This is a genomic window from Photorhabdus heterorhabditis (assembly GCF_001280945.1).
GTDB classification, from domain to species: domain Bacteria; phylum Pseudomonadota; class Gammaproteobacteria; order Enterobacterales; family Enterobacteriaceae; genus Photorhabdus; species Photorhabdus heterorhabditis.
In genome coordinates, this window is sequence record NZ_LJCS01000016.1 from 1 (window position 1) to 57,671 (window position 57,671).

Below are 57,671 nucleotides of genomic sequence, written 5' to 3' on the forward strand. Positions count from 1 at the left end.
GTTATAGGCTATAATTTTATTTCTTTATTTCTTTATTTCTTTATTTCTTTATTTCTTTATTTCTTTATTTCTTTATTTCTTTATTTCTTTATTTCTTTATTTCTTTATTTCTTTATTTCTTTTTATTAAATATACATGAGGTTTTGCATAGTAAATATAATATAAATGGGTATAAATTCTTCACTGTGGCTTCTGCTATCTCTGATATTTGCTGTTCTATTTTTTATCTTTTCCGATTATCTCATCTCTTTCGCAATCACCAATTTATGTTTTTTATCAAATGGTTATTCTCAATCCCGAGAAAGAAGGTACTATAAATCATTCCCTTTTTGTTTTTATAAACCAGTCTATAAATGTTTTCATGATGGAAATATATCCTTTTATATCTCTTCGGATAATCACTCAACGGTTTAGAAATCAAGTTACACCAAATTAACCTTTCTATTCATTCTTTATTTCTTTGGTCGTTTTTGTCGCTTTATTAATGAAATGGTTGATGTAAAGATGCGTGCTATATTAACAGAGCGCCTTTCTAAAAAATTGCACTTATTAATCGAATTTGACATCTATTTTTACCGAAAATATCATTGAATATTAATATTCTTCATCTCGTAATTGAATTAACCTGCTTTATTTTTTTCTATGTGACAAATGAAATTCAAATTGTTTCCAATTTTAAATGTTAAAAATTTATTAACTATTATCACGTTGAATATCATGATATGGACAAAAATGAAATAATTTCAGCTTACTTGTAAAGCCTCGACATTCTGCTAATACTTAGTTAAATTTAGCTATCTAGAAGTCTAAACGTGTGAATGGATAAAAAATTGAGGTTATAGCATGCCAATTTGTATACCGGATGAACTACCCGCAGTGAATTTTTTACGAGACGAGAATGTGTTCGTGATGACATCTACTCGTGCAAATATTCAAAATATACGTCCGTTAAAGGTATTGCTGCTTAACTTGATGCCAAAGAAAATTGAGACTGAAAATCAATTTTTACGGTTGCTATCTAACTCGCCTTTACAGGTAGATATTCAACTGCTCAGGGTGGATAACCGGAAGTGCAGGAACACACCTGCTGAGCATTTGGACAATTTTTATTGTGATTTCGAACAGATAAAACACCAAAATTTTGATGGTTTAATTGTCACTGGTGCTCCATTGGGATTAGTTGAATTCGAAGATGTGGCATATTGGGGGCAGATCGAAAGAATAATGAGTTGGGCAAAGGAACATGTGACTTCGACTCTGTTTATCTGCTGGGCTGTACAAGCTGCATTGAATATTTTGTATGGTTTGCCCAAATTCACCAGAGAAGTGAAATTATCCGGTGTTTATTCTCATTCCACTCTGGACCCTCTGGCATTATTGACTCGTGGCTTTGATGAGTCTTTTTTTGCCCCTCATTCTCGCTATGCAGATTTTCCTGAGCATATTATCCGTGAACATACTGATTTGGATATTCTTTCCAGCTCTGAAGGTGCAGGGGTGTACTTATTAGCTAGCAAAGATAAACGTATGGTATTTGTCACCGGCCATCCTGAGTATGATTGTGAAACACTGGCTAGTGAGTACTTACGTGATTTAGCAGCAGGTTTAGATCCTAAGATCCCAATAAATTATTTCCCGGATAATAATCCAGAAAGAAAACCATTGGCATCATGGCGTAGCCACGGACATTTATTATTTTCCAACTGGTTGAATTACTATGTGTACCAAATCACGCCATATGATCTTACCTACATGAATCCAACATTGGACTAATACCTTTAGGTGGCTGAATTTCAGCCACTTTACTATCCTGATTTTTTCTTATCTCTGCCAAAATACCGCACTTTTTGTAGTTTATCTTACATAACAAAAACTTAACAAAGTAATTCTATATTTTATGGAATCAATTTCTCTAATTTAAAATAGTTATTTTTGTTTTTAACTAATTGTTTTTTATTGAATAAAAATAAATTTTTTAAAAAATGGAAATCGTTTTTGATTTATTTTAAATATCTATTACTCTTATTCAGGTGTGTTTTAAAGTGAGGATGGATGGATGACGCAGCAAACTTTAGCGACTGAATTATCGTTTATTAAGCGATTTGGTGCAGCAGAACAGGAGATCTTGACGCCGCAGGCGGTAGATTTTCTGGTGGATCTGATTATGCGGTTTACTGATACTCGGAAAAAATTATTAGCCGAGCGGGATATTTGGCAAAAGAAAATTGATGATGGCGAATTACCTGATTTTATTTCGGAAACCAGTTCCATTCGTGATGGTGAATGGAAAATTCAAAATATTCCAATAGATCTCCGTGACCGCAGAGTGGAAATCACTGGACCGGTAGAACGGAAAATGGTTATCAACGCTTTGAATGCTAATGTAAAAGTTTTCATGGCTGATTTCGAGGATTCTTTAGCACCGGCTTGGGATAGGGTTATTGAAGGACAAATCAATTTACGTGATGCTGTTAATGGAACAATTTCTTACGTTAATGATCAGGGTAAGCAATACCAGTTGCGATCAGATCCGGCTGTTTTGATCGCGCGAGTAAGAGGGCTTCATTTACCGGAAAAACATGTTTTCTATCAGGAAGAGCCAATTGCCGGTGGATTGTTTGATTTTGCTCTTTATTTTTATCACAACTATAAGCAATTGCTGGCAAAAGGCAGTGGCCCCTATTTCTACTTGCCAAAAATTCAGTCTTACCACGAAGCACAGTGGTGGAATGATGTATTCAGTTTTGCAGAAGATCGCTTTGATCTGCCAAGGGGGACAATCAAAGCAACGGTACTGATTGAAACTCTGCCAGCTGTATTCCAGATGGATGAAATTCTTTACCACCTCCGTCATCACATTGTTGGCCTTAATTGTGGTCGCTGGGATTACATTTTCAGCTATATAAAGACATTGAAAAACCATGGAGATCGGGTTCTACCTGACCGTCAATCAGTCACTATGGATCAACCTTTCCTTAGTGCTTATTCCCGTTTATTGATCAAAACGTGTCATAAGCGCGGAGCGTTTGCAATGGGAGGCATGGCTGCCTTCATTCCAAGTAAAGATACTGAACATAATAAATGGGTATTGGATAAAGTTAGAGCGGATAAAGAGCTGGAAGCACGTAATGGTCATGATGGTACATGGATTGCACATCCAGGACTTGCGGATACGGTAATGGAGGTTTTCGACAAAGTATTGGGGAAACAACAAAACCAGTTAGATATCTTCCGTGAAGAAGATGCACCTATTACTGCGGCTCAATTATTAGAACCTTGTTCTGGAGATCGTACTGAGGAAGGTATGCGCGCCAATATCCGCGTAGCGGTTCAATACATTGAAGCTTGGATTTCAGGAAATGGATGCGTACCTATCTATGGCTTGATGGAAGATGCTGCGACAGCAGAAATTTCCCGGACATCCATTTGGCAATGGATTCACCATGAAAAATCATTATCCAATGGTAAGAAAATTACAAAAAGTTTATTCAGGCAGATGTTGGTAGAGGAAATGGCGGTCATTAAGCAAGAGGTTGGGGAAACACGTTTCAGCCAAGGGCGATTTGACGATGCGGCTAAGTTGATGGAACGCATTACGACTCAGGACGAGCTGATAGATTTTCTGACCTTACCGGGATATCAATTGCTCGACTAAGCAACAAATAATAACAAAACACCATATCCGATTAATTTAATGAAAGATAGGAAGTAGACGTCATGACAATCTCCAGAACTCAACAAATCGCTCAACTGGAACAGGAATGGAAAAGTGACCGTTGGAAAGGGATTATTCGTCCGTACAGCGCGGAAGATGTGGTTAAATTGCGCGGTTCGGTTAATCCTGAGCATACATTGGCCCAACTTGGAGCCAAAAAACTATGGGAATTGCTGCATGGTACAGCAAAGAAAGATTATGTGAACTCATTGGGTGCATTGACCGGTGGACAGGCATTACAGCAGGCAAAAGCGGGTATTGAGGCGATTTATCTTTCTGGCTGGCAGGTTGCGGCTGATGCCAACACGGCATCCAGTATGTATCCTGATCAGTCTCTTTATCCGGTGGATTCGGTTCCGGCGGTGGTAAAACGTATTAACAACAGCTTCCGTCGCGCAGATCAGATTCAATGGGCAAATGGTATTGGTACTGACAGCCAGGAATATATTGATTACTTCCTGCCAATTGTGGCAGATGCGGAAGCCGGATTTGGTGGTGTTTTAAATGCTTTTGAATTGATGAAAGCCATGATTGAGGCTGGTGCGGCGGCAGTTCATTTTGAAGACCAACTGGCGGCGGTGAAAAAATGTGGTCATATGGGCGGTAAAGTTTTGGTTCCGACACAAGAGGCTATTCAGAAATTAGTTGCTGCGCGTCTGGCTGCGGATGTTTCTGGCGTACCAACACTGTTAGTTGCTCGTACAGATGCTGATGCGGCTGATCTACTAACTTCTGATAGTGATGCTTATGATCGTGAATTTATTACTGGCGAGCGGACTATTGAAGGATTTTTCCGTACCAGAGCCGGTATCGATCAGGCCATTAGTCGTGGTTTAGCTTATGCACCGTATGCTGATTTGGTGTGGTGTGAAACATCAACACCTGATATCGAAATGGCGCGTCATTTTGCTGAGGCGATTCACGCTGAATACCCCGGTAAGTTACTGGCTTACAACTGTTCTCCATCATTCAATTGGAAAAAGAATTTGGATGATAAAACTATTGCGCGTTTTCAGGATGAACTGTCAGCAATGGGTTATAAATTCCAGTTTATTACTTTGGCGGGTATTCATAGCATGTGGTTTAACATGTTTGACCTGGCACATGCTTATGCGCAGGGTGAAGGCATGAGGCATTATGTGGAGAAAGTACAGGAAAGAGAGTTTGAATCCATTGAACGGGGCTATACCTTCTCTTCTCATCAGCAGGAAGTTGGCACCAGTTATTTTGATAAAGTTACCACGATTATTCAGGGTGGCATATCGTCAGTAACCGCATTGACAGGTTCCACGGAGGAACAGCAGTTCTGATTGGATTCTATTCAGCCTGCCTATTGCAGGCTGAATATATTGAGGAGTTGCAATGGGGATAGATTCTGCACATTTGATAGCACAGACTATTTTACAGGGATTTGATGCACAATATGGCCGCTTTCTGGAAGTCACTTCAGGCGCACAGCAACGCTTTGAACAGGCTGATTGGCACGCTGTTCAGCAGGCCATGAAAAAGCGTATTAATCTTTATGATCACCACGTTGGTCTGGTTGTTGAGCAGCTTAAATGTATACATGGTGTTTTCGGATACGATGAAGATTACATTGCTAAGGTAAAGGTTGTTTATACCAATTTATTACCGGATTATCCCCGGTTTGAAATTGCAGAGAGCTTTTTTAACTCTGTTTATTGTCGTCTATTTGAACATCGTAACTTGACGCCAGATAAGTTATTTATTTTTACTTCCCAGCCTGTTCGCAGATTTCGGGATATTCCCCGTCCGTTATCGCGAGACTTTTTCCCTAATGGCAATCTCAATTCAATGTTACGGACAATGCTTAATGATTTGCCGCTGCGTCTGCCCTGGGAAGATCTGGAGAGAGATATTCGTTATATCACGGATTATCTGCAACGCATATTTCCAGATGGAGAAATATTACAGGCGACTTTTCAGATAGCTAATGAACTGTTCTATCGCAACAAAGCGGCTTGGTTGGTGGGTAAGATTCGAATTGGAAATAAAGTTTATCCTTTCTTGTTGCCGATCCATCATAACGAATCCGGCGGGATTTTTATTGATACCTGTCTAACCGATCATGCCGATGTCAGTATTGTATTTGGTTTCGCTCGTTCCTATTTTATGGTTTATGCTCCCTTGCCTGCGGCGTTAGTTGAATGGTTAAGAGAAATATTGCCTGCCAAATCAACGGCTGAGCTTTATATGGCTATTGGCTGTCAGAAGCATGGTAAGACAGAATATTACCGGGAATATCTGGCATTTATTACCTTTTCTAAAGAGCAATTTATGATTGCTCCTGGTGTTAAGGGGATGGTGATGCTGGTGTTTACTTCACCGTCACTCGATAGAGTCTTCAAGGTGATTAAAGACAGGTTTGCGCCCCAGAAAGAAGTCACTCAGGAGCGGGTACAGGAGTGTTACCGTCTGGTCAAAGAGCATGACCGTGTAGGGCGAATGGCGGATACGCAGGAATTCGAAAATTTCGTTATTGATAAAGCTCGCATCAGCCCTGAACTGATGGAAGAGTTACAGAAAGAAATACCAGAAAAACTGGAAGATCTCGGGAGTAAGATCCTTATCAAACATCTGTATATGGAGCGTCGGATGACGCCGCTGAATATCTATATGGAACAGGTGGATGAACAGAAACTGAAAGATACTATTGAAGAGTATGGAAATGCCATCAAACAACTTGCCGCTGCAAACATTTTCCCAGGAGATATGCTGTTCAAAAACTTTGGTGTGACACGGCATGGGCGAGTGGTGTTCTACGACTATGATGAAATCTGTTATATGACGGAAGTTAACTTCCGGGATATCCCCCCACCGCGTTACCCTGAAGATGAACTTGCCGGTGAGCCGTGGTATAGCGTGGCACCAAATGATGTTTTTCCTGAGGAATTCCGGCATTTTCTTTGTACTGACAGTCGTATCCGCTGCTATTTTGAAGAGATGCATAGTGATTTGTTTAAAGCAGACTATTGGCGAGCGCTACAGGAACGGATCAAAAGTGGTCATGTGGAAGATGTGTTTGCCTATCGTCGTAAACAGCGGTTCAGTCAGCGTACTGAGATAGAAACTTACTCTATTACCAAAGTTTCAGCCTGATTTTATTGGGAATTGGTGGTTGCTGTTAGCGACCGCCATTTTCACCAATAATTATTATCCTCATTAAATTATTTTTCTAAATTAAATATGAATTCATTCCGCTTTGTTTTTCTTGTGCGGGATGTGAATATTTCTGATAAAAATAAACCTGGGATTCAATATGAAATATATTCATTATTAGAAAATAATAATTAGAATGTGAGTTAAAAACATATATTTAATAATTGCTTTAAGAAATAAAAATAGATCCACTTATTTGTGGGGGAGCTATAATTTTATAGAGTTTGGAAATCAAGGAGTTTTAGCCACAGTTAATGGCTGGAAAAAGAATTGATATTTTTGACTCTTAATTAAGTACATGAAAAATTTCATATAACACATATATACTCAATAGATTTCAAGATGGATCGCGACGGCAAGGGAGCATAGATAACTCTGTGACCGGGGTGAGTGAGTGCAGCCAACAAAGAGGCAACTTGAAAGATGACGAGTATATAACTTCGTGGAAGTATTTAAGGATATAATAATGGCTAGTGTAATTTTATACGGTGATAAAATTCATATTAAAAATAACTACCTTGGAAATGGTGGCTATCTGGACACTAATGGTTATGCAACCGTACAAGGAGCAAAATATAATGTATATACGGCTACTTCGCCGAATCGCGCTCCGGGTACAGGTACGGGTACATGGCAAATTTTGTCTGCGAGTGGAAAAGGCATTGGGCAAGAGGTTTACAGTGGTGAAATCGTATTTCTCGCCAATCTTTACCAGAATAATGGGGGATATCTTGGTACTAATGGTTATGCGCCGTCACCTGAACTCTATAATGTTTATACAGCTGAGAAAGCAGCACGTCCGGTTGAAACCCTAACATGGTACATTTTTTCAGATACAACCAATGGACATGATGGTAAAGTTCGTGAAGGCGATATTATCCGTTTTCTGAATGGTTATAATAGCGTGCGTGGAGGATTTCTCGATACTTGTTTCAATGCTACTGTTTCTGGTGCTGTATATAATGTATATACTTCACGTCTTTCTAATCGAGGTAACGGAACAGGCACTTGGAATTTATCAAAAGCGATTTAATCAGAATGATATTCATCGATTAGTATTCCATTAACTAATCCTTATCTATCCCCTTCATCTTTCAAGCTGCTGCTTTGTTGGCTGTGTTCACTTGCCGCCGCATTGCAACTTGAAATCTATTGGGTATATAAGGGTCTGGAAATATAATTATTTTCGGACCCTTTATCTTATTTACTGATGTTATTTATAGTCTGGTTAAATAATTTTGTTGTTATTCTACTATATTATGGATAATATTTTCAGAGGAATAATAAATTAAATTGAATTTATTGGTCTGAAAATACAGGACACGATAAAATCAATGTCCTGTAAAAAATAGGATTATAAGGAAAAAGAATTAACGAACCCCGCCATATTCTTTACTGATTTCTTTTGCTGCACGGATAACTAATGCACCAAGTTCAGTGATGCGATCATCGGTGATCCGTGATACTGGGCCGGAAATAGAAATAGCGGCAAAAGCTTGGTGGTGTTCATCATAAATACAGGCGGCAATGCAGCGTAGACCCAAAGCATGTTCTTCATCGTCGAATGAATACCCTTGTTTACGTGTTTGCTCCAGATTTTCTTTTAAAGCGGAGGGAGTGGTCCTGGTATATTGTGTGTAAGAATGAAGCCCTTTCTTATGCAGTAATTGAACCAATTTATTGTCTGGTAGTGTTGAAAGGAGTGCTTTGCCAGCACCGGAAGCATGCATAGGTAACTTACCGCCGATTGGCGCAGACATTCTCATCAGCGCATTACACTGTACTTGATCGACAATAACCGCTTCATATTCACTGTGATCAAGAATAGCTAAATTCACGGTTTCACCGGAATCTTCCATTAGGCGGCGGAGGATCGGGTGAATAAGTGCCAATAAATTTCGGCTCTGTAAGAAACTGCTGCCGACAATAAAAGTGTGTGAACCGATAACCCACAGCCCTAAATCGCCAATTTGGCGGACAAAACCGTGTTGTTGTAAGGTGGTGAGAAGGCGGTGAGTGGTGGAGTTTGGTAACCCGGCTTGTTGTGCCAAATCAGTCAGTGCGATACCGCCTGGTGACTCGGAAATATATTCCAAAAGAGTCAGTCCGCGACTTAATGACTGTACCTGCCCGTTAGCAGCAGCATTATTCGCTGTAATCCTAATTCTTTTTGTTTTTTTAATGGTAACGGCAGTGCTCATCGAAATACCCTCTGAATGATAAGATGGAATTCATTTTCATTTCTCATTATGGACGATAAACCTGAAAAACACTCATCCGATGTGTGGAGAATGCTGCTTGTCATTGCGATCTGAAAAAATCGCAGGGACTAGACCGGTACTTAAGTGGAATCGTTATCATGTTTTCCGTCCTCTATAATAATCTAATTTTGAAATCTATTTATTTTGTTGTTTTTCTGATGAGTCAGATTGTTATTTCGTTAAAAGGTTTGTAAACAATAAGACAAGTATGAAAGTGTAGTTTAATTAGAATATCTATTTTGTGATTTTATTGTTAATTACAAGAACTTAAATAACAAAATTAAAATATATAGCGTTATGCTGTGAACTTAGGATATTGTTTTGAAAAAATGCCCATGATAGCTTGTTTTCTAATCTATGTGGCGTGAGTTTTTAATATAATCTCTTACCTTTTAACTCAGTACTTCCCTGACAAAGAATATCAAAAAATAGACCTAACGAGATTGGATGTTATATTCTTATTAATTCATCACGCAATGTATTAATATATATATGAAATGGTTTTTTTCTGAAATTAGGTTATAAGCAGCATGTAAAATAATTCTTCCAGCGAAAAATTTATAAAATAGGATACGTTTCTTGCTTTATCTATAGCCTGTTACTAAGAAAGTATAAGGGGATTTTATATTGGTTAATAATAAATTCTAAAACTACCAATTCCCCAGAGAGAGACGAGCATTTAACATTTGTGGCATTCAAAGCACGAATGTTTTTCTGGAGAGCTTATCTCCAGTACCCGTCACTGGGGGATGAAGTCAATGGAAGCGCAACTATATGAAAAATAGTATTGAAGGTGATAGTTTTGAAGTAGCTGGTAAGTTTCTCTGTAACTATAAGATTTATCGGAGAGATAGTAATGGTAGGGTTATTGTATTGTTACCGGCTATTGGTGTGGAAATCAGGAAATATGAAATTCTGATACAGCAACTGGTAAAAGAGGATTTTCAGGTTGTGACTTCTGATATGCCAGGCTATGGGGACAATCAACCTAAACCTAGCAGAAAAGATGATTATAACTATTCCGATCTGTTGCGGGATTACCTTCCGGCAATGTTAGACAAAGCTGTTGAATTAAATGCTAAAGAAATTCCTATTGTCTTTGGCCACAGCCTTGGTGGGCATATTGCGACGCTTTTTGCCTGCTCAACTAACAGACCTTTTTCTCTGTTTTGTGTGGCGACAGGGAACGTGTGGTACAAGAATTGGCAGGGCATGGGGCAGATACAGATAATAACAGCCGCCGTTATTTTTCGCATTCTGACGGCGTTATATGGTTATCTTCCTGGGAAAAAGATTGGTTTTGGCATAAGAGAAGCTAAGGGGTTGATGAGAGACTGGTCCAAAACTGCCTGTACGGGAAATTACTATCATGTCAGTGCCTATAAAGGTAAAAAGAATAATCACTTATCCAAAGCCGTTTATATATGTTTAAAGGGAGATAATTGGGCTCCGTTAAAATCTACCAAGGAATTAGCAAGGCTTATACCTCACTCAGAGGTTAGCGAAGTGGCTCTGGATGTTAAGGGGAATCCTCATAGTGCCTGGATTAAGCAGCCAGGAGAGATTATTAAAATCATGAAGAAAAAAATGTTGGAGAATAAAAATGATTAACACACTGAAAATGCTACGTTGGGAATTCCTAGGGTTATTTTTTATTAGTTTATTCCTGACTTGGCAACTTATGGACTATATAAGCTGGTGGCAATTTGTTTTGTTATTTTTTCTGATTGATATTGTTGGCTATTACCCAGGGCGAATCTGGAGTTTGCTGAATAAAAAAGAGGTTCCTCCTCCGGGGTTTTATACTGTTTATAATATTTGCCACAACATATTTACGCTTAGCATAATTAGTTTGGTCTGGTTATGGTTATTTAAGGATAATTACAGCATTATTGCATTGTTTGTTCATATCTGTTTAGACAGAGGCGTACTGGGAAATTTCCCTAAGTTATCAATTAATGTGTTTAAACAGCCAACTGTTCATTGAAGTGAATTATCACAGAGAGATACGTTATTTAAAGAGGAATTGACATCATGGGCTTAATTAAACAGGCATCGGAAATAGAAATGCAGGCTAAGGAATGGGGATTAGATGAATGGTTTGCTGAACAGATACAGGTTGAACAAAGGAAAAAAAACCGCTACGCCAATGATCCTAAATTAACCTATTTGCCAGGCGATTTACGGGAATCTTTGATTAGGGAACTTTCTTTCAAATCGATTTCAGAATATGAAGCGACTAAAGCCCTGCTGCTGCTTGCAGATAAAGCTCCAGACAACATTAACTTTGATTATATGCTGACTCAAATATTTGACGAAGGCAGGCATGCCAAATTATTCAGAGAACATCTGGTCAAAATAGGCTTCGCAGATATCAATAATGTGACCAACAACATGGAAAGCCTCTTACAGGGGAAAATGACCAATATGTTGGAGACATTAAGATCCTATTTTGACAAGTGGGTGGTGTTGAAAAATGACTACATCGCAGGAGTGCTGATCATTACCGTCGTTCTGGAAGGTGTGCTGGCACCAACATCAGAACTCAGTGAGATCAAGTGGCGTCCCTTTGATATTGCGGCTGCCGAGACACAAGCCAGAGCTAACGCTGATGAATTAAGGCATCTGACCGTATGTGCAAATATAGTCAAGATGGCTATTGAGAATGACAGTTCTCTAAAGCAAGCAGCCCTTGAATGTATAGAAGAAGGATTGGCGTTGTGGAATCAGGTGTCTGTTGATGATCTGTTTGTGGAGCGTGAAACGTTTTATCAACGGGGTATGCAAAGCAATTTGCGCTTTATTGAAGGTTATGAGCTGGCACCAGGGGTATTGTTGTCTGAATCTACTGTGGAGTCTCGACTTGAATTGTCTCATTTCTTAGTTGAACAGATGCAGCAGTCACGCCTTGAATATATGGGTTTAGTGTAGCTTATTAAGCTTGTAGTAAGTGGTTTAGATGTAAAAGGAGAGTTGAAAATGACAGATATTGTTGAAGAGCTCAGGAAAAATGGCGGTCAATACCAGAATCTGACACCTGATAAGTTGAAAAAATTATTATTGGATTTTGGGGCCGCTTCACAATGCCTACGTTTGGCAGCTCAATCCAATATAGAGGGGCTTTATCAGGTAGGTAATACTATCCGTGAGGTATCCTCATGGCTTCCGGCTGCCGGTATTGCCCTAACCATGCATAATCATATTGTGCTGGCTTGTGCGAAGTTTCCCGACATATTTGAAGATAATAATAAATTATTAAATGAAGTTATGGTTTCAGAAGTGTTGGTCGCTTCTGCTTTTGCTGAAGGTCTGCCAGGGACAAATATTTTTTCACCAGCACTTAAAATGCATTCTAAGGAAGGAAAACTGTTTGTTAATGGTTCGAAGAAACCTTGTTCTCTGTCTTCGATTGCTGATTATTATGTGCTATCGGTCAGCGATACCGATAATGACAATGAGATGAGGGTAGTATTGGTTTCAAAATCGGCACAGAATATTAATGTTATTCCTTTCTGGCGGTTAAAGATTTTGTCTGAAAGTGATAATCAAGAAGTTAAATTTTCGGATACCGAAGTTTCGCCGCAATTACTTTCCCCCTATAAGGGGATTGAGCAGCAAGTTGTGCTTTCTTACGGTTTATCACTATTTAATTACTTTGCTGCTAATACATATTCAGGAATTCTGAATGGGCTTGCCCGTTTTATTCCGAAGAAAGTAGCAGAACAGCAACCAATTAAATATACCCTAGCTCAAGCTGATTATAAGATTAATGCTATTCTTGGTCAGATGCTAACTATAGCTCATGATGCTCATCGGGATGAAAATGCTATTCGTAACATCCTTGCATTGCGCTATACCCTGGAAAAGATCCTTGAAGAAACCGCCAGTTTTATACTCCGATGTTGCGGTGGGATTCAGGTCATGACAACGCCAGAAATTATGAATTTCTATTCTGCTGTACAGTTATTCAAATTTCATCCTATAGGAGAATTCCAGATGGTTAGCCAAATAATGCAGCAAATTTAATGACTTTTTAGATCACCTATTTTAACTCAAGTATTTTCCCATGCTGTTTACAGCATGACATTGTGCACCTATAAAAAAGAGAGAGAACTATGTTTGTTAATCAATATCGTGAGAGTTTATTAAACTCTGTGGGCCTTGAGTTGGATATTCAGTCTGCTGAAAATAACCAGCTTACATTATCGAATGGCCGGGTTGTTAAGGACTTCTTGGCTCAATATGGTGCATTACCATTTGGGCATAATCCTGATTTTGCTACCTATGAAGTTGACAGATTCATTAAAAATAAAGAACCCATCTTTGTTCAGCCTAATATTCACAACAAAGTACGGTTATTGGCGGAAATGCTTTCTGAGCAAATAGATAAGGAGAAATATACCCACTGCGTTTTTACTAATAGTGGTGCTGAAACGGTAGAAGCTGGGATTAAGTTTGCGCGCTTGGTTACTGGCAGAAAAAGTATTTTGAGTTTACATCGTAGTTTCCACGGTAAAACTTATTCGGCGTTATCTGCTACAGGTTCAAATCGGTTTAAAGCTGATTTCATTTACGATGATAAACTGTATGAACATGTTGACAGTGAAGATTTTGCTGAAATTAAAAGAAAGCTGGAGAGCCGAGAATTCGCTGCATTTATTATTGAACCAGTGCAGGGAGAAGGTGGAATGAAAGTCATTCCATCGGATACATTGTACAGTATTCTGAAATTGTGTAAGGAAAATGGCACATTATCAATATTTGATGAAGTTCAGACGGGTATAGGCAGGTTGGGGGCATTCTGTGCAGCCACACTTTACTCTCTGAAACCGGATGTCATTTTGTTTTCTAAGGCGCTGGGTGCAGGTATTTCACCTATTGGTGCAATGTTGTATGCAGATGAACTTTATTTATCTGAGTTCGATAAGAAACACAGCTCCACTTTTGCCAATAATGTACTGGCTGCGACGATGGGAATTGCCGTTATCCAGCATCTGACTAAAGATAATGGCAAGGCATTAACGCACGTTCAGGAAGTTAGCCGTTATGTTGATAAATGCCTTGAACAGTTATCGGCGAAATATCCAGAACATTTTTGTTGGCAAGGTGCTGGGTTGATGCGTGGCCTTGAAATACAGGACAGCAAAGCGGTTGCCAACGTATTTATCAACTTTAGCCAAAGAAGTGGTGGTCTGGCTTATATCATTTGTAGTTTCTTATTGAAACACTACGGTATTTTCACCATGCCGTTAATGTCTCGCCCTTGCTCTGTACGTTTCGAGCCACCGCTTAACGTTTCTAAAGAAGATATTCAGACATTTTTTACAGCTTTTGATGAAGTCTGTAACTTGGTTCGGAATGGGCGATATGATGTTTTATTTGCGCACTTGATAGACATGCCTATAACGGATCTACCGCCATCTGCGGTTAGTTATCCTATTTCAATAAACAACAGTATTGCCCAGATTAAAGCGCCTATTTCTCAATTGGTTGAGGGGAGGAAATTCGCTTTCTTGATTCATTCCACTTCGGTTAATGAATTTGCGCATTCTTATTGCCTGTCAATAAAGGAAAATTATACGCCGGAACAGCAAAGACAACTTGGTAGTTGGATCATGCAAATTTCTGCTATTGATTTTAATCCTGATATCGCTGTTGAATTTGGTGTTGAAAGCTCAACGGCATACGTTAATGGCATGCTTTTGTTCTCACCTATCAGCCCTGAAGATATGATGGCATTACCAACCAAAGAGCGGGCTGCTTTGATGAAGGAATACCTTGATTTGGCGGAGAAAAATGGCGCGGAAATTGTCGGTTTGGGTGCTTACACCTCTGTGATTACTGACGGAGGCAATAGTCTGGTAAATAATCGGCAGGGCCGGATATTGACTAATGGTAACTCTCTGACAGCAATGGCGGTAGTTGAAGGTATCCGCTCAATGCTGACTGAAAATGCACATCTGCAAACTTTGGCGGTGGTTGGTGCCAGAGGTTCCGTTGGCAGGCTGTCAGTCACTGGCTTGGCCCATAACTTTGGCCGGATTATCCTGGTTAGCCGACCTAACAAAGGGCGAGTACTGCTCTCTGAACTGACTAAGGCACTGCTTTCCACGGTGTTAAAAACTCGTGATGTTATCCAGCCAGATTCAGTTATGGATAAAATTAGAAAGTGGCTGTTTAAACAAAACCCGGGTGTGACAGATGCTCGTGTATTGCATGAACAAATTCTTGAAGTCATAGGAACTCTGGGTTTGGAAGCAATAGAGAGTTATGAGCAATCCTTAAGCCAGGCTGATTTTATCGTCTCAGCAACCAGCGAAGGTAAACCTTTCTTAAATACCCATTATCTGAAAGGCTCTGCCATCGTTTTTGATGCAGCCAGACCTTTCGATTTCATTCGTGATGGCAACCGTCAAATTTACGAAGGCGGTTTGGTCCATCAGCCTGAGAAAGTGACCTATAGCGATTGCAACTTGATCGACGTGCCTGCGGGGGTAAATCTCGCCTGTTTGTCGGAAACTATCGCTGTCGCACTTGAAGGAGTCAGTGTGCATCAAAGCATCGGTAAATCTATTGATTACAATGACGCACTCGCCATCCGGGATATTGCAAGAAAGCATGGATTCGTCCCTGTCCAATATACCCGCAATGATCAAGGTGAACATTATGAGCATGTTGCCTGATGTTCCTCAGGTTATTACCACTGGGAACGCTCAGGGTGTTCTTGGCAACAATCATCTCAGAAAAGTGCTTTGCTATTCCAGGCACCCGTTGAGTAGCTTGTTGTTCAATACTGAAACACATTGGTTTACCAATCAAAAGGGGGCTATAGGTTTTTTCCAGGACAAAAATCTGCATATGTGTGTGGGTGGCATTTTGGCTCCTGGCGAAGAACGAGCTGAACTTTTGCAGTCATTTCTCCGTTTCACCAAAGAAAAACGGGCTTTTCCGGTGTTTCTGCATGGTGATGAGAGTGATTTTGCGCTGTTGAGGAATAACGGCTTTTTTGTTAACCAACTTGGGGCGAGTTATTCAGTACTCCTTGATGGATATAGCATGAAAGGCAAACGCTTTCAGCAGCTTAGAAATAAAATTAGCAAATCCAGAAGAGCAGGAATTTCTATTCGAGAGATCAGCTCACAAGAGGAATATTATCGGCTTAAACCACAACTAGAACATATTAATCAGCTTTGGTTGAAAGAAAAACATGCAAAGGCTCTGAGAAAACTGGTGATTGATTTCAACACTGTAGAAGTGAGTTCAGGTGAGCACAGAGTATATATTGCAACTCGGGGAGAACAGATCCAGGCATATGTCGTTTATAGTTACACTTGGGGGGAGACATCGGGATGGTTTCATAATTTATCTCGAAAAAAACCGGATATACCCGATGGAACCATGCAGTTTATTAATGAAACAGCGATTAATGACTTCTTGGCTGAGGGGGCAGTGGCTTATCTTCATTTGGGCTTCACGCCTTTAGTGGAGTTCGGCGAGGATAGCTGCTTCAACGACTCGGCAATATTTCATAAAATTGCTAAATGGATGTCATCAAAAGGCGGCATTGTTTATCCTGCTGCTTCGCAACGCCAATATAAAATGAGCTGGCGGCCGTCGTTAATTGAGCCGGAATACATTGCTTTCCCTAAAGGAAAGGCAATGAAAGCATTGTGGTCAACATTGCGAACGACCAACAGCATTTGAGGCTAGAAAAAGTATTTTTCTAACGTGGAACAACAGGTGATCAGGATGGTGCTGTAAGTACCAGAATGATCACCTGTCATGGTGAATATTGTTTGTTGATATTCCCACCTGTCGATTCTTTCAAATTCTTATTTCATAAATATTATTTTATAGAATCCTTTTGGAAATTTTTTAATTAACCTCAACTCTGCTTAATGGCTGAGGTTAGCTGTTACTGATCAGGAGCCAGACTCAGAACCAAGTCGTTGGCATATAAGGTTTACTATGTATACCTGTTATCTTTCAAGTTGCCTCTTTGTTGGCTGCGTTCACTTACCCCAGTCACATCGTTATCTATGCTCCTGGGGATGCGTTCTCTTGCCGCCGCACTGCAACTTGAAATCTATTGGGTATATGCTACCGGGGATTTGCTCCCTTGCCGTGGCGAAGCATCTTGAAATCCATTGGGTATATATTGTTAACCTGATCTCTGATGTAAGTTGTTTTGTATGCTACTGATTTCGTCAGTAAGATTTGAACCTTGGTAAACCATCGATGTATCAAAACGGTCATATCTTACATCACGTGATGCGCTAAACCAGTTAAAGGAGCCTACACAAAGCATCGAGTCATCAATAATGACAATTTTACTGTGAACCCGTTTGACCAACTGAGTTGTGATACCTTGTGATTCAAGACGATGAAGCGCATTTTTTAATGTCTGGCGCCTCTCTGCCCTTTCCTGGTAATCACCATTGCCAGTGTTATATATTCTATCGGTAACTACGATGACAGAAACTCCTCTCTGACAAGCTTGGCTCATTGCTTGCAATATGCCTGATTGTTCAATTTTTTCATATGTTAGCCACGGGGTAATAATAGTCATTTCCTTTTTTACGTATTCTAAGGCATTCAATAGAAAATTATCATGTTCCTTAAAACCATTCAGGATATGAACTTGTGTCTTAGGTCAGGGCGGGATCTCACATTTTCTATATGGTTATTGTGGATAAAAACAACCCTCTACTAGCTCAATAAATGTTCATGCCAGATATCAAAACCTATCAATAAAATCGTATTGAATGTGAGAAATTATCAATATCTGCGAAATGTATAATTTTTACGCAAAGTAGAATCCCGCCCTGTGTCTTAGGTGAATATAAGTCTTTCCGAGAAATGAATTCAAATTGCAGCGCATTGTTATCTTCACTAAAAAGATACTTTGCTAGCAAACCACGAGGGGATGATGGGGGTTGGAGTTCAAACAGGTCCATATCGCCAAACACAAGAAAGCTGTCCTTTGCTCGAGAAACAGCAACATTCAGTATACTATTATCGCGGTCAATAAAACCGCCATCCTCGTGTTTTGAATAGACTGGAGAAAATATAATGATTTGTCTTTCTGAGCCTTGTAATGAATATACTGTACCAATAGTTATTTTGTTTTCGCTGTTCTTATTTAACTCGTATTTGCGGAATACTTGTTTCAGAATAGAAACTTGGGCGCTAAAAGGTGTGACTATGCCAATAACTTCATGGATGCTTTTATTATAATGAGACTCTATTTTCGCCTTATTAGCTGCAACCCAAGCAGCGATAGTTTCTGCCTCTAGTAAATTATGACGACTACTCCCATTTACTGATACACCTTTACCATTAATATGTAGGTAACCCATAGGAGGAAACAAACTATCGGTATTGGCAATACCTCTTTTGGGAAGCAACTTGCCGTGATAACAAAGTGTGTTGCAATAATGAATAATATTATCTACACAACGCCGGTGTTCATAAAGGTACATGCCGCGAATTAATTCAGGATCGTACTGATAACGAGTTGCTAGTTGTGCAATTCGCATGACATTCCCGGTTGCTGCTGTTTTCCCGTATTGGGTCAATTGTTCATATTGTGCCATTGACTGTTCCGGATTATTATCATTGATAATTTTCGCCGCCAACATATTACCGATGTCGATATGACCTGACACATTCCAAATCGGTGCAATCTGTTCGCTATCACCAATCACTAATGCTTTTTTGGCTAGTGCAAAAGACGCCGCTGCAACTTCAGGTAGTATTTGCCCCGCTTCATCAACTATCAGTAAATCTGCGAAATCATAGAGATAATCATCGTCATGCGGGTTTTGGTTGCGGAATTGTTTGGCGATCATTTTCGTTGGTAGCATATAGCAGGTCATAACAACACAAGGAGTTACTTTCATTCTGCGTTGCCACTGTGATATACAGGCAACTCGTTTGGTTTTACCCTTTTCTTTTCGTATATTACCAATATTCCTCATATCCAGTAACCATCTCCCTTCCCAATAATGCGTGGTGAGTAAAAAGATGGTAAAGCGGATTTGTGTATCTGCTAGTTCATCTGCATATGAGAAGTCCGGCTCTGTGTCTCCTATATAGTCTAATACTTGAGTTGCTTTTCTCCAGTCTTGGGCTGCTTGCTTTTCTAATTCGATAATGTGTTGTGCTGTATCTAGCTGACACTGATGTTCATTACATTCTTTCTGTTTTTGCGTAATAATGTCGTCAATTAATTTTGTTATTTCATTGATATCAGTCCATTTTGGTTGTGAAATTTCTTCAGGCCATAGTTTTTTAAGAAGTAGTTGTATACGGAAATTCCGTTTGCTTTTGACGACTGAAAACCAGGAGAAGAGTGAATAAAGTAAAGGTTCATTTGCACGATATTCTAACCATCGGTCTGATATGGCTTTTAATGCATTAATATGCTTGCGCAGTAATGAAATAATAACCGTTTTCTTTTCAATATAACTCTCGGGATCTATGCCAATAACTTGGGATACTTTTTCCCTGATTTGACAAAGTTTTTGCCAAGACTGTTGTAGGGTAGAGAGCTTGTTAACTTCTTTTTGTAATTGCTGATGTAGTAATTCAACAACAGTTTCTGTTGAAAAATGTGTTTCCCCAGGAAACGCTTGTATTGCAGACATCAGATAATGTTCTTCTGCATGCTCAATGAATTTTACTGACTCTATTTGGTTAAAAAAAGTTTCTGTTTGATATTTTTCATCAGCTTTATCTTTTTTGGTTGAGGAAGGGTAATAAGCTCCAAAACTTTTAACTTTAGGTAACCATCGACCTGCCAAAGGTCCCGTTCCATATGAAAAATCCTTTCCAAATGCTTCTATAATATTGGTGACAGCCTGATTATTTGTAGATGTAGCAAGAATAACCGGAGGGGCTGTTTTTGCTAATGCGGCTTTGGCCCATAAGGTTGCAATAACGGATAAAACTAATGTCGTTTTACCCGTTCCTGGCGGACCATTCACGGCCAGAATTTCACCGTGCTGACAATCAAGAAAATGACTGAGTGCATCACGTTGTGCCACCGCTAGTGGGAATTTATCACTTGAATGACCTAATCTGTCGGTAAATTTTGCTCCACATGGTAATAATGGCTCGGTAGCGTCAATATTAGTAGAGGCAAAGCGGGCAAATAATGGAGGAACTTGTTTTGTTTGGAGCATGTGATCATAAAACGCAATAATATGTTTGTTGGTACCACCTGGGTGCATTTTTTTAATGATAAAGCCGTTTTGCGACCGTTCATATTGATGATCATTTCCCTGCCAATCACCGGCAACAGCTTTTAACAGCTCATTACAATCATTCTGATATTCTTGCCATTGCTTTTGAAAACGTTCGATTTTTTCTTGTTTAGTTTGCTGTGAATTGCTATTGCTGATTTGTACATCTTCATAAAAATGGATAGCAGAAACATGATTAACTGTCTTCCAGTTATCGAACTGGGCGATATCTCCAATAGAAAATGTTCCTTTTGCTAGAGGTTCAAGAAGATCACGAGGAATGACAGTCTCTGATGTAGGATAGAGATAACCATCACGTGATAATACAGCCGGAGTAATTAAAGGTGTGATTACTGAAGGCGCACCTGAGGTGCGCTCTTCGCCATGTTCTATGAGGCGTAGATAGACTTGTGGGCGAAGAATGACACTAACGCTTTGTACATCATTAGGTTCTGAAATAAAAAATTGCTTAACTGTATCATCATTGAGGCGACCATTGCGAATGTCAGATGGGGACCAGCGAGAAAATATTTGAGTATCTTTTTTGGTAAAAGCGCCTTGTCCAAATGCCGCATCAGCAAGCGAGTTGCGCCAATAAGCCGCAAATGCCAGAGAAGTGCTATCCATTGTTAGATCCTGTTAACTTTTCCGTGTATCTTAATAAAGAAATATTTTTTATCATAAAAAATTAATAAACTCTTTAAAAAGATTAATATAATCAATGTATTGGTCAACCAATAATCATAGGTTATTTAGGTTAGAAAACACTCATTCTCTCCTCAATCCTCTCATTAACACCTCAAAAATAAGCAGATTTATTTGTTGTGAGACTTTCGGATCAGACAGATACGCATGTGAATTTTTTTCAAAAGCGCCCATACTTTCTATAACCGCACTCTCTACTGCGTTAGGAAAGTCACCATGCATGATCTGATCAACGCTGTTATTCAATAGTTGTGCCATAACAGATTCATTTTCAGAGACTTTAGTTGCAGTGCCGTACAGCCATGTGAGCTTATCGCCTTCTGTAGTGTCTGCTCCAAACAGGTCATTCATTTGTTCAAGGATGTGCGAAAGCAAATCCTTGGGGCGTTGTGAGATAGAGCTACCTACGCTGGTGATGCCTTTTAACCCTTCACCACCGGCCTGAAGTTTCAGATCCTGAGTACGTTTTTCCCACAAACGGTAATGAGTCAGTTGTATTTGACTGATATCTAAATCGTCATCCAGACGCTCTTCGCGCAGCAGAGGCAGCAAATGGCGGACGAAAACATTTAATCGTTCAAGATCCTCGTCATGTAGATCGACAATCTGTGAAGCAAATTCGTAAAAGCGGGTAAAACTGTTCATATCCTTTTTAAAGGTATCCAGTACATCTTTCGCTTCTCGCGCCTGGTTTAGGCTGCGTTCACAGTTCACTTGCCAGGTCTTATCGCCACTTTGTTTTGCCTGCTCTAAGGTTGAGAGCGCATCGCGTAATACATCTATGGCTGAACGATAACGCTTGGTGAAACGATCCACGGCGGGTTTGCAGTAAGTCGTTAACGCTTCTGGTCCACGTTTTGGGTCAAAGTAGGCATCAGAGAAGTTCGTTACTTCGTTCCATTGCCAGATGTGCTGCTCGTTGAGTTTGTGGTAAATGGCATAGACTAAATTGGGATCTGATACCGTTATCAATTCAGCATTCTGGTAATATTCTTTAAACTCGGCCAGTACATCCTGCGGATCGTTTACGAAGTCCAGCACGTAAGTGGTATCTTTGCCGGGATAGGTGCGATTAAGACGCGATAAGGTCTGGATACAGTCCACACCTTTAAGCTTTTTATCGACGTACATTGCTACCAGCTTCGGTTGGTCAAAGCCGGTTTGGAATTTATTCGCCACCAGCATCACCTGATAATCATCAGTATCGAACGCTTTACGCATATCGCGTCCCTTCAGGCCAGGGTTCATTGAATTTTCTGTGTAGCTTTCTCCTTCATCAACCACTTCACCTGAAAACGCGACCATAGCGGTGAGGCGCTTATAACCTTTTTCAGTGACATAGTGGTTAAATGCTTGCTTGTACTTTACTGCTTCCAATCGGCTGCTGGTTACTACCATTGCCTTGGCTTCGTGGTTAAGTAGCTTTGCCACGTTTTCACGGAAATGTTCAATGACTACCTGTGCTTTCTGGGCAATATTATGTGGATGCAGGCGAACCCATTTGTTGAGCTTAGTTTTGGTTTTTTTGCTGTCGACTTCTTTATCTTCTGTTTCTAGTGCCAATTTGTACGCTTGACCGTAGCTGGTGTAATTCTTCAACACGTCAAGAATAAAACCTTCTTCAATCGCTTGGCGCATAGAATAGAGGTGAAAGGGCTTTGGTTTGTTGTCATTTGCCAATGGCATATCTGGATGAGGCGGGCGGCCAAACAGTTCAAGCGTTTTCGCTTTAGGTGTAGCTGTAAAAGCAAAATAACTGATATCCGATGAGCCCCGACGCGCTTCCAGTGTGGCGTTTATCATGTCCTGACTGTCTATCTCTTCTTTATCAATCTTCTCGGCCATCAGCACTTCGCGTAACTGGCGTGCTGTACTGCCGGTTTGGCTGGAGTGCGCTTCATCCGCGATAATGGCAAAGGCTTGACCTTTTAAGCCAGTGGTTTCCTGAATGGCTTTCAGCACATGTGGGAAGGTTTGAATGGTGACAATGATAATTGGTGTCCCTTGTGAAAGCGCCTCTGCCAGTTGTGACGATTTACTGCCGGATTCTTCGTGGTTAATACGACTAATAACACCGGAGGTATGTTCAAACTGGTAAATAGTATCCTGTAACTGGTTGTCGAGTACCGTGCGGTCGGTAATCACAATCACTGAGTTAAAGATTTTATGACCATCGGGTCGATAGAGTGTGGCTAACTGATGTGACAGCCAGGCAATAGAGTTGGATTTACCTGAACCCGCGCTATGTTGAATTAAGTATTTTTTACCGATGCCTTCTGCCTGCACTGTTGCGAGTACTGACTGGACAGCGCTCCACTGGTGATAACGTGGGAATATCAGGGTTTCTTTGATTTGTTGGTGACCTAGCGGATCGTCCACCCGCTTACTTTCCAGATGCAGATAACGATGGAGAATACGTAACCAATTATCCGGTTGTAAGATTTCCTGCCACAGATAGCTGGTGGCATAACCGTCAACAGGCTGGTCATTACCCGCGCTTCCGTCAGTGGTACCACGGTTAAATGGCAGGAAGAAGGTTTTTTTACCATCCAGTTTGGTAGTCATTGCTACTTCATATTGGCTGACGGCAAAATGTACCAGTGCACCTCGTTTAAAGGTGAGTAATGGTTCTGGTTTATTACTGGTCTTTGGCTGACGGTCGTTGATATATTGTAATTTTGCTGCATCCAGCGTCTGCTTAAAAGCCGATTTCAGTTCCAGAGTTGCTACTGGCAGGCCATTAACAAACAAGGTCAGATCGATACGACCATCGTAACCATTAGGGGAGTAAACCAGCTCTGGCACGATGCGCAAGCGGTTGGCTTTATAGCGGGTCATCAAGTCCGGGTTAAGTTCATGGTCTGGCTTAAAAGTGCAAAGCTCAAACCGTGTACCGCGGTCTTTTACTGTATGGCGCAGTGTCCAGAGCGTACCGTAGTTGTTTAGGTGTTTTTCAATCGCATTAAAGAAGTGTGTTTTAGTATCTTTTGGATAAATACTACAGAACTTTTCCCAGGCATCAGGCTGGGTTTCTTGTACATAGGTCAATGCATCTTCTGGGTATAAGGCACGTTTGCGGTCATAATTGGCCGAAATACCCAACAGCCAGCCCTGAGATTGCAAGCTGGCGATAATGTCATTTTGGAACAGAAGTTCTGCGGATTTAGATACCAAAATTAATTCTCCTGATAAGCGTGTTTAGTAATGATTTTTACCTTGTTTAACTTATGGTTATTGTGGAATCACTGAATATGACTCATGCGACATCCTTAGCGGCTTGCCAATCGCGCACGTCGATTTTGCCCGTGACCGCAGCGGAGATTAGGGCGGAACGGCGTTCTTTGAGTAACGTAATCATATTTTCTGCATGACTTGTTAACTTTTCAAAGCGATCCAGTTCGTAATCTAAAAATTTATAGATCTGTTGCTGTTCACGATAAGGTGGGTAGGCAAGTTGTAACTCTCGGATGTCTTCAAGGCTAAGCTGTACTTTTGTTCCACCGTAGCCAGCACCTATAAATTGTTCTTTGGATGCATTGCTTAATATTACGTAACCTAGCCATCTAGCATTTTTTCTAATTTCTTTTTTGGGTCTGCATAGAGAAACATGCTGGCTTACATAAGCATTTTCAATTTGTGAATTAGCTACACAAACACTTCCCAAATCGGCGGTTATTGATATTAGTATGTCATTTTTGATTATTTTTGATCGTTCGCCTTCACTTCCATTTGGGGGGGATACGCATTGTATTGACTCAAATTTGGGTTCAATTGTATCTCTTGTTAAGTTTGCAATACGAAAAAAGATATTTCCATCGTCTGAATAAAATTCAGCCCAACCACGAGACCCACTTGTAATAAACGAAAATAGTGTTTTGGCTCTTTTTACAACCCAATGTTCCGGCATTTCCCCAAGCCATTCAATACCAGAATTCTTCATTTTTACATTAGGATTTAGTCCTTTAGTCACTGCATGAGAAATTACTGCCTGCCGTTTTTCTTTCAGAAGTTCGATGAGTTGTTTTTGTTTGGTAATAAGTTGGTCGATTTTTTTTGTTTCGTGATCGAGGAAAGTTGAAATGGCGATTTTTTCTTGGGTACTAGGCAATGCAAACACTAAATTATCTAGTGCATATTGGCTTAAGCCTACTCGAGTGAGGCCATTTGCTTGTATAGCAACAGATGATTTTGTATAGATTGAATCGAATAGCCATTTTATAAAAGAACCACTATGAGAGATTTTGGGGCGAACTATTGCTAAATGATAACCACAAAGCACGTTCTCAAGAGTTTCTGGGACATAAGCTGCAATAGCAATGTCATCCGCAGTTTCTGAGTCTTTAGTAATTAGAGTGTCGCCGGCCCTCAACGTAAAACGTTTAATTTGTTCATCACTGGCAGTTGCTGCCATAAACTGGACTTTATTTGAGATAAAATCGTTATAATAAACATCAGTGTAATTACATAATTGAATATTTTTTTGGTTAGGTAGGGATTTCTTATCAACATTACTGGGCGTTATATTGGCGAAATGTTTTAAATTGCAGATGTGCCAAGTTTGGGGAACTTTCCCCAACCACTCAACTCCAGAATCCTTATATTCCGGATATGCTTTATATCGACTCATCAAGAATGCACCTCTGCCAACAGCGCCATAATTTCCCGGCTGACTTTATCCAAATCGGCATCAATTTCTTCCAGTGAGCGTGGAGGTTGGTACTGATAGAAATGGCGGTTAAATGGAATCTCATAACCCACAATACCTACTTGACCGTCATACTCGTCAGTTTTGCTGGTATCTATCCAGGCATCCGGCACATGTGGTTTTACTTCACGTTCAAAGTAATCATTAATAGATTCATTTAACGGCACATTTTCATAGTCGCGTAGGCTGGTATTTGCTTCTGGCTGGCCTTTGCTGGTACAAATTTCGGCTTCTTCGTCAGATTCACTCAGATGTTTAACCAGCAATTTCCAAACCGTAGCAGAAACCTTTATCGGTAACGCCTGTTTGAATTTATCGCGTGACAGGTATTTCTCATCGAGTGTATCCAATGCCGCTAGTAGAGTTTGTGGCTCCTCGACTTTTTTCCAGTCTTTCTCCGCCTGCATTGCTTCACGGCGCTCTACGTCATGCGGATAGAATGCCAGCCTGAGTGGGCGCTCAATAGTAATACGGCGATAGCCAAAATCAGACGTTTTAAACAGCTTTGCATTGTCAGTAGGTTGGTAACGAGAATAAAGATTCACAATCTCACTAATTTGCTCTTCCGTCAGATAACGGCGTTTGCTGCCCAGAGACTTACGCATCGACTCAAACTGATCGGTGGCGTTAATCAGCAATACTTTTCCTCTGCGCTCCTGTGGCTTGTGGTTACTCAGTACCCAGATATAAGTCGCGATACCGGTGTTGTAGAACATATCCGTTGGCAGCGCGACGATAGTATCCAGTAAATCTTGTTCCAACACATAACGGCGAATTTCACTTTCACCACTACCCGCACCCCCAGTAAATAGCGGCGAACCGTTGAGGATAATACCGATACGGCTGTTATCGTTCATTTTGCTAATCAGGTGCAGCAGAAACAGTAACGAACCGTCAGAGACACGTGGCAAACCGGGACCAAAACGGCCATCGTAACCCCGTTTTTGTTCATCACGGATGGTTTTCTCCACCTTCTTCCAGTCAACGCCAAACGGTGGATTAGACAAACAGTAGTCAAAGCGTTCGTTATATAACTGGTCATCCGATAGTGTGTTACCCAGTTTGATGTTGCTAATGTCCTGACCCTTAATCAGCATATCTGCTTTACAGATCGCGTAGGACTCTGGGTTCAGTTCCTGCCCGTAGGTTTTCAGGCTGGCGGAAGGGTTAATCTCATGCAGATATTCCATGCCGCTGGAGAGAAAGCCACCGGTACCCGCGGTTGGATCGTAGATACGGCGGATAAGCCCTGGAAGGGTTAATGCTTCGTCATCATCAGCAAGTACCAACGAGGTAGTAAGGCGCACGATATCACGTGGGGTAAAGTGTTCCCCTGCGGTTTCGTTCGAGCTTTCTGCGAAGCGACGGATCAGATCTTCAAAGATTAAACCCATATCGTGATTACTGACAGATGTTGGGCTTAGATCGGTATCGGCAAACTGCTTCACTACTTTATACAGTAGGTTGGCATCGTCCAGTTGTTGCAGGTATTCAGTGAACTTGAAGTGTTCAAAGATTTCCCGCGCATTGCTGCTGAAAGAACGGATATAACGTTCAAGGTTAAGGCGGGTTTGTGTTTCACCTAACTTGCTAAGATCCAACGGTGAGGTGTTATAGAAGTGTTGGTTAGCCGCGTGGCGCAGGATTTTCTCTGCCGCGTTATTATCCATTTTTTCTACTGACACTGTTTTGTCTAATACGGTTTGCTTGGTTGGCTCCAGCACACACTCAAGACGGCGTAACACCGTAAATGGCAGAATAACGCGTCCGTATTGGGATTGTTTGAAATCACCGCGTAAAAGATCGGCTACTGACCACAAAAACGCGGCCATTGAAGAAAAATTAGTCATTGGTATTCTACCTAAAGTTTTTTCTCTATTGTCCATGATGTGAGGCGGCTCGCAAGAACAATGAATACATTTCTTGTCTTGTTACATGAATGACTAAAAAATTTGATAGTAGAAGAGAGAAATAAGTATTGTATTGCTTATGTGTTTATACCCGGCAACTTTCAAGTTGCCTCTTTGTTGGTTGCACTCACTCACCCCGGTCACATCGTTATCTATACCCTTCATCTTTCAAGCTGCTGCTTTGTTGGCTGCGTTCACTTACCCCAGTCACAGAGTTATCTATGCTCCTGGGGATGCGTTCTCTTGCCGCCGCACTGCAACTTGAAATCTATTGGGTATATGCTCCCGGGGATTTGTTCCCTTGCCGTCGCGAAGCATCTTGAAATCCATTGGGTACATATTCATGAGGGTACTCCGGTACTCCCGGAAAAAGGAGTGTAAAATCACAACTTCGATTACGGGTCAAATTAACTAAATTTAGTTAAATAACGTTCATGATCTCACCCTAGGTGTCCATATAAATTATTTAGAGAAAAATAAAACAAGCAACATCCGCCAATAATATTTATTAATTTACTTAAAATAAGTAAATTTATTTTACTAGCGGCTAAGGTAATTAAATAAGCCATAGTAGCTAGCCATAGCATCATAATTACAACATGAATTGATGCTAATATCATAAAATGGTTGATATAGAGTACAGAACCATCAGAAAAGCTGGGTATAACTGTTAGGTAAAAAATGATAGCTTTTATATTAAATAGATTGGCGGCATAAGCTTCTTTTATGGAGACATTCCTGGTTCTTTCATAAATATAATTAGTGGTGAGTGATATCCCATTTTTTATTAGTAAAATAGCCACATACATAAGATAAGCTGTTCCAATTATATTTATAACACCCATTATGTGAGGATATTTAACAAAGATACTACTAATTCCTAAACCAGCAAGGAAAGCGTGCGTATAAATACCCAAAGCGGTTCCTATAACAACGACGAATAGACCTTTTATTCCTTGATTAACCACATTGGTCATAGCTAGGGTAAAACTGACGCCCGGAGATAGCACAATAGGTAGAATAGTGATAATGAATCCCAAAATGTTCAATTTGATATCCCCATGCAGCATTGGTATAACTGAAATGTTTTTATATCAATGCAGTAAAGTTACATAGTATGTTGATATAAAAAACAACCTAATCACATGAAAAACACCGAGTTAATATAAAACTCATGGCTGCAATAACCTCCTCTGCCAATTGCTATCTATATATAAATATAGCTCACGTAGATGCAAGCGGTTTTCTTTGAAGGAAAGAAATTCTATAGATATCGGTTTTACGATATATCCTCCCCAATTATCAGGTCGTGAAATTTTTTTATTGCCAATATCATGACATTTTAGTTCAAATTGTTTATGCAATTCTTGTATCGAAGCTATAGGTTGACTTTGTTGGCAGCTGAGGGCTATTATTTTGGCATCACGCGAGCGCATGTTCCAATATTTATCAGCAACAAGTGATGGGATCTTTTTAGCATTACCCAAAACTCGAACTTGGTAGCCTAAATTTTCCCACCAGAAGGTTAATCCTACTTTTTCGTTACGTGCTATATCGATACTTTTTGGTGAACCTAAGTGAGTACAAAAAGTAAAACCTTCTTTACTCACCTCTTTCAAATCAACAAAGCGTCCGGATGGAAATCCATTATTATCAATAGTTGAAACACAAACTGCACCTGTATGTTTAGTATTAGTGTTTTTTTCTATATCTTTCCACCAAATTTTAAATTTTTCTATCGGGTCTTCAATCATATATACCTCATTTAATAAATTTATTATCAGAGATAATAGTTTAAATCTATAGTAGCTATATTTCAAGTTACAGTTTTGTCGATTGAATTAGTTTCGATACTGTATTGTTTACATTTTACTCCATTCCATGATTAGGATAAATATTTAAAAGCTCTCTTGATCATATCCGGTAGAAAAAAATTGAAGTGCAGCTCCTCCTCCGGAAGAAACATTGGAAAATGTCATGACTTCAGTCAGTGTATCTCCCCCCATGAATAAACCGTCAATGCTATTCTGATTGAGAATCTGGTAGCAAACATGGGCATTTTTACTATTAGAAATAGATAAAGGACCTGCCGCTAAAAAAGAATACTTTTTTGGTAAAATAAAAATTTCATTAAAATAGTTTTTATTAAAAATAAAATCTATAATTTTCTCATCAGAGTTGATATTATGTAGTCTACGGATGACATGTAATTTGTTGGGTTTTTCAGTAATAACAATGTCTGGAATGTAAAGCTTACTTAATAATGCATCTGACACCTGAATTTCAAAGTATTTTGATATGCCAATTTCAATACCTATAGCTTTAAGGATACTATTAAGCACCAATCCGCCAATCACAATTTTACTTACTTTGGATAATTTAGGATGTGAAAGGAGAAAATTAACTTTTTCTATTTTATTTCCTCCTAATATTAAAATAATATCATTTTTAATAAAAATATTATTATATAAATCATTTAATTTATTAATTTCTTTTTGTACGCCATATGAATATCGCCAAGGTAAGAAGTGCTTAATGGACGAATTAGAAGAATTTTTTCTATGTAATTTACAAAAACCGCCAATAATTAATTCATCACCTAATTTCGCAAGTTCCTTAGCAAAATTATAATCATTTTCTTGTTCTTCTTTATGTAATCTGGTATTGCCAAATAATGCTATTTCTCCTTGCTGCATATTATTCGAATAACATACCGCACTTTTACCGACACAATCATCTATATAAGCAACATGGCATTTTAGTCTTTGTGATAATAATTCAGCAAGATAAGGAGTTGCTCTTGACGTTCCTTTATTAAAATCACCTTGATGATTAATTATAGATATAGATGCATTATTATTGTTATGAATTAAGTTCGACAACGAGTGTATTTCCTCATCAATTCTAGGGTGCAAAAGCACCCCTTTTTCAATGTTGATCCCAGCACTATATAAAATGGATTTTTTTTTCATATATAATCCTTGAAAGTCATTTTTACTCTGGTGACTAACTCTTTTAACTCTGACTCAGTAATAGTCAGCGGTGGTGTAAATAATAGTGTTAAGGTATCTCTATTTTTTCCAGAAGAAATACAACTGTAAAGGTTAATACCATATTTATGACCTGATTTAATGAAATTTGCAGAATAGTCCTGACTGAATGTTGTTTCAACTGCCCACATTAGTCCTTGACCTCTAATATCTGCAACAAAAGAGAATTTTTTTAGCATATCAAATAAAAGAGCACCAAGATAGTTACCTTTTGTTTTAATATTATTAATACCTACTTCATTTTCAAGAACATCTAGAACGGAAAGAGCTATGCCTGTAGAAAGTGGGTTGCCAGAATAAGTATGACCTACAAAATGTGGTATAGGTTGTTCGGCGAGAACTGCACTTATTTCTTCAGAAATTAACACGCCAGATATAGGGGTAAAACCAGCCCCAAGACCTTTACCTATAATTGTAATGTCTGAATCTACTCCCCAGCTTTTCATATTGAACCATGTCCCGGTTCGCCCAAGACCGGTAACTATCTCATCAGCAATAAGTAAGATATCACGCTGAGTTAACCCTTCTTTTAATTTCTTCATATAATCTTTATGGGGAACTAAAGCGCCACCAGAAGATCCTGTGATAGGTTCAATAAAGACACATGCTATTCTTTCTGCTCCAAACTTATCTATAATATTGAGTGATTCTGATACACAATCTAATTTACAGGTTTCTGGCGACTTTCCCAAAGGACATTGAAAACAATAGCATGGAGTAAGTTTTATACTGCTACTATTAGAATCTAAGACATTGTCTAAGCTTTTTCTTCGAACATGTAAATCACCATAACTGAGGGAGATAATAGTATTTCCATGATTAGTGATTTTTCTCCCTAACGCTGTTATTTTTTTGTCTTTCCCTTGATAGCGGAAAAAATCTAATGCAATACGGTAAGCTGCTTCAGAAGCTTCAGATCCGCTGTTAAGAAAAAAAGCATGGCTTTTATTATCATTAGATAACTGCACCAGTTTCTTTGATAAGGCTTCAGGTTCGTTACTACGAAAATGGGAGCGATATATGAAATGCAGGCGTTCTAATTGGTTCTTAATTTTTTCTATGATCAATGGATGGCAATGGCCTAAGTTTACAGTCATCGGTCCTGATGAAGAATCAATATAACTTTTCCCTGATTCATCAAATAACAAAATTCCTTTTGCTGAAATAATTTTTGGTAAATCAAGAGAATATTTTTTAAAAGGATACATATAACTCATATAAAACCTCAGTTTAATTTTAAAGAGAAGCATTATTATTTTTCATAATGTTTACTTTATAATTCATTTGTTTTTAATCTTGATGATTTCTTTTTTAATTGCATCAATGCAATTGAGCACATCATTTGCAACATGATGATTGACATTAGGACGAATAGAACCATTTTGAAAAAACATAGCTCCTTCTGAGGGTTGACCTATACAAAAAATGGCTTCTTTTCCACCTTTATTGTTAATGAATTGAAAATCACGTGAAATATTAAAACTTGAAATAGGATTTGATATCCCATAAAAATCTTTATGGTTCCAATAAGAAGCAAGTCCCTCATCAATGAGACAGGAAAAGAGAGAATTTTTTGATTTTTTTATATCAAAATTATGAAGCTTAGCATCTATCATAACTTCAAGTGTAGTAATGTTACCCGGATCACTTAGGCTATGAAGGTAAGCAATATTATCATCTATTTGGATATTAGATTTAGCGTATGTCACATCAATTATTCCAGCTTCGATTAATGCTTCCATTTTTTCCATTAGCTCTATGCAATTACCATTTGCGGCACGGTTATGAACCGAATAAAAATCTTTCAGCATACGTTGATAAGAAGTAGGTGTAATACCTCCAAAATCTACAGCATATACAACAGTTTGTCTTAAATCTCTGAATACATCGTCACATGCACCTTTATATGGATTATCAAGATTACCTTGTTCTGACTGGAGACGATCTAATTCCATAAATTTAAGTAGTCTATTACAATAAGGCACATCAGGGTTAAAATCCATATTCTTTATAGGGTCAACAATAAAATCCCAGTTGAACAAATGCGTTTCAGGATTGGGGTTATGCCCCCATGGGCTGGTTAGGAAATTGATTTTCTTTATAACATTTTCTATTGTATTAGATTCAATAATTTCTTTTCCATATATAACATATAGAAAACGTTCCATTATTTTTTTGATAGGTATATCTTGTATAAAAGAGTTTTTTCCTTCATTAAAGTAACAACATATTTTAAATATTATCTCTCTAGCTAATGATGAAATATATTTAGTCAGATATTCAATAGCAGTATCTTTTTGTATGTTATATTGGCTTACTCTTGAGCTAAATTCATCTACTAGACCTTTGGTTTTATTAAACATAAGATCTAATATTTCCTTACCAAATAAAATTCGATAATAACATAGTTGCAATTCAAGAATCAGCACGGGAAAAATATGGCAATCAAAATCTAATTGTTTTGGATAATTAATTGATGAATTATCCCGATGAGCTGGGCGTCCTAAATTATCACGGATCTTATCAACAAATGCTCGAGTAAAAAAATATCCATTATGTTCATATTTCTGTATGTCCATTTCTTTAAGATTATGTGGTCGGCTATAAGTGAAATACCCTGAACGACTTAATGCAAATAATTTTACAGGTTCATTTCCTGATGGATAATAAACAAGTTTTTTATCGTTTCTTTGAAAATAGCCACCTTTGTTTTCAGTATAATAAAGCATGGTATCAATAGCTGTTAACCCCATACCAATAATACCAATACGCTTACTTTTCCAATTAGGAACGTCAAAAAGTGGATAAGCAAAATTATAATATTCTATACATTCACTTAGTTCTTTAGCTAAAAAGAAATTATTCTTTGATTCTTGATGGCCGGTAGCAAGAATAATGATATCAAATATATTTTTTTCTAGTGGTATTTGTGTTTCTATCAAATAATCGCCATTGAGACATTTTTTTATTTTAGTAATCTCCTCTGTTATAGTATTGATTTTCACTCCAAAATTTGAGAGTTCGTTAACGAGTTTATTGAATATTTCAAATAAAGATTCTCCATATAATTCACGAGTAGGAAATTCATCGTTTTTTTTATTATATCTTTCATTACGAGTTAATTCATATTTATCTTGACACCACTTACTAAATGTAATATTTGTAGACTTTGAAAAATAATTACATTGTGGATTGGAATAATCAGGAGAATAAGACAATTGTCCTACTATACGATTGAGCATGCTAGTTTTTGGCTGGTATGGAGAATGTGCCCATCCTGAACCAAAATTACCATATTTATCAAAGATAGTGACAGTAATTTTTTCATCAGGAAAATTATTCACTATATCTAATAATCCATTAAGTGTATACATTCCATTAGGACCTCCACCAATTATTGCAATATTTATCATAGTATTTTCCTTTATTATTTCTCTGTATTCTATTTTATAGAATGATTTTAATGTATAAAAATAATCTAAAACTAATTAACCTTTTGAGTTATAAAGTTTTTCTAGTTTTTCTATGTTTCTTTCATTGGTTAAATCAAAAAGCTCGTCTAATGTTGATATTTTATTTTCTATATTAACAAGTGACTTTTCATCATGAATTATCTTGGCAGTTTCTTTCATGCTTCTAATGGAACTACGTATAAGATGATTAGCCCAAATTAAATTATTTATGCCATTTTCAATGAATTCAGAATAGGATGTTTTATAATATTTTGTCGGAACTGCAAATAATGGGAGTTTATTATTCCAATTTTTGGAGAATTCAAAAACTTCATGAGCATAATGTTTTTTAGAATGAATAAGAATTGCATCAGCACCAGCTTCTTTATAAGCTTCAGCACGCTCAAGAGCTTCTTCCATTGATTTTCCTGATATTAAAGCTTCAACACGTGCGACTAGAGTAAAATTATTCCCTCCTGTATCTTTGGCTGCTTTAATTTTGTTACAAAATTCATCAATTGGTGCAAGATCTTGATTTTCACCTATAAAAGAATTGATTTTTGGAAATAGCTTATCTTCAATACATAAAGCATGAATAGAAATTTTCTTCAATTTTTTCACGAATCTAATGACATTAATGTAATTACCAAACCCAGAATCTCCATCAACTAGAATTGGTATGTCAACATTATCAGACATTTGTTCAATGACATTAATAATCTGAGACCATGATGCTTCATTACGATCTGATAGACCCATTGATGCGCTAATCGAAAGCCCAGAAGCCCAAATAGCTTGAAAGCCAACTTGTTCAACAATCTTTGCACTTAACCCATTATGAGCTTCCATAAACTGGGTTTGTATATTTTTTTTCAATTTTTCTTTGATATTCATTTCTTAATACCTGCACTTTATCTATTTTTCTATTCAACTAAACAGAGTTTCGTTTCTTTCTTTTTCTAGGAAGCTGATGATTAAATCAGCTATTTTCTCCTGAGATTCGTTTGTCATTGCACCAATATGTGGTGTGCCAATAAAATTATTTAATGAAAATAATGGAGATAAATTTCTTTCTTGTCTAAATACATCGCTGGCAGCCCCATAAATTTTTTTGTTTAAAAGCATTTGATATAAATCCTCTTCGACAACAATCCCTCCTCTGGCAATATTTATTAAAATAGAATCAGGATGCATGTTTTTCATATTTTCCAAATTCATTAAGTCTTTGGTTGATTCATTATAAGGACAACAGATGACTAAAATATCACTTAAAGTGATAAGGTCGTCTAATTTTTCCAAAAGCGTCACATTTTTTTTAAGTAGGGATGATGCCCTTTCCTGTGAATAATTGGATACAATACAAGACACATTCATATTATATCCTTTTGCTATGCAAGCAATTTCTTTGCCAATACTCCCAAAACCGATTAAGCCTAAATTTTTTTCAGATAATTCCAATCCTTGAAAAGATTTTTTATTCCACATATTAGATTCTATTTCTACACTAGCTCTTTTTATATGCCTGTATAAGCAATGCATGAACCCAAAACTCATTTCAGCAACTGAGCGAGAGTTAGTATTAGGAGTATTATAAAAAATAACCTCCTTTTCTCTAATTGTGGTAATGTCTATATTATCTGTTCCTGTTCCAGCACGTATAATAATTTTTAAATTTATTGCTCTATCTAATAGTGAACTATCAACTTTAGCACCGCTACGCAAGACCAAAATATCATAGTCGACAATACACTCCATTAATTTTTTCTGAGTAATTGGTTGTTTTATAGTGACAATAAAATTTTTAACTAAATAGTTTTTTAGTTTTATATGAATAGGATCTACAATAAGAATTTTAAATGCCATATCTTGTTAATCCTGTCGCTTCGTTAACATTTATGATGATATTCATGTTCTGGATAGCCGTACCTGCTGCCCCTTTTACTAAATTGTCTATTACACTAACAACTCTTAGTTCACGAGTTTCTGGGACTATATCAAGAGATATATGGCAAGAATTAGAACCAATGACTTTAGATAGTTGTGGATAGATCCCATAATTTTTCTCTACCCCTTCAGAAACTTTGTTTATCCCAATTATTGAAATGAATTCATTGTTCTTATAATAATCCTTCAGATATTCAAGAATGTCATTTCTTTCACAATTCACATGAGAACTCAATTTCATACACTGAATCATGAATATACCTCTAACGAAATTACCATGAGAGGTAACAAGAGAAATATTTGCTTTTTTCATGGTTGTTTTGAATATAATATTCTCTATTTCATCAGTATGCCTGTGGCCATTTAGAGAATAAGCTAACATATTAGCGAATTGATTATGATGAATTAATTCTTTTTGATTATTTACTCCGGCACCAGATGTTCCATTTATAGCACTAATAAAAATAGAATCAGTATTTATAATGTTAGCCTTAATTAAAGGAACTAAAGGACATAGTGCAGCATTGACATAACATCCTGGATTAGCAATATATTGAGAGCATTTTATTTCTTTTTTAAACTCCTCAACATACCCATAAGTGAATTTATATTGTATTTCTTTAGCCTTATGTTTTTTTTTGTATACTTTTTCAAATAATTTAGGGTCATCAAAACGAAAGTCTGCACCTAAATCTATGATAATAGCTTTCGTATTAATAAAATTTTTTGCAATATCAAAAGACTCTCCTGATGGTAAGCATATAAAAACCACATCTGGTTCAATATGTTTAAGTTCTTCTAATGTGTATGTGTATTTTTTAATACCTGTTAGATTGGGATGAAGTTCCTCCAAACTAATGCCAGATTCACGAGAAATTGGATATATTTTTCTAATTAAAGGATGAGCAGAAAGCAAGCGAATAACTTCACATCCTGTTAATCCGGTAGCACCTATAACAAAAGCGTTCATTTTCATTTATAATACCCCGGGAGAATCAATAAGTATTTTTCCATTTGAAAGACGATTAGACATATATTTTTCAAGCTCAGAAAATTGAACTTTTTCTGTTATTAATTTATTAAATGGCGAGCATGTATTTCTTGCTTTATGTAATATTTCTACAGATTTCAATAGATCTAATTTATTACTTAAGAATGATCCTTTAATAGTGATTTCTTTTTTAACCACTGTATTCATATCAATCTGGTTATTTGTATCGAAATAAGAAATCAAAACTAATATACTATTATTTGTGATTTTTTCCATAGCTTGATTAATATCAAATCCGCTTCCTCCTGCAACAACCAATATATCGAAGTGATTATTTGGAATCATATTCATATCTGAAATGACATTAAGCCCCATATCTTGGGCAAATTTTCTCCGTGACTCGTTTTTTTCAATAAGAGTTAACACACTTCCACTTGTAAATTCATTGTAATAGATAGAACTTAATAAACCCATTGCTCCTGCTCCAATGATAAGTAATCGACTAGATTTATTTATTTCAATTTTATTAAAAGCATGTATTACAATACTAAGAGGCTCAGAAATAACAAATAGCTGAGTATCTTGCGATACTGGTAAGGTGAGTAGTGAGTTTTTATGTACCAACATGTGCTTTGTAAAAGCACCACTACTACCAGCAGTATTATAAGTTATTTTTTTTATGCAGTGATTATAATGTTCTTTTTTACATTTATCACACTTTCCACAATAGCTATAAGAAAGTGAAGTCACCATATCATTAATTTTAAATTCAGTATTATTTGCATCGATAACTTTTCCAACAAATTCATGCCCAAGAATAGCCGGATATTTTTTATATGGGTGATTCCCATGTAAAACCATATAATCCGAACCACAAATAGTCGCTTTTAGTACTTCAATAAGAACAAAACATTCTTTTAATTCTTGTATTTCTTCCGGTTTATATTCCTGTTTACCTATACCGGTACAAACTAATGAATAATGCATTTTTTATTTCCTTAAATACTCTTGTGATAAAATTTCAATTATATGGCTTCCTTCTTTTTTGATAAGAGGATCGTTTTCAATTTTTCCTGTTATTCTCTTTGCAATCATCTTTGGTGATATGTTTAATGATTTCAGAGAGTTTGATGTATTAGTTAGTTTTAATTTTTTAATAATATCTGTTGTGTATTTATAGAGACTTTTTCCTTTGATGATATTCTCTGGTAACGCTTTATATACATTATGATGCTCCAATTGTCTTACCCATTCAGGATAAAGTGCTGATAGGCCAGCTCCATGTGATAGCGAATATATAGGGGATAGTGCTTGTTCAAATCTATGTGGTAAGCAGGTACTATTATGGCAAACACAAATACCACCTAAAAATGCAATGTAAGCGATATTATCGTAAAAACTATCATCCAATTTCTTTTCATAATATTTATCTAAAGTTAAATTTAAAATAGATAAAGACTTATGGCCAATTAAATCAATGAATCGATTGTTATTTACTGATTGTATAGACTCGAAAGCATGAGAAAAGCTATCGAATATTGTTTCTCTTAATATATTATCAGGTAATGTTTTACCAAATTTTGGGTCTATGATTGCTAAGTCAGGAAACATTACTGTCCCCCTAACACCATCTTTTATTCCATTATACTCATCATAAATAATAGCACCTTTAGTTATTTCTGAACCTGTTCCAAAAGTTGTAGGTATTGATATGTGGAATAGTTTTTTTTCAACCTTTTCTATTGTTTTACCAACAAGGAAATTTGGTTCAATATTTTTGTCTATACATATAGCTACCACTTTTCCAAAGTCTAAAATATTCCCGCCGCCAATGGAAATGATTGAGTCGAAATTATCATTATGAATGAAATTTTTTACTTTTTTAAGCTCACTAATGGAAGCTTTAAAATTACTACTTAGGATATAAGGTATTATTTTTGTTATATGGTTTTTTTTGCTTAATAAAATTTGTAATTTGGTTGTCCTTTTTAACATCCCTTTAGTTATAAGTAGTAATGTTTTTTTTAATTCATATTGCTCAAGATAGCTAGTTATATGTTCAATTGCTCCATTTTTTATTATTATTTTAGTGGGAATATTTAAATTTATATCAATGTTTTTTTCTTCCAATTTATCCTCCTGGATAAACTATGTTTCTTTATGAGGTTTTAAACTAGCTTGCCAGCTTAATTTCAATTTAAATCCCAGATACATGATTTTGATTTTTTGGATGATTTTTAGTTAAAGTTTGAATGCTTTTTTACTAATTTAATATTTATAGGTTGCAATCACTAATTTTTTCAAATAAAAAGCAACCTTGAAATATAAAATAGATATAATGTATATTTAAACTTTTATTTAATGTATGGTAAAAATAATTTTTTAGTGTGGTTATCACTAAGGTGGCATTAATTTTTTACTCCCTTGATTAATTGATTTTATATGGCTAACCGTATGAGGGATAATAATGCCACTATATTGGTGTAATTTCCATAATATATTTTATACAATCCCAAGAAAAATATTAATGCATCTTAAATGTCTAAAAAGAAAATATCAATAAATATTAAATACCACCTGATGTTGGTATGGTGTAAAAATATCAAGGTAAAAATTATTATCTGACATTAGGTTATCACAGTGAATGGGGTGAAAATATATACAAAAGAGTCTGTGTGGCGTATGAGCAGGATTTTTCCTTTCTAAAAAATGAGTTATAAATTAAATATTTTTATTTATAATGTTAGGAAATTAATTCTTACCTTAATTTATTATTAGAGTCCTTAGATATATTGTTTTCAATATAATAACACAACATATCACTTACAGCTTCAGCCCATTTGTCTACTTCTTCAAACGAATTTGTATGACTGGCAAGTCGTTCTCCTATTGATAACATCGTTTCTAAAAGTAACTTAGAGATAAAATATCGATGCTCATCGGCTATATTAGGAATAGTTTCATTAATGAATCTTAGAACAAGTAACATAGTCTCTTTTTCTTGCTGTGTTGTTTCATCTGAATCACGAAAAAAAGGTGCTGCGTCAGATAGTGCTGTGCGTAATACCGCTTCTTCACATTCGGTATGAAAAAATTTTTTTATTGCCAAACGTAGACGTTGCAGTGGTGGAATAGTGAAATCAAATAGAATATTGGCTAAGTCTTGCTGAGTTTGTTTCCATTCGTTTTCTTGCAGTGAAAAAAGAATAGCCTGTTTATTAGGAAAATATTGATATAACGATCCAATACTGACTCCTGCTTTTTCTGCTATTCGACTTGTCGTAAAACAATGGACTCCTTCTTGGAGTAAAACGCGAGTAGCGGCTTCCAGAATATTCGCAACTAAATGCATAGAGCGTATCTGTTTGGGAGCCTTTCTAATTGAAATAACAGGGAAATTTTTCTTTTGCATAATTCTTTTCCTGATATGCGAATATTAAATGTGAATAATTACTCGTATTCTATCACTCAATAGTTAGCGGAACTATTTATACATAGAGGAAATATGATGAATACATTAACCACTCATCCATTGAGTACAATATTAGAAAAACTTTTCTCCGAATCTGACAATTCTCAAGCCCGGCTTTTTCAAACATTGGGTTATCTACCCGAAACCGAGCAGCAAGCGTTGATGAAAGAAGCGGGTGGTGAGAACTATAAAGTATTTTATACTCGAGCTAAAGAACATTATATGTCAATATCAAGGGATACAGGCAATTTACTGTATATACTTTGTCGAGCTAATAATTCCAGATCGGTAATTGAATTTGGTACTTCATTTGGAATATCTACTCTACATTTGGCCGCAGCCGTGAAAGATAATGGTGGTGGAAAGGTAATTAGTACCGAGTTTGAACATAAAAAGGTGGTACAAGCGCGTATAAATATGGAAAAGGCAGGTGTCGAACATTTAGTTGAAATTCGGGAGGGAGATGCTATCGAGACATTAGGGCAAAATTTACCAGAAAAAATTGATTTTATTCTATTAGACGGCGCAAAAGCTCTTTATCACCCTATTTTAATGATGTTAGAAGATCGTATGCACACGGGAACATTGATCGTGGCCGATAATGCAGATTGGGCGCCAGAATATTGCCATTATGTTCGTATTAGTGATAATTATGTTTCTGTCCCCTTTGCTAAAGATATTGAATTATCTATCAGATTATAGTCTGAAGTATAAAGCACATCTGCTAAGGTGTGCTTTACCAATGCACCAGAATAATATCATTATTTTGATAATCTACTTCCAGATAATGAGCAAATTCGTAGCAGAATTCAGTCTCATTTTCATATACCGATAAAATAACCTTTTGATTTACTTTCATGCATAGGTGCCGATTGTGTTGGTGCGATCCAGCTCTATCAAGGCTGTGATGTGGTTTCTGTGACAGAAATTCATGCTGAGCCATTGGGTGAATATGAAATTGGAGAGAATAGTGAATAGAGATAGGCTTTATCTGGCAATTTAGCCAGTAACTTATTTAAGATTACTGGCTGTCAAGTCGAAAATAGCATAACAAAATGATTTTTCTGTTTTTTTATAAGCATTCAACTTTTGTCATTGAAATGCTGTACCCCTTTACCGTTTTTTTCAGTCGTTTTTTAACATATACCTCCCGTGTTATTACTGAATACTGTGTGCATCAGAAGTAAATCTAATTTGGTGTCTGAGAGGAATCTTTCATCTTTTATCTTGCAGCGAGTCGATGAATTATCCAGCTCGTGGCAGATGAAGTTATGGATATGCTTGAAACGTGGACCGTAATCCGTTTCGCTGGCGTTGCGTTTGATAGTAAGTAGAGTTTGTATTTCTCGCATCAGATCTGCATTTTCGACAGTTGCGGCTAGTAAGGCATCGAAGCGCATTGGTGGTGCACCTTTACCTGCTTCTATCCAACGAACAGCCAGCAAGGGGCGCAGTACATAGAGGTATTTTTTCAGCCGTATTTCTTTACCTTGCAGATGACCCCGAAAATTTTTTTTCGCCATGGATAGATAGTGATATCGCGCTCTGTTGTTGGAAAAGTAGTCTGGTAGTAGGGCGCGTAGCGCCGTCATAAATTCCACGTCTTCACAGTAAACCACGGGTGAATCTGTCCATTCCATCAATGTTGGGTTGGCCCGTTTCAGTAGCCCCAGAGTTTTGCGCAGTTCCCAGCCAGAGATATCCAGTTCGTCGTTGATCGGTAATTCGATCACATCGCGTGGTGGGTCTACGCGTAAATACCACGACGGATCATGTACATAAATAAAACGTACGTCGTAGTCACTGTTTGTTGAAGCAAATCCCCAACCACGGCTACCCGATTCACAGGCATAAAGTATCCGTATTTGCTGTTCTGTTTCAAGTTGCGCCAACTTTTGGCGTATGTGTTGTTTCATAGTGTCACTGACGCCGCATTTTTCTTTCATATTTGTTATCCTTTTACGCAAACTACTTGACGCAGGGTGTGAACGATTTCTACCAGTGAAGACTGAGCCGCCATTACTGCCTCAATGTCTTTGTAGGCCATTGGGATTTCGTCGATTACGTCGCTATCCTTACGGCATTCCACGTGGGCCGTGGCGCGTTTCTGATCCTCTATTGTGAAACGCTTTTTTGCTGCCGTGCGGCTTAATACCCGTCCGGCGCCGTGACTGCATGAACAGAAACTCTCTTTATTCCCCAGACCACGGACGATAAAGCTTTTCGCGCCCATTGAACCAGGAATGATACCCATCACTCCTTTGTGTGCGGCCACTGCACCTTTGCGTGTTACCAGCACGTTTTGACCAAAGTGCTGCTCTTGCTGCACATAATTGTGGTGGCAGTTAACAGCTTCTGTCATGGCAGTGAAGGGCTTTGTAATCACTGTAGCCAGTGCTGTTAGCGTATGTTGCATCATGACTTCACGATTATGACGGGCGAAGTTTTGTGCCCAACTGACCGCCTCCATGTAGTCCCTAAAGTGGCGGCTACCTTCTTCAAAATAAGCCAAATTACGATCAGGCAGATTAGTGATGTGCTGTTTCATATCCTGCTGAGCGAGGGTAATAAATAGATGACCAATGGCATTACCGATGCCACGCGAACCGCTGTGTAGCATTACCCATACTTGATCAGATTCATCCAGACACAGTTCGATAAAGTGATTACCGGTACCTAGCGTACCTAGGTGCTGATAATTGTTGGTTTTCAGGAGCTGCGGGTATTTATCGGTCAGGCGTTTAAACCCAGGCTGTAACATATTCCAATGATGGTTGACAGTTGCTGGCGGTTTCTGCCAGGAACCTTTATCGTGACCAGTGCGGTTTACCGTACGACCATGTGGTACGGCGATTTCAATCGCTCGGCGGATGGCATACAGATTGTCTGGTAAGTCACGGGTATTTAATGAGGTACGTACAGCCATCATACCACAGCCGATATCTACCCCCACGGCTGCGGGAATAATTGCTCTATGTGTTGGGATTACGCTGCCGATAGTTGAGCCTTTGCCGAGATGGACGTCAGGCATTACTGCCAAATGGCTAAATATGAAAGGCATTTTTGCCGTGTTTAATAACTGCTCACGAGCTTCTGCTTCGACGGGTACGCCATGAGTCCACATTTTTATTGGTACACTGTTTGGTGCAGTGATCAACTCGTAATCATTTGTTTTCACGCTTCTCTCCTTGTTATTTACTCGTTACTATTACCATGGTTAAGCCCGTCCGGTTAGGCTTTTTAATTTGCCATTCTTTATCGTGGAGAGCGATATGAGTTACCTTCACGTACTACGTGTACGTTTCGCTGTGTGCTCCTGTGCTCACTGTTCATTCATAAGAATGGCTTGTAATAATAACGTTTGTTAAATAGGTAGTTAGAATGATTAGTCTTTTTCCCTTATTTAATCAACTCTTCTGTATTTATTTCCTCATAGAAAGTTAAAAAAGAGTATAAAGAGCAGATTTTTTTATTTGCAATACTATTGTATCTGATGAATATTGCAAATTTTTAATATTGTTGTCTTGCTGAGTAATATTGAAATTGTGATGTCAATCTATATACAAAGGTATTTTTAAGAATTAATATTAATTTGTAAGTGATTTTTTGATTTAATGAGTGATTGTAAAGTTAATAAAAGATTTTTATACAATGATATTGTTTAAATATTATGTGTTAATGTTATTAAATTAGATGGAAATATATGCTGAATTATTGTGTGAGTACAGAATGATTTAATATTTTTTAAATGAATAATATTATCTATTTTGGGACAAGGTAATCCTGTGGTTAATAAGCACCTTTGCGCTAATTCTTTATTTTCAGACGTAACGATACCCAATGTGATGAATGAATGCAGTTAAGTAATTCCTTTGCTCTTGGAATCGCTGTAATATTATCTGTGTTATCAATTTCTTTTCTTTCTATGAATTTGGATATTCTATAACGGGAAGGAGAGTCACCTAAAAAATGAGTAACGGTTTCAGATGTTCTTCTACCATATGCAAACTCTATGACATCGTTGAAATTTAAGTGATATTTTTGAGAAAAATCTAACCCTGTTTCCTGAACAGCTTCCGTAGAATCAATAAAAGTTCCATCTATATCGAATAGAAAGCCAGTTAATGTGCGATACATATTAAGATTCCTTTTTGGCGTGAAAATATTATTTGAGCCAATTAATATCAGACATGATGAATGATGTGTCTAAAAATCTATAGTCATTTTCTGAAAAATAAATGAATTTAGTTGATAAAAATCCTAGGGTCACTATTAACTGATTTAAGTCTAAAAGGAAATTACTATGCAATTTGTTTAATGCTGTATTTATACCTGTTATCTTTCAAGTTGCCTCTTTGTTGGCTGTACTCACTCACCCCGGTCACATCGTTCTCTATGACATAGTTATCTATGCTCCCGAGGATTCGCTCCCTTGCCGTCGCGATCCATCTTGAAATTTATTGGGTATATAGGGGGCTTAATATGAATCTGATTAAATATTAAATCTGTTAACTCATAGAAGTAATAACTTGATGTTATGAATACATTAAAAAGATTAGCAGGGTCTGAAAATAATTTAAAATTACTCCTGTTAACTAAAAAATTCTCTGCTGTGCCAGACGGATAATATATTCTCTGATGCAACAATAAAATCAGGGTGTACTTGACCACAGAACCATTGTAAAAAATCTGCACTATGTTTTATGTCAACTTTTGAAATTATTATGCTCTTGAGGAAAGACGGTATAAATATAGTATTGTATCCTAATTCTTTTGCTGAAAAATAGTGCATTGGTAAAAATAGATTTACATGAATTTATATCGTAAGGATTAATTAAGTTGATACCAATGTCATTAAGAAGATTTAAAGCTAGCGCCGTGATCTTAACTTTCTTTGATTCCGCTGACTTTCTAATTAACCTTATATCTTAATTATCACAGTTGTAACAAACGGCAATTTTGGTTGAATCACTAAAAGCGATCCCTTGGGTTTCAGCCTTGCGTAACGAAAAAAAGCGCATAGAGGAATGAGCGCTCTTTGCTTCAAGGTTAACATACGGGTATCGCTGACTCAGGCACTTAGTTCCCTTCTTAAGCAAATCTCAGGTTAAATTAAGGTCAATACTTTTGTTTTGTTAATCTCAATTTTATTTCATATTCTCAAATTTAATCCTCATTAATACTTGCCAACGTACTTCCTGCCTGTTGATAAGATCCTTCTTTTACATGGATATGAATTTCCCCAGAACGATGTGCGGTCAGTTGTGTTTCCATCTTCATTGCTTCCATCACCGCAATGACGTCACCTTGTTTAATTTCATCACCTTCCTGTACATACCAAGATTGTAAAATGCCGGATATTGGAGCGGGTACCTGATTAGGTGTGGTGATTGTTTCTTCAGTGGCACTATTGGCGTTTTTAGTCATCGAATTCTGTTCAGGATTGGACAATGAAAGTCCTCTCAATAATTCGGTAGATAGCCCCAATTGATGACGACGGCCATCAATTTCGATAAAAGTACGGGTTACTTTTTCTTGATGATGATTTTCCTGACGCGGAGATATTTTTACTTGGTTGATAAAGTCAGTTTCGATCCAACGTGTATGGACCTTGAATGTATCATCAGAAATAAAATCGGGATGCTGCATGACGGCTTGATGAAAAGGTAGTACTGAGGCGACGCCTTCAATGTTGAATTCCTGTAATGCGCGTCGCGCCCGGGCAATGGCTTGTTGGCGAGTTTTTCCGGTGACGATCAACTTAGCCATCAGGGAATCAAAGGTGCTTGGGATCACGGAACTCGTTACAACACCAGAATCCAATCTTATTCCAGGACCAGAAGGTGGAGAAAATAGAGTCACTGTTCCTGGTGTGGGCAAAAATCCTTTACCTGCATCCTCTGCGTTAATACGAAATTCAAAAGAGTGTCCTGAAGGAATTGGTGTTGTTGTTAATGATAAAGGCTTACCTTCGGCAATCCGAAATTGCTCGATTACAATGTCGATACCCGTTGTTTCTTCGGTGATAGGGTGCTCAACTTGCAAGCGAGTATTGACTTCTAGAAAGGAAATGGTCCCATCAGCACTGAGCAGAAACTCTACCGTACCCGCTCCGGTGTAATGGGCTTCAGCACAAATATCCCGGGCTGCCTGGTGGATACGTTGGCGCTGATTATCGGTCAGAAATGGGGCCGGTGCTTCTTCCACCAGCTTTTGATTGCGTCGTTGTAGTGAACAATCACGTGTGCCAAGTATGACGACATTGCCGTGCTTATCAGCCAGAACTTGAGCTTCAATATGACGAGGCTTATCCAGAAACTGTTCAATGAAACATTCCCCACGTCCAAAGGCAACGGTTGCTTCACGAACAGCTGAATTGTAGAGTTCGGTCACTTCATCCAGACGCCATGCCACTTTCATGCCCCGTCCACCACCGCCATATGCCGCTTTGATTGCGATTGGCAGACCATATTTTTCAGCAAACGTCAGGGCTTCCTCTGCATTTTCTACCGGTTCTTCTGTACCTGAAACCAGTGGTGCACCTACACGTTGGGCGATTTTACGCGCTTTTACCTTGTCACCAAGAATATCGATTGTCTCTGGTTCAGGACCAATCCAGATTAACCCGGCGTCAATGACGGCGCGGGCAAATTCTGCCCGTTCGGACAAAAATCCATACCCCGGATGTACCATGCTGACACCTGAACGTTTAGCGATATCCAGTAGTTGGGAAATATTAAGATAAGTCTCTGCGGGGCTGTTTCCCCCCAGACCATAAGCTTCATCAGCCAACTGTACGTGTTGTGCATTGATATCTGAATCCGCATAAACGGCAATGGATTGTAAGCCATAATCTCGGCAGGCACGGATGATACGGACTGCAATTTCACCACGGTTGGCGATCAGAATTTTCTTCATTGGGTTATCCTTATTATTCATGAGTAGTCAGCGCTTCCTGTATTTCGTGAAATTCATTAATTGGATGGAAGCGGATATAGGCATTGATAGGAATTTGTCCGGCAAGATCAAGATGATAGCTAGCGACTGAGCCAATAACAGGATAACCGCCGGTCAAGGGATGATCCGCCAGAAACAGAACCGGTTGCCCATTGGCAGGAACTTGGATAGCTCCGACAGCAGTTCCTTCACTGGGTAACTCTGCATGGTTGCAACGTGATAACGGTGTGTCTCCATTTAGGCGAATCCCAACCCGATTAGATTGTGGTGTGACTCGCCAGAGCTGATTTTGTAACAGAGATAGCGCTTCTTCTGTGAACCAGTCAGTCCGAGGACCCAGAATAATATCCAGTGTGACGATGTCGTCAGGGGCAGGCATATTAAAAGCCGGGCTTTCATTCATGGATACTGCGGAACTGCGCGTGACGGAAAGAATATTCAGCAGATCGCCTGTAACAACTGGCTTGGGGCCAATATGTGCCAGCGTATCGTAAGATCGGCTGGAAAGAATAGGTTGCTGCGCAAAACCTCCACGTACTGCCAGATAAGAACGCACCCCCGCTTTGGGCGCTCCTAATGTCACTTTATCCCCTTCACTGAGATCAACAGGTTGGTAGCTATCTGCTTGAAACTTCTGGCCAGATGCCGTTTGGATAACGATAGGACAATCAGCCCCAGTGACCGAGATAATAACGTTGCCATGGGAGATGAAGCTTAATCCACCTTCCGCAATTTCCAGACATGCGCTATCGGAAGGATTACCGACGATACGATTTGCACTTCGCAGCGCTGTTTTATCCAGTGCACCCGCCGCGGAAATTCCTAAACCAGCCTGCCCGGAACGGCCTAAATCCTGAAAAAGCGTTTGTATTCCGGTTGATAAGATTGCCAGAGATAGGTGTTTATCAACCGGTGAAGAGATGACATCTGCGGGAGCAATTAGGCTTTCAGGCTTGGTAATGGTGACTGTTGTGCCTTTGCCTTTATCTCTGAAACGTACCCGAAAGCCCGGTTGTAATAGGGAAGGGGGATTGCGTGAGAGATCCCACATGCGTTCTGGCGTGATGCCGATGATTTGCCATCCCCCGGGGCTGGCTTGTGGATATATACCACTAAATTCTCCTGCTAGCCCTACCGATCCGGCAGAGATACGAGCACGTGGGGTCATCCGGCGGGGAACCCGCAAAACATCAGAATTTGCCACTAAATAAGCAAATCCGGGAGCGAAACCCGTAAAAGCAACGGTATATTCATTTTCTGTATGCCGTTTAATGACTTCTTTAATGGTTATCCCGAGGAGATCCGCCACTTCAGTCAGATCTTCGCCAGTGTAATGCACAGAAATTTCAACGAGTTTGCCTGTTGTTCTATCGCGTGTATCCAGGTTACGACTGTTGATTTCTCTGGCAAGTTGACTGGCGGTAATAATATTAGGACGAAACTGGATCAGCAGTGTTCTGGCGGCTGGAATAATTTCTTCTACTCCTGAAATTGGGCTGGCGTTAAGTGAATCAAATAAAGCCAGTGTTTTATCCAAATCGTAAAGTTCAACAATAATGGTATTCAAATTAACCGGTAGAAAACGCACGGAATACTCCTGGATATCAAACTGCATTGAAATAAGCATGTATACCCTTCATCTTTTAAGCTGCTGCTTTGTTGGCTGTGTTCACTTGCCGCCACACTGCAACTTGAAATCTATTGGGTATAAAACGGTGCGTGATGCTATGACGACTGCTTACTAGTTTGAATAAAAGGCTGTACGGTGATACCGGCTTGTTGTAGCGTCATTTTCACCTGACGGGCCATTTCTACAGCACCGGGGCTGTCACCATGAACACAGATGGAATCCGCCTGAATGCGTGTAAAGCTGCCATCAATCGCTTCAACACCACCTTCTGTCACCAGTTGCAACATTCGTTGAGCGACCACATTGGCATCATGCAATACCGCCCCTTTTTCCCGCCGAGAAACTAGCGTGCCTTGTGGGGTATAAGCTCTATCGGCAAAAGCTTCGGCAATGGTAGACAAGCCTTTTTCCCTTGCCAGATCCAATATTTTTGAGCCTGCTAACCCAACCAGTGTCAGGCTGGCATCTACTTCACGAATCGCGGTAATAACTGCAAGTGCTTGGTATTCATCATCGGCAATGGTGTTATATAAGGCACCGTGAGGTTTAACGTAACTTACGCGGGTTCCGGCGGCGGCGGCCAGCCCTTTTAGAGCGCCGATTTGATAGATAACATCGGCGGTTAGCTCATTGTTGGCAATATCCATATTACGGCGGCCAAATCCGACAAGATCGGGATAAGACACATGAGCACCAATAACGACCTGATTTTTATGGGCCGCTTTTAGGGTTTGAAGAATTCCGGCGGGATCTCCTGCATGAAATCCACACGCTACATTGGCACTGGTGACAATGCTCAGCATTGCATTATCGTCACCCATCTTCCATTGACCAAAGCCTTCACCAAGATCGCTATTTAAATCGATAGTTTTCATCGTTATTGTCTTCCTCAAGCTGTTTTCAGAAATGAAAAGATAGGTTCTATAGAGATAAACCCCATGTACCAGGTCAGTGCGCAGGTCATTGCTCCCAGCCATAACAACCAGCGCGGGTAGTGATAGCCCTGCATCAGGTCTGCTCGACACCAGCCGACATAAATAAAAATAGTTAGTCCGATAGGGAGGATCAGCCCATTAAAGCCACCGGCAAAAACCAATAGAGCAGCGGGAGGTGTTCCTAAAACAATATAGATCAGGAGGGAGATGGCGATAAATATAATGGTTGCAATATTGCGCTTACGTTCAGTGAATTTTTGACTAAATACGGTAATAAAGGAAATAGAAGTGTAAGCGGCACCGATCACACTGGTGATAGCGGCTGCCCAAAGGATTAAGCCAAAAATACGTAAACCAAATTGCCCGGCTGCGGCCTGAAATGCTTGTGATGCCGGGTTTGCATCTTTGCTGGAAATATCGATTACCACGCCGCTGGCAACTACGCCAAGAATGGCGAGGAACAGGATGTAACGCATCAGGCCAACCACCAGAATACCGTTGGTTGCTGCACGGGAAACTGCCTGAATATTTTCAATTCCGGCAACACCTTTATCCAATAAACGGTGCGCCCCGGCATAACAGATATAACCGCCAACCGTGCCGCCAACAATCGTGGTGATAGTGGCAAAATTAATATTGTCAGGTAAAACGGTTTGCCGTAATGCTTCGCCGAGCGGAGGGTTGGAGACATAAGCAACAAACAATGTCAGGGTGATCATAGCAACGCCCAGAACGATGATAATACGATCGAGGGCAATACCTGCACGTTGGGATGAGAAGATAAAAATAGCCATGATCGCGCTCAATAACCCTCCCCACTTAGGTTCTAGCCCGATTAAGGCATTTAGTCCCAAGCCGGAACCGGCAATATTGCCGATGTTAAAAACCAAGCCCCCAAATATCACTAATATCGCCAACAGATAGCCGCTGCCGGGTATTGCCGTGTTGGCAATATCCGCAGCCCGCATCCGGGTTAAAATCACAATACGCCAGATGTTCTGTTGTACAAAAAAATCAATCACGATAGACGCCAGAATGCCAAACGCGAAGGATGCGCCCATAGTTGCAGTAAATGTTGCGGTTTGAGTAATAAATCCAGGGCCAATTGCAGATGTTGCCATCAGGAAAATGGCTGCGATTAATGATGAGCGTCGAGTCTTCACAAAATTAATGGCTTTCGGTGTCGCCATAGATTGTACTCCTGTGTATGTGTAGTAGAGAAAGGATTAAATGGAGAAATAGGGTAATGATTTATTGATTCTATTTATGGCGCCCCTTCAATTGTAGAAAGAAATATCTTCTACCTGACGGCTATCTCTCAATTTGCAATAACATTGTTTATCCTAGACTCACTCTGCTCAAAATAATCCACGGAATTAGATAATAAAATATGATATAAATCACAAAATAAAACAAAAAATAAAATCATACCTAAATCATTAACGTTGTTTATTAAGTCACTAAAAGTAATACGTTTGTTTTTATTATTTTTAATAAAATGATAAAAGTGTAATTCATTGTTTTTATCCATTTCTTAATCAAAACTCCCATTGAGTTACCGGGTTGATAATCACTCACTTCTGACATAAAAAATGGCTTTTTGAAGCCGACGGATTTTTCAGATTCAGCCGGCGCGAAACTTTAACTTTCCCATTTTTATTAAACTGATATTCAGGTTTTCTTGTTTTTCATTTTCCTGTGTTTGGTTTTTTAGCTTTAAAACCAAAAAGGGTGGTAGATTCGTTAATGGTATTAAGAACAAACCCCACTTCTTTAATCATCTTTCATGTTGTTAAATGTTTTATACCTGTTATCTTTCAAGTTGCCTCTTTGTTGGCTGCACTCACTTACCCCGGTCACATCGTTCTCTATGACATCGTTATCTCTGCTCCCGGGGATTCGCTCCCTTGCCGTCGCGATCCATCTTGAAATCTATTGGGTATAATATCATCTCATATTTTTGTTATTGGGTTAACGCTGTCATTTTGTCATCTGATTAATCGATTTAAAGTCCGTTTTTACTGATGTTTTCTCTTTCAATATCAGTATCGCATCGGATTTTTTTACTTGCTTTAAAAAATGCTTAATTACTTTTTTTACTTTTGATGATTAAAGTTTTTACCTGTTTTTTCGTGGTATGCTTGGCCTCTTTTCCAGCTTTTAAAACCATACTGACAGACAAAAAGCGGCTTTTCTTAACACCTGTATTTATCATTGGTGAAAACTTAGCAGTGATAGTCAAAGCGTTAAAAGTCAGCAATATGAAGGATGGTTTATGGATTAAAACCATCCTTTAAGCTGGAAAGAATAACGCCTGCGCAGGAGAAATAGACGTTACGGCATTTAGTTTCTGGCCGTTCCTGCTTTTTTACGGCATCTATCCACATCTTTCAACAATTGGTTGACATGATCATCATCGAACATGATTTCCAATGTGGTATTCAATTTACGTCGCCAGTTAGGGTATTCCATTATCGTGCCTGGAACATTGACAGGTTTATCCATATCCAGCCAATCTTCGGGTTGCAACCCCAGCAGAGAGCAAGTGCTATGAGAAATATAACGATGTAATCCCTGATTTATCGCGGGTGACATTGCTACTTCTTTTGCAATGTGGCCGATGTGTTCGGGGATATAGCTGTAGCGATGTAAGCCTTCTAATAACCCTTGTTTGCTGGCGTGACGTTCGGTATATAACTCTTGAAGCAGGTCTTTATCTGGGTATAACTTGAGAGATTCCCCAAGTGTCAAATCGTCGCTTTGCCAGAATCCACGCAAAGTAGGTAAATCATGAGTGGTTATGGTCGCCATTGCTTGTGTCGGGTAATTCTCAGGTGCGCGGTATTCCCCATTGTCATGACGCTCAAAGTAGAACACTTTATAAGAATAAACGCCGCTGTCGCGCAATTTGCCCACAATTTCTTCCGGCACGATACCCAAGTCTTCGCCAATGATCATACAGCGATGGCGTTGACTTTCCAGAGCCAGAATTGCCATCAGATCATCAACTGGGTAGTGTACATATGCCCCTTTGTCAGCAGTTTCACCATAGGGAATCCACCAAAGCCTGAGCATCGACATAACATGGTCAATGCGTAGCGCGCCGCAGTAGGTCATATTTGTGCGTAGCAAATTAATGAAAGGTTGGTAAGACTGGGTTTGCAAAACATGAGGATTCATCGGGGGTAGGCCCCAGTTTTGACCCAGTGGTCCCAGAGCATCTGGTGGCGCTCCCACGGATGCTTTGGTGCAGTAGACAGCCCGATTGCACCAGGTTTCTGCTCCTCCTTCGGCTACGCCAACGGCCAAATCGCGGTAAAGTCCAATCGGCATTTCACTTGCTTGGCTCTGTGCAAAGCAGTCTGCCAGTTGAGTATCGGCCAGCCACTGTAGCCAGAGAAAGAATCCCACTTCCTGCGCATGAGACTGGCAAAACGCTTGTACGGCTTCGTTGTGTGGGTTGTTGTACTTTTCCGGCCACGCTGGCCAGCCCCAACAGGCACTATCTTTAGCGTATAGCTGGTAGTGCAGGGCATCATAGACTCCCTGATAATAAAGACATTTTCCGCCTTGAATAATAAATTGGCGAAAGGACCCCTGCTGAGAATCAAGTTCTGGACGGGTATTGAACTGTTGATATGCCAGACGCAGCGCTGCTATCTTCAACGCCATAACGGTGGTGTAATCCACCCATTCCGTGTTGCGGGCATGTCGTAACATGTTCTGTGTTGTTTGTGTTTGCCACCATCTCTGTGCTTCTTCACTACATTTAAAATCCTCAACCTGATTAACATCAATATAAATGATATTGAGCCAATTGCGTGAAGAAGGACTGTAGGGACTGGCGCTTTCTGGCATGGCTGGATACAGGGCATGCAACGGATTCAGCCCGATGAAGGAACCACCTCGTGTCGCGACTTCTTTTAGCATATATTTCAGGTCGCCAAAATCCCCGATTCCCCAATTGGTTTCTGAACGCAGAGTATAGAGTTGTACGCAGGCACCCCAGAGTTTTTCTCCCTTTAATAGGGAATCTGGCTCATAACAGCGTTTTGGGGCCACGATAATCTGCATAGACCAACATTGGCTTCCTTGCGTCAGAGTGAGGTGATGGTATCCCAGAGCAAGGGTATTAGGGAGTGTCAGTTTATGGCTGCAATGCCCCTGAAACTCTTCCCCTTGTTCTGTTTGTATCTGCCATTGGTAGTGTTCTTTGTCTTTCAGGGTGACAGTGAAGTCTTGACCTTGAGTAAAAACTTTTACTGTCGGAATGGGAGAAACCGGCGCACTGGTCGGTTTGTTTACACTTATAGCCTCCAGCAAGCGATGACGGGTTTCCGTTGGAATCGCTTGTGGCTTTCCATAAGCATTAATATAGCTGGCGACAATGCCAGCCTCGGTCGCTAAATGATCGAGGCTTTTCTCCTCCATGATTTTTCCTTATCTCTTTGCTTGCCAGATACGTTGCTGATAATCACGGATTGTTCGGTCAGAGCTGAACATGCCCATCCGAGCAGTATTCAGAATAGCGCTACGTGTCCAGCTTTTAGTGTCGCGGTACAAGGTATCGATCCGTTTATGCGCCTCGCAGTATGAGGCAAAATCGGCCAGTACCAGATAAGGGTCGCCTCCATCAATTAGGCTGTGTAATAGCATGTCAAATGCGTGTTTATCGCTGTAGCTGTATTCCCCATTAGCCAGCGATTTGAGTATGTTGTCTAAGTGCTGATTTTCCTTAAGTAACTTCAATGGATCGTAACCGGTAGCTTTCAACGCTTTCACTTCTTCTACGGTGTGCCCGAAGATGAAAATGTTGTCGTCTCCTACCTGTTCGGCAATTTCAACATTTGCTCCGTCTAATGTACCAATAGTCAATGCTCCATTCAGTGCCAGTTTCATGTTGCCAGTACCGGAAGCTTCTTTGCCGGCAGTGGAGATTTGTTCTGAAACGTCAGCTGCTGGGATCATCAGCTCTGCGACGGAAACTTTGTAATCGGGGATGAAGGCGATCTTGATGCGATCCTGGACAATCGGATCGTTGTTAATTTTTTCTGCGGCTTGATTGATCGCAGAGATAATATTTTTTGCCAGATAGTAACCTGGCGCTGCTTTTGCACCGAACAGGAACACACGTGGCACGATATCCAAAGATGGATTTTCTTGAATTTGTTTATAGAGTGACAGGATGTGTAGAAGGTTCAGATGCTGACGTTTATATTCGTGCAACCGTTTAATTTGTATATCAAAAATGGCATTCGGGTCTAGCTTAAGCCCCATCACTTTATTCACATAATTGGACAGACGGACCTTGTTGTCCCGCTTGATTGCCCGGTACTCGTCACAAAAAGCAGAGTCATCTGCATAGGGTTCAAGTAATGTAAGCATATCTAGGTCGTTAATCCATTCACGGTTAAGTGTACGATCAATCAGTCCCGACAGCGCAGGATTACATTGCTTGAGCCAACGACGTGGTGTAACGCCATTCGTTACGTTATGAAACTTGTTTGGCCACAGTTGATGATATTCTGGGAAAAGATCTTTAACCACCAGCGCTGAGTGTAGTGCAGCGACCCCGTTCACGGCAAAGCAAGCGACGACACAAAGATTAGCCATTCGCACCTGATGGTTATAATGTACCGCTAATTTTTCCCATATTGCTTGATTGTCTGGCCAGGTTTGTTCCACTTGCTTTTTGAAGCGAAGGTTGATTTCTTGAATAATGCTGTAATGGCGCGGTAGCAAATAACTCACCAGATGCTCGTCCCAACATTCCAGACCTTCTGGCATCAGGGTGTGGTTGGTATAGGCGAAAGTATGGCTAGTTATCTCCCATGCCGTTTCCCAACTCATCTGGTGTTTATCCAGTAGGATGCGCATCATTTCAGGAATGGCAATTGTTGGATGGGTGTCGTTAAGCTGGATAACTTCATATTTAGGTAGATCTTCTATTTTGCGGCCTGCCAGATGATGGCGGCGCAGAATATCTGCTACAGAGCAGGCACACTGGAAATACTGTTGCATTAAGCGCAGACGCTTGCCGTCTTGATGATTATCATTCGGGTAGAGAACTTTCGTCAGCTTGGCGGCCTCAACACCTTGCTGTTCCGCTTTCAGGAACTGCCCGTCGTTGAATTGGGAGAGATCAAATGGAGAGGCATGTGTTGCTTGCCACAGGCGCAGTGGTTGGGTAACGTTGTTGCGGTAACCAATAATCGGTAGATCCCAGGCTTGCCCAATTAAGGTAAATTCAGGAATCCAGGTTTCGCGCCCATCAGCGGTTTTAACGACGTTGCCACCAATATTAACTTCAACATCCAACTGGGCATTGTGGCGGAACCAAGGATAGGATTCTCTCTCCCAGTTGTCTGGTTTTTCAATCTGCTGTCCTTGCTCAAAAGATTGGCGGAATAGGCCGTATTGATAATTCAGACCATAACCCATTGCTGGCTGATTAACCGTTGCCATAGAGTCGAGAAAACAGGCGGCAAGTCGTCCTAGTCCGCCGTTGCCTAATGCGGGGTCTGTTTCCTGTTCCAGAAGATCGCTCAGGACGATATTTTCTTCTGCCAAGTAATCCTGAATGTCTTCATACCAACCAAGGTTAAGCAGATTGTTTGCGGTCAAACGACCAATCAGAAACTCCATAGAGATGTAGTTCACATGGCGTTGTTGGTCGGAATGATTGATGACAGGGCATGCAGGCAACAGCTCTGACAGGGCCGTACTAACGGCTTGCCACCACTGATGCTGAGTCATTTCCTGTGCTGAACCGAGGCCAAAGCGCTGCCATTGACGTGTCAGCGCAGCTTGAAACTGGGCTTTATCTAATCTGGACTGTTGCATGGAGTCTTCATCCTGTAGCTGAAAAGGAAAATTTAGGCACTATGCTGAATGCTCTCAGGATCTAAGGCATCATCCTGGAGAGGTATTAGTCAGGGAGGAGTAAAAGGGCGTAGCGTAGTCAGTAATCATATTTTGCTTCATTTTTTCGTCTATTAAATCCACTTTCTGCCTAGGGAGCTATGCGTTAATTTGCTAGTCGCTTCCACAACTTATCTGTGGAAAATGGAATTTGCTGTTCAAGAATGTGATAGGGCGCGCAACTTAATACTATGGAGGGCGCAAACCTGTTTGCAAAGGCTGTGTATTTCACTAAATTTGGTTGGGCTGATTAATGGCATTATTACGAGCCGTGAAATAAATTATCTCATAATCATTACACACGGTTTCAGCACAAGGTTTTACTTATTGCTTCTTATTGGGCACGGAAATCAATGCTTATCCCATCAAAACTGAGTCGACCTGTTCGTCTGAATAATACGGTCTTGCGTAAGCGTCTGTTAATCAGACTGAATGAGTCGTCTAGCTATCGTCTTGTGCTAATAACTAGTCCCGCTGGTTACGGCAAAACTACATTAGTCTCTCAGTGGGCGGCCGGACAGGATAATCTGGGATGGTATTCTTTGGATGAAAGTGATAACCAACCGGAACGTTTTGCTAGTTATCTTATCGCGGCGT

The 57,671-nt window shown here is 39.2% G+C and carries 39 protein-coding genes and 2 pseudogenes (1 of these 41 running past the window's edge); 13 read left to right on the plus strand and 28 right to left on the minus strand.

The window, feature by feature from the left end; all coding sequences use genetic code 11:
- The first annotated feature begins 843 nt into the window (after positions 1 to 843).
- The 5 genes from metA to AM629_RS07940 all read left to right on the plus strand — a co-directional run bounded on the left by metA (position 844) and on the right by AM629_RS07940 (position 7,928).
- Entirely contained in the window at positions 844 to 1,773 is a 930-nt protein-coding gene (gene metA, locus AM629_RS07920) for a homoserine O-acetyltransferase MetA (RefSeq protein ID WP_054477791.1), read from the plus strand.
- A 283-nt stretch (positions 1,774 to 2,056) separates the two neighbouring features.
- Positions 2,057 to 3,655, plus strand: a complete 1,599-nt coding sequence (gene aceB, locus AM629_RS07925; RefSeq protein ID WP_054477793.1) for a malate synthase A — start codon at positions 2,057 to 2,059, stop codon at positions 3,653 to 3,655.
- 62 nt (positions 3,656 to 3,717) lie between these two features.
- Positions 3,718 to 5,025: an isocitrate lyase gene (gene aceA, locus AM629_RS07930; protein ID WP_054477795.1), complete on the plus strand. Its 1,308-nt coding sequence runs from the start codon at positions 3,718 to 3,720 to the stop codon at positions 5,023 to 5,025.
- A gap of 52 nt (positions 5,026 to 5,077) precedes the next feature.
- Positions 5,078 to 6,835 carry a bifunctional isocitrate dehydrogenase kinase/phosphatase gene (aceK, locus tag AM629_RS07935; RefSeq protein WP_054477797.1) on the plus strand — a complete coding sequence of 586 codons (1,758 nt, stop codon included), beginning with the start codon at positions 5,078 to 5,080 and terminating at the stop codon, positions 6,833 to 6,835.
- 526 nt (positions 6,836 to 7,361) lie between these two features.
- Complete coding sequence (locus tag AM629_RS07940; RefSeq protein ID WP_054477799.1) at positions 7,362 to 7,928, plus strand: hypothetical protein; 567 nt, start codon at positions 7,362 to 7,364, stop codon at positions 7,926 to 7,928.
- Between the two features lie 337 nt (positions 7,929 to 8,265).
- Here AM629_RS07940 and iclR read toward each other — a convergent pair whose 3' ends face one another.
- The gene (gene iclR / locus AM629_RS07945) at positions 8,266 to 9,096 is read right to left on the minus strand and encodes a glyoxylate bypass operon transcriptional repressor IclR (RefSeq protein ID WP_054477801.1); all 831 of its coding nucleotides are present in this window, start codon (positions 9,094 to 9,096) and stop codon (positions 8,266 to 8,268) included.
- A gap of 834 nt (positions 9,097 to 9,930) precedes the next feature.
- Between iclR and AM629_RS07950 the strand changes: the two genes are divergently transcribed.
- The 6 genes from AM629_RS07950 (at position 9,931) to AM629_RS07975 (ending at position 16,860) form a co-directional block, all read left to right on the plus strand.
- The gene (locus tag AM629_RS07950) at positions 9,931 to 10,767 is read left to right on the plus strand and encodes an alpha/beta fold hydrolase (RefSeq protein ID WP_054477803.1); all 837 of its coding nucleotides are present in this window, start codon (positions 9,931 to 9,933) and stop codon (positions 10,765 to 10,767) included.
- Positions 10,760 to 11,143, plus strand: a complete 384-nt coding sequence (locus AM629_RS07955) for a hypothetical protein (RefSeq protein ID WP_054477805.1) — start codon at positions 10,760 to 10,762, stop codon at positions 11,141 to 11,143. Before AM629_RS07950 ends, AM629_RS07955 begins: the two co-directional genes overlap by 8 nt.
- Before the next feature lie 47 nt (positions 11,144 to 11,190).
- Positions 11,191 to 12,087, plus strand: coding sequence for a hypothetical protein (locus AM629_RS07960; protein ID WP_054477807.1), 897 nt, complete (start codon positions 11,191 to 11,193; stop codon positions 12,085 to 12,087).
- 48 nt (positions 12,088 to 12,135) lie between these two features.
- The gene (locus AM629_RS07965; protein WP_054477809.1) at positions 12,136 to 13,182 is read left to right on the plus strand and encodes an acyl-CoA/acyl-ACP dehydrogenase; all 1,047 of its coding nucleotides are present in this window, start codon (positions 12,136 to 12,138) and stop codon (positions 13,180 to 13,182) included.
- A gap of 89 nt (positions 13,183 to 13,271) precedes the next feature.
- Complete coding sequence (locus AM629_RS07970; protein ID WP_054477811.1) at positions 13,272 to 15,839, plus strand: aminotransferase class III-fold pyridoxal phosphate-dependent enzyme; 2,568 nt, start codon at positions 13,272 to 13,274, stop codon at positions 15,837 to 15,839.
- Positions 15,823 to 16,860, plus strand: coding sequence for a DUF2156 domain-containing protein (locus AM629_RS07975; protein WP_054477813.1), 1,038 nt, complete (start codon positions 15,823 to 15,825; stop codon positions 16,858 to 16,860). Before AM629_RS07970 ends, AM629_RS07975 begins: the two co-directional genes overlap by 17 nt.
- Before the next feature lie 457 nt (positions 16,861 to 17,317).
- Here AM629_RS07975 and AM629_RS07980 read toward each other — a convergent pair whose 3' ends face one another.
- The 16 genes and pseudogenes from AM629_RS07980 to AM629_RS08055 form a co-directional block, all read right to left on the minus strand.
- A complete protein-coding gene (locus tag AM629_RS07980) occupies positions 17,318 to 17,755 on the minus strand; it encodes a phospholipase D-like domain-containing protein (RefSeq protein ID WP_072161839.1) in 438 nt (145 codons plus the stop codon).
- A gap of 226 nt (positions 17,756 to 17,981) precedes the next feature.
- Positions 17,982 to 21,029 (minus strand): annotated as a pseudogene (locus tag AM629_RS22990) (AAA domain-containing protein); the annotation flags it as partial.
- 141 nt (positions 21,030 to 21,170) lie between these two features.
- The gene (locus tag AM629_RS07990; RefSeq protein ID WP_083451899.1) at positions 21,171 to 24,284 is read right to left on the minus strand and encodes a type I restriction endonuclease subunit R; all 3,114 of its coding nucleotides are present in this window, start codon (positions 24,282 to 24,284) and stop codon (positions 21,171 to 21,173) included.
- Positions 24,285 to 24,363: 79 nt separating this feature from the next.
- Positions 24,364 to 25,734, minus strand: coding sequence for a restriction endonuclease subunit S (locus AM629_RS07995; protein WP_054477817.1), 1,371 nt, complete (start codon positions 25,732 to 25,734; stop codon positions 24,364 to 24,366).
- On the minus strand, positions 25,734 to 27,662 hold the full coding sequence (locus AM629_RS08000) for a type I restriction-modification system subunit M (protein ID WP_054477819.1): 1,929 nt from the start codon (positions 27,660 to 27,662) through the stop codon (positions 25,734 to 25,736). Before AM629_RS08000 ends, AM629_RS07995 begins: the two co-directional genes overlap by 1 nt.
- A gap of 500 nt (positions 27,663 to 28,162) precedes the next feature.
- Positions 28,163 to 28,771: a LysE family translocator gene (locus tag AM629_RS08005; RefSeq protein ID WP_054477821.1), complete on the minus strand. Its 609-nt coding sequence runs from the start codon at positions 28,769 to 28,771 to the stop codon at positions 28,163 to 28,165.
- A 123-nt stretch (positions 28,772 to 28,894) separates the two neighbouring features.
- Positions 28,895 to 29,476 (minus strand): pyridoxine/pyridoxamine 5'-phosphate oxidase, encoded by a 582-nt coding sequence (locus tag AM629_RS08010; RefSeq protein ID WP_054477823.1) that lies wholly within the window; start codon positions 29,474 to 29,476, stop codon positions 28,895 to 28,897.
- A 144-nt stretch (positions 29,477 to 29,620) separates the two neighbouring features.
- Positions 29,621 to 30,694: a phosphoglycerate kinase gene (gene pgk / locus AM629_RS08015; protein ID WP_054477825.1), complete on the minus strand. Its 1,074-nt coding sequence runs from the start codon at positions 30,692 to 30,694 to the stop codon at positions 29,621 to 29,623.
- Positions 30,691 to 31,989, minus strand: a complete 1,299-nt coding sequence (locus AM629_RS08020; protein WP_054477827.1) for an aminotransferase family protein — start codon at positions 31,987 to 31,989, stop codon at positions 30,691 to 30,693. Before AM629_RS08020 ends, pgk begins: the two co-directional genes overlap by 4 nt.
- Positions 31,990 to 32,052: 63 nt before the next feature.
- Positions 32,053 to 34,185 (minus strand): FAD/NAD(P)-binding protein, encoded by a 2,133-nt coding sequence (locus AM629_RS08025; protein ID WP_054477829.1) that lies wholly within the window; start codon positions 34,183 to 34,185, stop codon positions 32,053 to 32,055.
- Positions 34,186 to 34,260: 75 nt separating this feature from the next.
- Positions 34,261 to 35,118 carry a phosphoenolpyruvate mutase gene (gene aepX, locus AM629_RS08030; RefSeq protein ID WP_054477831.1) on the minus strand — a complete coding sequence of 286 codons (858 nt, stop codon included), beginning with the start codon at positions 35,116 to 35,118 and terminating at the stop codon, positions 34,261 to 34,263.
- 33 nt (positions 35,119 to 35,151) lie between these two features.
- Positions 35,152 to 36,087, minus strand: a complete 936-nt coding sequence (locus AM629_RS08035) for an NAD(P)-dependent oxidoreductase (RefSeq protein WP_054477834.1) — start codon at positions 36,085 to 36,087, stop codon at positions 35,152 to 35,154.
- Positions 36,077 to 37,144 (minus strand): N-acetyl-gamma-glutamyl-phosphate reductase, encoded by a 1,068-nt coding sequence (argC, locus tag AM629_RS08040; protein ID WP_054477836.1) that lies wholly within the window; start codon positions 37,142 to 37,144, stop codon positions 36,077 to 36,079. The genes AM629_RS08035 and argC overlap by 11 nt, the downstream gene beginning before the upstream one ends.
- Positions 37,145 to 38,146 carry a zinc-dependent alcohol dehydrogenase gene (locus tag AM629_RS08045; protein WP_054477838.1) on the minus strand — a complete coding sequence of 334 codons (1,002 nt, stop codon included), beginning with the start codon at positions 38,144 to 38,146 and terminating at the stop codon, positions 37,145 to 37,147.
- 3 nt (positions 38,147 to 38,149) lie between these two features.
- On the minus strand, positions 38,150 to 39,289 hold the full coding sequence (locus tag AM629_RS08050; RefSeq protein ID WP_054477840.1) for an iron-containing alcohol dehydrogenase: 1,140 nt from the start codon (positions 39,287 to 39,289) through the stop codon (positions 38,150 to 38,152).
- A gap of 628 nt (positions 39,290 to 39,917) precedes the next feature.
- Complete coding sequence (locus tag AM629_RS08055; protein WP_054477841.1) at positions 39,918 to 40,571, minus strand: TetR/AcrR family transcriptional regulator; 654 nt, start codon at positions 40,569 to 40,571, stop codon at positions 39,918 to 39,920.
- A gap of 96 nt (positions 40,572 to 40,667) precedes the next feature.
- Between AM629_RS08055 and AM629_RS08060 the strand changes: the two genes are divergently transcribed.
- Positions 40,668 to 41,333 carry an O-methyltransferase gene (locus AM629_RS08060; protein WP_054477843.1) on the plus strand — a complete coding sequence of 222 codons (666 nt, stop codon included), beginning with the start codon at positions 40,668 to 40,670 and terminating at the stop codon, positions 41,331 to 41,333.
- Positions 41,334 to 41,767: 434 nt separating this feature from the next.
- On the opposite strand, the gene AM629_RS08065 is transcribed toward AM629_RS08060, so the two are convergent.
- From AM629_RS08065 to malP, 11 genes and pseudogenes are all read right to left on the minus strand, one after another.
- Positions 41,768 to 42,577: a nucleotidyltransferase domain-containing protein gene (locus AM629_RS08065; RefSeq protein WP_054477845.1), complete on the minus strand. Its 810-nt coding sequence runs from the start codon at positions 42,575 to 42,577 to the stop codon at positions 41,768 to 41,770.
- 5 nt (positions 42,578 to 42,582) lie between these two features.
- The gene (locus AM629_RS08070; protein ID WP_054477847.1) at positions 42,583 to 43,809 is read right to left on the minus strand and encodes an RtcB family protein; all 1,227 of its coding nucleotides are present in this window, start codon (positions 43,807 to 43,809) and stop codon (positions 42,583 to 42,585) included.
- Positions 43,810 to 44,438: 629 nt separating this feature from the next.
- Positions 44,439 to 44,768 carry an HAD hydrolase-like protein gene (locus tag AM629_RS08075; RefSeq protein WP_054477849.1) on the minus strand — a complete coding sequence of 110 codons (330 nt, stop codon included), beginning with the start codon at positions 44,766 to 44,768 and terminating at the stop codon, positions 44,439 to 44,441.
- An 803-nt stretch (positions 44,769 to 45,571) separates the two neighbouring features.
- A pseudogene (locus AM629_RS25215) lies at positions 45,572 to 45,702 on the minus strand (IS982 family transposase); the annotation flags it as partial.
- Positions 45,703 to 45,797: 95 nt separating this feature from the next.
- Positions 45,798 to 47,570 carry an acetyl/propionyl/methylcrotonyl-CoA carboxylase subunit alpha gene (locus AM629_RS08080; RefSeq protein ID WP_054477852.1) on the minus strand — a complete coding sequence of 591 codons (1,773 nt, stop codon included), beginning with the start codon at positions 47,568 to 47,570 and terminating at the stop codon, positions 45,798 to 45,800.
- Complete coding sequence (locus AM629_RS08085) at positions 47,563 to 49,176, minus strand: 5-oxoprolinase subunit B/C family protein (protein ID WP_054477893.1); 1,614 nt, start codon at positions 49,174 to 49,176, stop codon at positions 47,563 to 47,565. Before AM629_RS08085 ends, AM629_RS08080 begins: the two co-directional genes overlap by 8 nt.
- Positions 49,177 to 49,313: 137 nt before the next feature.
- On the minus strand, positions 49,314 to 50,093 hold the full coding sequence (locus AM629_RS08090; protein WP_054477853.1) for a LamB/YcsF family protein: 780 nt from the start codon (positions 50,091 to 50,093) through the stop codon (positions 49,314 to 49,316).
- 14 nt (positions 50,094 to 50,107) lie between these two features.
- Entirely contained in the window at positions 50,108 to 51,343 is a 1,236-nt protein-coding gene (locus AM629_RS08095; RefSeq protein ID WP_054477856.1) for an NRAMP family divalent metal transporter, read from the minus strand.
- A 128-nt stretch (positions 51,344 to 51,471) separates the two neighbouring features.
- Positions 51,472 to 51,684: a hypothetical protein gene (locus AM629_RS24520; RefSeq protein WP_054477858.1), complete on the minus strand. Its 213-nt coding sequence runs from the start codon at positions 51,682 to 51,684 to the stop codon at positions 51,472 to 51,474.
- 812 nt (positions 51,685 to 52,496) lie between these two features.
- The gene (malQ, locus tag AM629_RS08110; RefSeq protein ID WP_054477863.1) at positions 52,497 to 54,584 is read right to left on the minus strand and encodes a 4-alpha-glucanotransferase; all 2,088 of its coding nucleotides are present in this window, start codon (positions 54,582 to 54,584) and stop codon (positions 52,497 to 52,499) included.
- A 9-nt stretch (positions 54,585 to 54,593) separates the two neighbouring features.
- Entirely contained in the window at positions 54,594 to 56,996 is a 2,403-nt protein-coding gene (gene malP, locus AM629_RS08115) for a maltodextrin phosphorylase (RefSeq protein WP_054477865.1), read from the minus strand.
- 431 nt (positions 56,997 to 57,427) lie between these two features.
- On the opposite strand from malP, the gene malT reads away from it, so the two are divergent.
- A protein-coding gene (gene malT / locus AM629_RS08120) for an HTH-type transcriptional regulator MalT (RefSeq protein ID WP_054477867.1) crosses the window boundary here: on the plus strand, positions 57,428 to 57,671 show its 5' portion. It continues 2,471 nt past the right edge of the window; only the first 244 of its 2,715 coding nucleotides appear in the window; the start codon lies at positions 57,428 to 57,430; the stop codon falls past the right edge of the window.

What these genes read in the sequence shown, in the direction of transcription:
- AM629_RS08060 (WP_054477843.1), top strand. Translation starts at nt 40,668, where the DNA reads ATGAATACATTAACCACTCATCCATTGAGTACAATATTAGAAAAACTT.
- AM629_RS24520 (WP_054477858.1), bottom strand. Translation starts at nt 51,684, where the DNA reads ATGGATAAAAACAATGAATTACACTTTTATCATTTTATTAAAAATAAT.
- AM629_RS07955 (WP_054477805.1), top strand. Translation starts at nt 10,760, where the DNA reads ATGATTAACACACTGAAAATGCTACGTTGGGAATTCCTAGGGTTATTT.
- malQ (WP_054477863.1), bottom strand. Translation starts at nt 54,584, where the DNA reads ATGGAGGAGAAAAGCCTCGATCATTTAGCGACCGAGGCTGGCATTGTC.
- AM629_RS08045 (WP_054477838.1), bottom strand. Translation starts at nt 38,146, where the DNA reads ATGCATTATTCATTAGTTTGTACCGGTATAGGTAAACAGGAATATAAA.
- AM629_RS08095 (WP_054477856.1), bottom strand. Translation starts at nt 51,343, where the DNA reads ATGGCGACACCGAAAGCCATTAATTTTGTGAAGACTCGACGCTCATCA.
- AM629_RS08065 (WP_054477845.1), bottom strand. Translation starts at nt 42,577, where the DNA reads ATGAAAGAAAAATGCGGCGTCAGTGACACTATGAAACAACACATACGC.
- AM629_RS07940 (WP_054477799.1), top strand. Translation starts at nt 7,362, where the DNA reads ATGGCTAGTGTAATTTTATACGGTGATAAAATTCATATTAAAAATAAC.
- AM629_RS08075 (WP_054477849.1), bottom strand. Translation starts at nt 44,768, where the DNA reads ATGTATCGCACATTAACTGGCTTTCTATTCGATATAGATGGAACTTTT.
- AM629_RS07965 (WP_054477809.1), top strand. Translation starts at nt 12,136, where the DNA reads ATGACAGATATTGTTGAAGAGCTCAGGAAAAATGGCGGTCAATACCAG.
- AM629_RS08080 (WP_054477852.1), bottom strand. Translation starts at nt 47,570, where the DNA reads ATGAATAATAAGGATAACCCAATGAAGAAAATTCTGATCGCCAACCGT.
- pgk (WP_054477825.1), bottom strand. Translation starts at nt 30,694, where the DNA reads ATGAAAAAAAAATCCATTTTATATAGTGCTGGGATCAACATTGAAAAA.
- aceK (WP_054477797.1), top strand. Translation starts at nt 5,078, where the DNA reads ATGGGGATAGATTCTGCACATTTGATAGCACAGACTATTTTACAGGGA.
- AM629_RS07995 (WP_054477817.1), bottom strand. Translation starts at nt 25,734, where the DNA reads ATGAGTCGATATAAAGCATATCCGGAATATAAGGATTCTGGAGTTGAG.
- AM629_RS08010 (WP_054477823.1), bottom strand. Translation starts at nt 29,476, where the DNA reads ATGATTGAAGACCCGATAGAAAAATTTAAAATTTGGTGGAAAGATATA.
- AM629_RS08090 (WP_054477853.1), bottom strand. Translation starts at nt 50,093, where the DNA reads ATGAAAACTATCGATTTAAATAGCGATCTTGGTGAAGGCTTTGGTCAA.
- AM629_RS08035 (WP_054477834.1), bottom strand. Translation starts at nt 36,087, where the DNA reads ATGGCATTTAAAATTCTTATTGTAGATCCTATTCATATAAAACTAAAA.
- AM629_RS07960 (WP_054477807.1), top strand. Translation starts at nt 11,191, where the DNA reads ATGGGCTTAATTAAACAGGCATCGGAAATAGAAATGCAGGCTAAGGAA.
- metA (WP_054477791.1), top strand. Translation starts at nt 844, where the DNA reads ATGCCAATTTGTATACCGGATGAACTACCCGCAGTGAATTTTTTACGA.
- malP (WP_054477865.1), bottom strand. Translation starts at nt 56,996, where the DNA reads ATGCAACAGTCCAGATTAGATAAAGCCCAGTTTCAAGCTGCGCTGACA.
- AM629_RS08025 (WP_054477829.1), bottom strand. Translation starts at nt 34,185, where the DNA reads ATGATAAATATTGCAATAATTGGTGGAGGTCCTAATGGAATGTATACA.
- aceA (WP_054477795.1), top strand. Translation starts at nt 3,718, where the DNA reads ATGACAATCTCCAGAACTCAACAAATCGCTCAACTGGAACAGGAATGG.
- AM629_RS07975 (WP_054477813.1), top strand. Translation starts at nt 15,823, where the DNA reads ATGAGCATGTTGCCTGATGTTCCTCAGGTTATTACCACTGGGAACGCT.
- iclR (WP_054477801.1), bottom strand. Translation starts at nt 9,096, where the DNA reads ATGAGCACTGCCGTTACCATTAAAAAAACAAAAAGAATTAGGATTACA.
- argC (WP_054477836.1), bottom strand. Translation starts at nt 37,144, where the DNA reads ATGAAAATGAACGCTTTTGTTATAGGTGCTACCGGATTAACAGGATGT.
- AM629_RS08000 (WP_054477819.1), bottom strand. Translation starts at nt 27,662, where the DNA reads ATGACTAATTTTTCTTCAATGGCCGCGTTTTTGTGGTCAGTAGCCGAT.
- aepX (WP_054477831.1), bottom strand. Translation starts at nt 35,118, where the DNA reads ATGAATATCAAAGAAAAATTGAAAAAAAATATACAAACCCAGTTTATG.
- AM629_RS07950 (WP_054477803.1), top strand. Translation starts at nt 9,931, where the DNA reads ATGAAAAATAGTATTGAAGGTGATAGTTTTGAAGTAGCTGGTAAGTTT.
- aceB (WP_054477793.1), top strand. Translation starts at nt 2,057, where the DNA reads ATGACGCAGCAAACTTTAGCGACTGAATTATCGTTTATTAAGCGATTT.
- AM629_RS07970 (WP_054477811.1), top strand. Translation starts at nt 13,272, where the DNA reads ATGTTTGTTAATCAATATCGTGAGAGTTTATTAAACTCTGTGGGCCTT.
- AM629_RS08020 (WP_054477827.1), bottom strand. Translation starts at nt 31,989, where the DNA reads ATGAGTTATATGTATCCTTTTAAAAAATATTCTCTTGATTTACCAAAA.
- AM629_RS08055 (WP_054477841.1), bottom strand. Translation starts at nt 40,571, where the DNA reads ATGCAAAAGAAAAATTTCCCTGTTATTTCAATTAGAAAGGCTCCCAAA.